A 41,521-nucleotide genomic window follows, 5' to 3' on the forward strand; every position below is an offset into this window, starting at 1 on the left:
CCAGGCAATCGCCATGTGCCGCAAGCTGGGCACCATCGTTTTCGTGGGGCTTCCCCCGGGGGCCACCGAAGTCGAAATCTTCTGGGTGGTACTGCTGCGTCTCACCATCCGAGGCTCGATCGTGGGCACCCGTCAAGACATGGAAGAGGCACTCGACTTCTTTGCACGCGGCAAGATCAAACCGACCGTTGCAACTCGTAAGCTCGACGAGATCAACGACATCTTCGACACTATGAAGCAAGGCGGCATCGACGGTCGTTTGGTCATCGACTACCGCTAGCCCACAGCTGATCACAAGATCGGGGGGGTGTGCTTCTTTGCGGGAGCACAGCCCCGATCCTGTGTCGGCATCGCAGGTTGCCCGTCCTTCACCCGCTCGAGGCATAACCGGCCAGCGTTGGTACCACGCGAACACAGAATCAAAGAGCGACTCTCTTCACGCTGAGGAGCATTGAGACGACATGCCAGCCTATGAAATCCTCGCCATAGTTGGGTTTGTTTTACACGCCGCAGTAGCAATCGCTGCACTGGTGAGCTTGCACCGGGCACTCGACTCGCTGACGCTCGGCAGCGTGGTGTTCTGGTTCGCATTCATCGTTCTTTCGCCGCTATTGGGGGCACTCGTCTGGTTCGCGTTCGGCAAACCTTCCGACAGACACAAGCCCACGCGCTAACCTGTTCATTCCGATTCCCTCCCAACCACTGACAGCACTCGGGTAGGCTTGGCGCCAGTGCAAATTCAGGCACCCCGAACTCGGTGCCGTCGATAGTGAAAGGCTGCGATGTCGAACGCAAACCTCCCCGATAAGCCAGCTCTCGAAGGCCTCGAGGAGAAGTGGGGCAACGTCTGGGAAACCGATGGCACATACCGCTTCGACCGTGAGGGTGCCACCCGCGACACCGTCTACTCGGTCGACACTCCCCCGCCAACCGCATCCGGTTCACTGCACATCGGCCACGTGTTTAGCTACACCCACACGGATGTGGTTGCCCGCTACCAGCGCATGACTGGTAAGCGCGTGTTTTACCCGATGGGTTGGGACGACAACGGCCTGCCCACCGAGCGCCGCGTACAGAACTACTACGGCGTGCGCTGCGACCCGTCACTGCCGTATGTCGAAAACTTCGTGCCCCCGCACGAGGGCGGTGATGGCAAGAGCATCAAGGCCGCCGACCAACAGCCAATCTCGCGCCGCAACTTCATCGAACTGTGCGAAAAGCTCACCATCGAGGATGAACGTGCCTTCGAAGATCTGTGGCGCAAGCTTGGTCTCTCGGTCGACTGGACCCAGACCTACCGCACCATTGAAGATTCGAGCCGCCGCGCATCCCAGCTCGCGTTCATCCGCAATATCGAGCGCGGCGAGGCATACCAGGACATGGCCCCGACGCTGTGGGACGTGACCTTCCGCACCGCAGTCGCGCAGGCCGAACTTGAAGATCGCGAACAGCCAGGTGCCTACCACCGGCTCGCCTTCCACGGCGCCGACGGCAACGACATTTTTATCGAAACCACCCGCCCCGAGCTGCTGCCGGCCTGTGTGGCGCTCGTGGCGCATCCCGACGATGAGCGCTACCAGGCACTTTTTGGCACCACCGCCCGAACCCCGCTGTTTGACGTCGAGGTGCCGGTGCTCGCGCACCCGCTCGCCCAGCAAGATAAGGGCTCGGGTATCGCGATGATCTGTACCTTCGGTGATGTCACCGACGTGGTGTGGTGGCGTGAACTGAAGCTGCCGAACCGATCCATCCTGGGCGAAGACGGTCGCATCATGGACGCCATGCCCGAGGCCATCACCAGCGAAACTGGCCGCGCGGTGTACGCCGAAATGGTTGGCAAAACCGTTTTTAGTGCCAAGAAGGTCGTTGTCGAGGCGCTGCAAGAATCGGGCGAAATGATCGGAGAACCCCGCAAGATCACCCACCCGGTGAAGTTCTTCGAAAAGGGCGACCGCCCGCTCGAAATTGTTTCGACTCGCCAGTGGTACGTCGCCAACGGCGCCAATGACGAGCAGCTGCGCGCGCGACTGCTCGAACACGGCCGCAACCTCGACTTCGTGCCCGAGTTCATGCGCGTGCGGTACGAAAACTGGGTCGAGGGACTTTCGGGTGACTGGCTCATCTCGCGCCAGCGCTTTTTCGGTGTGCCGATCCCGGTGTGGTACCCGATCGATGCCGATGGCGTCGTCAACTACGACTCGCCGCTGCTGCCGAGCGAGGCACAGCTGCCGGTCGACCCCTCAACCGACGCTCCCGAGGGCTATTCCGAGGCGCAGCGCGGCGAGCCCGGCGGGTTTGTCGGTGAAGTGGATGTGATGGACACCTGGATGACCTCGTCACTCACCCCGCAGCTGGCCGGTGGTTGGGAGCGCGACCCCGAACTGTGGCAGCTGGTGTCGCCGTACGACGTGCGCCCCCAGGGCCAGGACATTATCCGCACCTGGCTGTTCTCGACGCTGCTGCGCAGCGAACTCGAGCAGGGTCAGCTACCGTGGCGGCACGCCACGATCTCGGGCTTTATCGTCGACCCCGACCGCAAAAAGATGTCGAAGTCGAAGGGCAACGTGGTGACTCCCGCTGCGCTGCTCGACACCCACGGCTCGGATGCGGTGCGCTATTGGGCGGCCTCGAGCCGGCTCGGCACCGACGCGGCGTTCGACCCGCAGCGGCCCACGCAAATCAAGATCGGTCGCCGACTCGCGATCAAGGTGCTCAACGCCGCCAAACTCGCGCTGGGCTTTGACGCCACCGGTGCCGACTCGATTGCCGCCATCACCAACCCGCTCGATCTGGCAATGCTCGCCGAACTGCACAGTGTGATCGAATCGGCCACCCGCGCGCTGGGCGAGTTCAACCACGCCCGGGCACTGGAAGTGACCGAGACGTTCTTCTGGACCTTCTGTGACGACTACCTCGAGCTGGTGAAGGAGCGCGCCTACGGCGACGATGCTCCCGCACGCCAATCGGCAGTGGCAGCGATGCGCACCGCAATCCACGTGCTGCTGCGACTGTTCGCCCCGGTGCTGCCATTCGCCACCGAAGAGGTGTGGTCGTGGTGGCAGGAAGGCTCGGTCCACCGCGCGGCGTGGCCGACCGTGGACGAGCTGCCCACACAGGGCCGTGCCGAACTGCTCGCCCTCACCTCGCAGGCACTCACCAGCATCCGCGGTACCAAGACCGATGCCAAGGTTTCGCAGAAGACCCCGCTATTGAGCGTCACGATCGCGGCACCGGCTGCCGAAATTGAGCTGCTGGAAGGAGCCGCGGGCGACCTGGCTGCAGTCGGCCGCATCCAAGAACTCAGTCTCGCAACCGACGCCGACGAACTCACCGTTCGCGACGCGGTACTCGGTGAGGCTCCCCAAAAATAAGCCAACAAATTCGGGCCGGTGTGTCGTACAGCCACCGGCCCGAAACTATTTGGGCACTGTTTTGGCTCGTCATCCCGGCCTAAGATAGGCGACGCGCTCTAGAAAAAGGATTATGACCACTCCCAGACACTCACGCTCATCCAATCGCTCCGCTGCGGCACGTATCGCACCGGTGCTCCGGCCTGTGACCCGCGAAGATTTTTTTCCGTGGGTGAGTCTGTTGGCAGAGTCGTTAGAGGTGAGCGGGCTCGTCTACCGAGATGAGATTGCGCTGCGCATCTGGCAGCAGCTTGGCCACGAAAGTTCGACGACGACTCCAGCTTCGCAATTGGAAGCCATCGTCGCCGACCGCTCGGGGAACCTCATCGGCCTGGCCCTCATGCTGCCTTCGATCTCGCTCAGCACCGGCGCTGCCGCGCTCGATGTACACCTGGCATATGTGCATCGCGCTGTCCGTGATGAGGCTGCGGCTCGTGCCCTTGTTGCTGCCGTACAGCAGCGGGCACGGGCAATCGGCGCAACCAAAATTCGCTGGCTCGCGGCAAGCGACACCCTGCACCAGCTGGCCGGCGCCGAACCGATCTCAAAGTCGGGTATTTACGAGAGCGACCCGGCCCTGGACGTCGAGGCATAATGCAAATCGGCACCCGCTGGGCTGACAGCGCTCCCCCGCCCCCGAGCGTGCCGGCAGCACTTGCCGAAGCCATCAGAGCGGCGAATGTGCGCGGCGGCTCGTGGACGCTCACGTGGCTCGAGGGACGCCCGATCGCAGATCACAGCGACGGCACGCATCTTGAAATTGACGCTACCGGAGCCGTCACCGACAGCGGCAGTGAGCTGTGCGATGAAGACGACGACTGGCTGACTGGCTAGTTCCAACATCAAGCCAGTTCTGGGCTGGTCACGATTAGGCTCTGACCATGCCAACAGCAAAACTCGATCCAGCAAACCCGTTCGCGGCCCCATCCAAACTGCCGTACGAACTCCCGCCCTTCACCGATATCCGCGACGAACACTATCGTCCCGCGTTCGAGGCCGGGCTGGCGCAGCACCGCGCTGAAATTGCCGCCATTGTCGGTGCATCCGAACCGGCAACATTCGACAACACCATTGCCGCACTCGAACGCTCCGGCCAGCTACTGCGGCGCGTGGCCATAGTGTTTTGGGCCCTCACCTCGAGCGACGCCACCGAGTCGATCTCGGAAATCGAACGCGAGTATGCACCCAAGCTCACCGCTCATTTTGATGCAATTGCGCTCAACACACAGCTGTTTGAACGCATCAACTCGGTCTACGAGCAGCGGCACGCGCTCGATCTCACCGCCGAGCAGCTGCACCTCGTTGAGCAGACCCGACTGCGTTTCCAACTCGCCGGTGCCGCGCTGGCAGACTCCGAAAAGCAGCGACTCGCCGCCATTAATGAGCGCATTGCCGAGCTCAACACGGTTTTTCAGGCGAATCTGCTCGCCGACACCAATGCCCGCGCCGTGCTCGTCACCGATGCTGCTGAGCTTGATGGACTGGGCGAGGATGAGCGCGCTGCGGCGGCTCAAGCGGCTACCGATGCGGGTCACGCCGGTGGCTGGTTGATCACGCTGCCGCTTTATACCGGGCACCCGTGGCTGGCGCAGCTGCGCAATCGTGAGCTGCGGGCTCGCATCCATGCCGCCTCGGTCGCCCGCGCGAGTGAGGGTGAGCACAGCAATGCCAAGGTGGTGCTCGAAATCGTGCGGCTGCGCGCTGAACGAGCCGAACTTCTCGGTTTCGCATCCGCCGCCGAGGCGAATGCGGCCGATTCGACCGCGGGGTCGGCAGCGGCCATCAGCGAGCGGCTGCAACTGCTCACCCCGCCGGCGGTGCGCAATGCTCGCCGTGAGCTTGAAGCCCTGCAAGCGCTGGCCGATGAACAGCAACGCGCACAGGACGCCGAGCCATTCCAGCTTGCCGCCCACGACTGGGCCTTCTACGCCGAACAGGTGCGCGCACGCGACTATGAGCTCGACACTGCGGCCATGCAGCCCTATTTCGAAATAAACCGAGTGCTGGTTGACGGTGTGTTTGCCGCCGCCAAGCTGGTTTATGGGCTGAGCCTCACGCCTCGCGAAGATCTCACCGGCTACGAACCGGATGTGCGAGTGTTTGAGGTTTTTGACGAGGACGGCACCGCTCTCGGACTCTACCTGTTTGACCCCTACGCTCGCCCGGTGAAACGAGGCGGCGCGTGGATGTCGAACTTCGTTGAACAAAACGAGCTGCTTGACCAGCAGGCGGTGGTGTTTAACGTGCTCAACGTCGCGAAACCCCCGGCAGGATCGCCGACGCTGCTATCGCTCGACGAGGTCGAAACCATGTTCCACGAGTTCGGGCACGCCCTGCACGGCCTGCTCGCGCACACCGTGTACCCGAGCAATTCGGGCACCAGCGTGAAGCGCGACTTCGTGGAGTATCCGAGCCAGGTGAACGAGATGTGGATGCTGCACCCGCTGGTGCTGCCCCGGTATGCCGTACACCACGTCACCGGTGAGCCGATGCCGGCCGAGTGGGTGGCCCGGTTGCAGCGCGCCTCGCAGTTTAATGAGGGTTTTGCCACCACCGAATACCTCGCCGCTTCGGTGCTCGACCAGGCCTGGCATTCGCTCAGCCGCGCCGAAGCCGACGCTGTGACCGATGTTGCCGAGTTTGAGCGCGAGGCTCTCGACCGTGCCGGGCTATTGCTGCCCGAGGTGCCGACCCGCTATTCGTCGTGCTGTTTCCAGCACATTTTCGCGGGCGGCTACGCGGCCGGTTACTACGGCTACATCTGGTCGGAGGTGTTCGATGCGGCCACGGTCGAGCGATTCGAGGCGCTCGGCGAAAACTCGGCTGCTATTCGCGAGTTCGGTGAACAGTTCCGTCGTATCATTCTCGGCCCCGGTGGCTCGCGTGATGCGATGGAGATGGTGCGGGAATTTTTCGGCGGCGACCCGAGCATCCAGCCGCTGCTGCGCCGCCGCGGTCTCGACTAACAGATCGCGCCAATAAGACTGGCGCCGGTGTGCTGCTCCCCCTCGGCGGAGGATGCGGCACACCGGCGCTAACTACTCGTAGAACTCAGTACTCGAGATCGCAAGCAACGTCGATCTCAAATTTCTTGACATCTCCACTGAATGAGCTGCCCTCACCCGTAACTCGCATTCGACCGCTTGAGTAGTTGAGCTGGGGCGCAGTTCCGCCGGTCGTTGAGGAGTACGACACATTATCACTGGCGTCTTCGCCAAACAGCAGCACCGAATCAACTTTGCCCTGTGAGTCTGCGGTGACAAGGAACGTTGCGCCCGCGTCGGCAGATGAAGAGTACTTGGAGTCACCACCAGTCAGTGTGTAACCGCCAGACGTACTGCAGGTGGTTTGCCAATCGATCGAAGACAGGTCGGTGTTACCGAGGCGCACGACGTCACGACCGCCTGCGCCACCACCGCCACCGGTGCCACCGCCACCGGTGCCACCGCCACCGGTGCCACCGCTCCCGCCGGTGCCGCCGGTTTCGCCGCCACCGATGTCGTCACCACCGTCACCGCCGCCGAAGCCGCCACCACCGCCGGTGCCGCCACCACCGATGTCACCGCCGCCATTGGGTCCGTCCTCGGTGGGGCCAGGTGCTGGGCCGTTACCCCCACCGCCGAATGGCAACAGGCCACCACCGCCGCCGTCACCTTTATTTTCTGCGCTGCGAGTCTGCTTCGACCTCGGCTTGTCATCGCTGTCATCGCCGTTCGCACATGCGGTCAGGCCAACGACCAACGGCACGGCCGCCATGAGAGCCAGTACCCTGCGGCCTCGAAATGTGTGCTCCACGTGAGCGTCCTCCCCTGCAATCAATTCGCGGTCAAGTCACCGCATCAACATGGTAATAACGCAAGAAAACATAAACCGACCGCTTCAAGTAGTGCGAGCATCCAACGAGCGGATGACTCTGGCGTGCTGAACGTCAGCCGCGCGATCGTGCAATTATTCGTCGTCAGCGCAGGTGAACTCGGCGGTGTAGAGCGTTTTTGCCGTGCGGTCGGTGCCCTCGGGCGAATACGAAATACCGCGACCATCCGAAATGATGCGCGTTCCTTCCAGAGTGAAGGTGCCGTTACCCTGACCGCTGCCGGGTGTCACCGTCAGCCCGGTCTTTGAAGTGTGACCGCCACCATCGGGTCCGTAGCTAAAGGTGAATGACAGTAGCTGGTCGGCCCCACTGGCCAGCAGCATGAACACATACTGGTCACCACCGTCCTCGGCGGTACCGAGCACAGAAGGAGCGCTATCGAGCCCACCGCAGGTGATATCCCAGTCGAGCGCCGAGAAGTCATCATCGCCCACCCGTAGCGCATCCACACGTGGCGTACGCTTATCGTTTTCGCCGCCCGTAGGACGTGTTGATTCAGCGGGTCCGGGAGTTTCGCTGCCGTGTGGCAGCCCCTCGGGCTCAGTGAGCGTCTCAACGATACGGGTTGGGGTGGGCGTTTGTGCACGCGGGTCTTCGACCGTGAGCGACTCGGCAGTGCATCCGGAAGTCACCGCGGTAACCGTGACCGCGAGCGCGATCACGGCGATTGCTCGTTTTGGCCGGCTCATCATACTGGCGGCACCGCGCTAGGCGGTTTTCCCTTTCCGGGCGTCCGCTGGCTTCGGGAGAATCGTGGGGGCTGCGTTCTGACGCACCACATCGGCGGTGATCGATACCTTGGCGACGTCGTCACGCGAGGGAATGTCGAACATGATCGGCCCCAGCACCTCTTCGAGGATGGCCCGTAGGCCGCGAGCGCCGGTTTTACGGGCAACGGCGAGGTCGGCAATCTCTTGCAGCGCCTCATCGTCAAACTCAAGTTCAACTTCGTCGAGTTCAAACATGCGCTGGTATTGCTTGACGAGCGCATTGCGCGGTTCAACCAGGATGCGCACCAGTGCGTCACGGTCGAGCGGCTCTACCGTGGTGATCACCGGCAATCGGCCGATGAACTCGGGGATGAGCCCGAATTTGTGCAGGTCTTCAGGTTCGACGTCGCCGTAAATATTTTCGATGGTGCTCGGTGAGTGCAGCGGCGAGCCAAAACCGATGCCTTTTTTGCCGGCGCGCGACGAGATGATCTCTTCGAGTCCCGCGAACGCACCGGCGCAAATGAACAGCACGTTCGTCGTGTCGATTTCAATGAAATCCTGTTGTGGATGCTTGCGGCCACCCTGCGGGGGAACCGAGGCTGTGGTGCCCTCAATAATTTTGAGCAGTGCCTGCTGCACGCCCTCGCCCGAAACGTCACGGGTGATCGAGGGGTTTTCGGCCTTGCGCGCAATTTTGTCGATTTCGTCGATGTACACAATGCCGGTTTCGGCACGCTTCACGTCGAAGTCGGCTGCCTGCAGCAGTTTCAGCAGGATGTTTTCGACATCCTCACCGACGTAACCCGCTTCGGTGAGCGAGGTGGCGTCGGCAACCGCGAACGGCACGTTCAGTCGGCGTGCCAGCGACTGGGCGAGGTAGGTCTTACCGGTTCCGGTGGGGCCGATCAGCAAAATATTTGACTTGGCAATTTCAATGGCATCCGCATCGTCACCATCTTTGGGGGTTTCAGTGTGCCGGATGCGCTTGTAGTGGTTGTACACCGCCACCGAGAGCGCTCGCTTGGCGTCTTCTTGCCCGACCACGTAATTCTGCAAAAACTCGTAGATGTCGCGCGGTTTGGGCAGATCAAACTCGGCAACCGCCTCGGGCTGCTGCTCGTTCATCCGCTCTCGGATGATCTCGTTACACAGCTCAACGCATTCGTCGCAGATATAGACGCCGGGGCCGGCAATGAGCTGCTGCACCTGCCTCTGACTCTTTCCACAAAAAGAGCACTTCAGCAGATCGCTTCCTTCACCGATGCGCGCCATAGTTCCTCCCTGCGTGACTGTCAGCCAGCCTAGTGCCTCCCGCCGACATTCTGGAGCCTATACCGGCGCGGTTCGAGAACTCAGGGCTGCTATTTCGCCAAGCGGCTCCGACCAGCCGGTGCGTTTCGGTCGCACAATCGGCACACCGCTTTCGGGATGCCGCAGCACTTCAATACCCGTGCCATACACATCGGTGAGCAGCTCGGCGGTGAGCACATCGGCAGGTGCCCCATCGGCCACAATTTTTCCCTCGCTGAGCAGGATGATCCGATCGGCCCACGACGCGGCACTATCGAGGTCGTGCGAGACCACGAGGATCGTGTGCCCCAGCCGGGTCAGCGCGCGAAGCTGACCGAGCAGCCGCTCGGAGTGGCAGATGTCGAGCGCGGCCGAGGGCTCATCGAGAAATAGCACCGGAGTTTGTTGCGCGAACACTCGTGCCAGCGACATCCGTGCCGACTCACCACCAGACAGCGTGAGCGCATCACGCCCCTCAAGATGCAGCACATCGTTCACCGTCATCGAGGCCGCAACAACGGTCTCATCGTCATCGCTGGCGTCAGTGTTTCGCCAGGGAGTGCGTCCAAGTGCCACCACCTCGCGAACCAAAAACCCGAACCCAACCCGTGGATGCTGTTCGAGCACCGCCCGCATTCGAGCGGCGCTACGCGGTCGCAGTTCGCGCAACGGTTGCCCGAACAGTTCGACTGTTCCCTGTTGCGGTGTCAGGTCGCCGGAGAGTGTGCTCAGCAGGGTTGATTTGCCGGCACCATTCGGGCCCACCAGCATCACCAGTTCACCGCGACCAATTTCAAGATTGATGTCATCCAGCAGCCGGCGCTGCCCCGCCTCAACGAGTACCTGCTTCGCGCGCAGTACCCAGCTCATGCCTCTCCCCTTCGCTGTACGTCCAGTGTTTGCCGCAGCAGCAGTAGAAAAACCGGCGCCCCGATGATCGCGGTCATCATGCCAATTGGCAGGTCGGTTGCCGCTACCAGTGTTCGCGCGCCAAGGTCTGCAATCGATACCAGCCAGGCACCACCCAGTAGCGACAGTGGCAGCACATGCCGATGCTGCGGGCCAACCAGCAGCCGCACCGCGTGGGGCACGACCAGCCCGACGAATCCAATCACCCCGACGAATGACACCGCGGCCCCGGTCAGTAGTGCCGCCAGCACGATCGTGAGAATACGCACGAGTTCAACTCGAAGCCCGAGGTGTTTCGCCGCGCGGTCTCCGAGGGCTAGCGCATCAAGGCGATGCGGGAGCCACAGCACTGCGATGAGCGCCACCGCGACGGGTAGTGCCGTCATCAATACGGCGGTCCAGGTAGCCCCGTTGATCGAGCCGAGCTGCCAAAACACCACCGCATCACGCGCAGTGGTGGGCGCCAGCACAAATATGAATGCAGTGGCGGCACCCGCGAGCGCATTGATCGCAATTCCCACCAGCAGCAGCGAGACCGCGCGCTGGGTGGAAATGCTGCGCGCAATGCTCCAGACAATGGCCGAGGTAACCAGGCCCGCAAGAAATGCAACGAATGGTGTGGTGGCGATGCCCAGCCAGCTAAACCCGAACACGATGCTGATGGCGGCACCCAGGGCCGCGCCCGAGGTGATACCGATCACCCCGGGTTCGGCGAGCGGATTGCCGAACAGACTCTGCGTCAGCACACCGGCAACTGCCAGCGCAGCTCCGACAACGAGCCCGAGCACGATTCGGGGCAATCGCACCTGTAGCAGCACCGCATCGTTTCTCGCGAGGTCGCTCCCGATGGGCGCTGGCGGGTCGATGCCCACAAATCGGCGAATCGTCGCAAGCAGTTCATTGGGAGTCATCGCATACTGACCGGTCGCGATCGACCACACGATCGTGGTCACGAGCAGCACAACCAGCCCGATTCCGAGCACCCAGGCGGTCAACCGACGCCGCTGGAGTTGGTTGTTCGCCATTTATCCTCGGTAAATTGCGTCACCCAGGGCACGGAGCGCTGCAGGATAGTTAGGCCCGAATGAAATCAGCTGACTATCGGGCACTGAAACCACTCGCTCGTTCGCACCTGCCGTGGTCTGGGCGACTCCGGGCCGTTCGAGCAGACCACTCAACCCGCCAGTAGATTTCAGCCCGTCTGACATCACCAGGATGAGCTCCGGGTCGATCTGTACCAGCGACTCTGCTGTTGCCGGCACGGTCTCGCCCAGTCCCGCATTCGCGGCGATTGCTTCGCCGCCCAGGTCTTCAATGAGTGCGACAGAAGCACTCCCCTTGCCAAAAATAAAGAAGACGCCGGCATTACCGCGCACATAGAGCACGACCATTCGCAGCGGTTCACCGCTGCGCGGGGCGAGGCTTGCCACATACTCCTGCGCTGCGGCAAGGTCGGTTTGCGTACGCTCGATCAATTTCGCACCCACATCAGGAATACCCGTCGCTTCGGCGATGGCTGCAATCTGCTCGGCGATGAGGTCGGCTCCGCGATCGGGGCTCAGCACCACAACATCAATTCCGCTATTGCGCAGCAGGTCGATTGCACTGGCTGGGCCGAGTGTGGTGTCGGCGAACACGAGCGTCGGTTTCACTGATAGTACGGCTTCAACATCCACCGCATGTCCGTCGCCACTCACCACCGGCACGTCGGCGATCTGCGGGCTAATATCCGAGATCGTCCTCCCGGCGATATTGTCTTCCAGTCCCAGGCCAATGAGGGTTTGGCTCGTGGTGCCATAAATGTCGAGGGTGACGATGCGGTCGGCCGAGTCAATGGTGGTTTCGACACCGTCGTCACCGGTTACGGTAACCGGCAGAACTGGTGTGGGCGATTTAACGATCGGCTCGATCGGTGGCACTTCGGCAACTTCGCTCAGCCCCGTCAATTCTCGCGGGTCTGGTAGCTGCTCACTGGGGGTGGCCGTTTGCGTATTTTCTGTAACTGGCGATTCGCCGGTGCGGTCGGGGGCTGCGGATGCACAGCCAGCGAGACTGCCGAGCAGTGCGATGCCGCCGATAAAGACAATGGTTTTTCGGAGGAGTTGCATATCAGTTTTTGTTTTCTCAGCTTCGGTTCAGACAGCGCAGCAACAGCGACAGCGACCGCCGCCCGCTCGTCAAAGCGAGTCGGCCGGCGGCCGCTGCTGCGTCAGCAATGTGGCTGCGCGGGTGTTGCCCTATTCAGACTGTGCGAACGCTTCACGGTCTGCGTGCACGCGGGTGAGTGCCGCCGCGCCGAGCAGAATCAGTGCCGCCGCACCCGCCATAAACGGTGCAAATTCGCCACTCGCACCCGTCTCAGCCAGTTTGCCGTCCTTCTTCGATCCGCCGGTCTTGCCACCACCGGCGCCACCGGCAGCATCCGATGTGGTTCCAGCCGCGGACGAGCAGCTCGTTTCACCGCCGAGCTCGAGCGATAGTGAGATCGGGTCGAGCTCGGTGCCAGCTTCATAGAATCCGGCAAACGCAACCGCACCGTCGGCGGTCAGAGTTGCTGCAGCATTGGATACCTCGATGCGGCCACCCTGTGCCTGCACACCGCTGAAGCTCAGATCAGCGAAGGCCACGTTCGAGGCAGAACTCTTGTTGCCTTCCATATCCGAGTAGTTGACATCCATCACGAGGGTGCCGCTGTTTGCCGAGTTGAACGCAACTCGGATGTTCGAGAACTTCAGGTCGAGGATCCCCTTGTGACCGGTGAAGTGCACTGAGCCGGGGAAGTGAACCGTTCCCGACATGGTTTCAGTGTTGATTTCACCCGAACCGTTCCAGGTGAATCCAGTTGCCGACTCCGAGACTCCATCCAGTGTCCAGCTGCCCTTGGCGATACCGCCCTGGATGTAGTTACGGAACGAGGTGCGAACACCCCAGTTCATCGTGCCCGACACCTCGTTCGCCACGCAAGTGTCTTTCTGTGTTGCCGGGGCTTGCGGCGCTGAAGGCTTGTTGTCTGCCGCAGGACCCTTGGGCGCAGCAGTTGCCGTCGGCTTCTCTGGCTTTGGCGTTGCTTTGTCAGTCGGTTTCGGTGCTGGCTTTTGAGTCGGCTCCGGCGCCTCAGTCGGCTTAGTCATCTCTGTCGACTCCGGCGCCTCCGGCTCCTCGGTTGGCTCCGTCGTTTCATCCTCGGTTGGTGCAGGCGCCGGTTCGGGGATAGTCAGCGAGATGTCGTCGAGTTCGATACCCGGTTCATAGAAGCCGGCGAACGCCTGCGCACCCGGCTCGGTGAGCACTGCTGAACCCGACACTCCCGTATCAGTCCAGGTGGGGTTTTGGATGGTTGCGAAAGCAACGTCATCAGCCGTGTAGATTTCTGCGCTGTCGAGCTGCTTTGCCGAAACATCGGCGTAGATCGTGCCGGTGGAGTCAGCATTGAAGACAACACGCAGATCCGAGAGCTTGGTCTCCAACAAACCGTGATGCCCGTTAAAGGTCACCGAGCCCTCGAAAGAGATGTCGGCGGCCCCGGCATCACGATCTACCGTGCCGGTGCCGTCAGTCCAGGTGTACGGAGCCGGAGCATCGCTGACGTTTCCAGCGAAATCGACCGATCCCTTGGCGATATTTCCGGCGATGTATTTCCGGAACGATTCTTTGACGCCCCACTGCGCAGTCGCTTCAGTGGTGGTCTCGGTGCTGGCCACGGCCGTTTGCGAGGTCCCCACCGCGATCCCCGCGAGCGCCAGTGCGATGGCACTCAACGAGACCGCGCCGCGACGCAGTCGCTGCATTCCCAACATAGTTCCCTTTCTGGCACCCGCGGTGCACTTAGTTAGGTTAGCCTTACCTAACAAGGAAACTAGCGCACAGAAAACACTTAGGCAAGCCTAACCTAACTTTAAAGTGGGTGTTCGACACTTCTCGCACCCTCATAATCGAAAGGGAACCCATGTCTACCGCAGAAGCTATCGCGATCGAACCGCTGTCAGCGCGGCTGCGCCAGTGCACCCAAGATGCCCACGAACAGGCCGAACGTGCCGCTTTTCTCACTCGCTTGCTGGGAGGTGAGCTCTCTATCCACGCCTGGGCGGGCTTGCTCGAGCAATACGGTTTTATCTATCACGCGCTCGAAACGGCAGTCGACACCATTCCGAACTACCACCCCGCCACCGAGCTGTTTGTTCGCGAACTCGACCGCTCTGAGGCAATCGCCGCCGACTTCGACTACCTGACGCGCACCTATTCGACACGACCTATCGGGATGCAACCAGCGACTGCCGCGTATGTAGATCTCATCCGCGCCTGCCGCGGTGATGCTGTCGCGCTCATCGCCCACCACTACACGCGCTATCTTGGTGACCTTTCTGGCGGTCAGGCAATGCGAGTCATGCTCGAGCGCAGCTACGGCCTACCCAAAGCTGGCTCACAGTTCTTTGATTTTTCGCCGCTCGCACCGCTGCCTCGTTTTAAGGAGCGCTACCGTAACCGGCTCGACAGTCTCGGGCTCGCCGAAGCGGATGCGCAGCGACTCATCGCCGGAGCAAACGACAGCTTCCGGGCCAATCAGGAAATCTTTGCCGAACTCGACGAAATTTACGTGCCAGCTGCCGCCTAAACGATCGGCGGCGTAGTCGGGACCGATTCCCCCACTACGCCGCCGTCGGTTTAAATCGTTTGCTCGGCACCGATCGCGTGCAGCATGAACGCATAGTCCCAGGCCCGGTCGCGCCAGCGCTGGTACCGTCCCGAACCACCCCCGTGTCCGCCGTGCATCTCGGTTTTGAGCACGATCGGCGCATCCCCGGTGGTAATTTCGCGCAGCCGCGCCACCCATTTGGCCGGCTCAACGTAGAGCACCCGCGTGTCATGCAGGCTCGTCACCGCAGCAATCTGCGGGTAGGCAACCGGACGAATATTTTCGTACGGTGAGTAGCCCTTAATGGTCGCGTACGCTTCGGGATCGGTGATCGGGTTGCCCCACTCCTCCCACTCCAGCGCGCTCAGCGGCAGGTCGGGGTCGAGGATGCTCGTCAACGGGTCAACAAACGGCACCTGAGCGACGATGGCGCGATAGCGCTCGGGCGCCAGATTTGCCACGGCTCCCATCAGCAGACCCCCTGCCGAACCACCCACGGCAGCAAGCCGCTCACCGTCGACAAGCCCGGCTGAAACCAGATGCTCGGTCGCATCCACAAAATCGGTAAATGAGTTGGGCTTGTTCGCCTTTTTACCGTCCTCATACCAGCTTCGCCCGAGCTCGCCACCCCCGCGAATATGCGCAACGGCAAATACCGCACCGCGGTCGAGCACCGAGGCCACCGGCAGTGAGAGGGCCGGCTCCATCGAAATTTCATAGGAGCCATAGCCATAAATAATCGCCGGCGCGGTGCCATCAAGCGCAGTGCGAACGTGATGCAGCAGCGTAATCGGCACGCGCGTCCCATCACGCACGACGGCCCATTCTCGGCGGGCAACATAATCGCTGCCGTCATAGTCTCGCACCTCGGTTTGCCGACGCAGCTGCGGCGCTTCCCCGCGTGTGAGCGCATCAAAAGCAATTTCAAATTGCCGGTCGGGATGTACCCAGCTCTGCACATCCAGCCGCAGCACCGGCGCTCCAAACTCGAGCTCGTGATGCGTCACGCCCACCAGCTCTTCGGCAAATTGCGGCTGCAAAACCCCTCCAGCTGAGCCAACCGAAATCACCAGCACCTGTGGCAGTGCCTCGTGCATCGCATCCACCACGAGGTATTCGCCCGTGAACGAAAGCGATAGCAGCCGGTCGGTATCGCTGCCGGCAATCAGCACGCGCGGCCCCAGCGCAGCGATCGATTCAACGGGGCCCTCAGCGAAGCTCGCCACCTCTGCCAGCACCAGCTCACCATTGGGTTGCCCCTCGTGATGCAAAATCGCCAGCTGCGATGTGCCGTCAACTGACACCGGCTGCACTTCGTAGCGCAGCCGCGCGCTGCGCGAAATCAGCGTGGTCAGCTGCCCCTGCGGTAGGTCGGTATCGGCCACGAGCGGCCACAGCCGCACCTCGTCAAGTTCAGAATTACCGGCGCTCGCGACGATGAACCGGCGGTCGTCACTGAGATGGCCACCCAACCACATCTCGGGGTCAGCTTCATGCCACAGCAGCACATCGCTCGCCGGATCTTCACCGAGACAGTGGATGCGCAGCTCATTCGGCCGCCACGATTCATCGATGACCGTGTACAGCAGCGATTTGCCATCGGGCAAAAACTCGACAACAGGGCCAATATTGCCGAGTGAATCGGCCAGCAGCTCGCCCGATTCAAGGTCGCGGATCTGCAGCGTATAGCGCTCATCGCCAGTGGTGTCTTCGGTGTGCGCAAGCAGCCGTCCATCGGGCGAAATATCGAGCGAGCCGACGCTATAAAAATCATGCTGCTGCGACTGGGCGTTGGCGTCGAGCAGCACCTGTTCATCCGCCCGCGGCGAATCGGGATCGAGCACCGGCGGCACCCAACCGGCAAGTTCGGCCGCCGGTTCAGTGGCGGCAATACGGCAATAAATGGGATGCTGTCCGCCCTCGATCATGCGGCTGAAATACCACCAATTACCGCGCCGGCTCGGTAGCGAAACCGACGCCTCGTGCGTGCGACGCTGGATCTCGCCAAAAATCGCTTCCCGCAGCGGCTCCTGAGCGGCAGTTACCGCATCGGTGTAGGCGTTTTCGGCCTCGAGGTGCGCGATAACCTCACTCGATGATTTGTCTCGCAACCACTCGTATGAGTCGACAAACACATCGCCGTGCACCTCACGACGGTGAGGCTCTTGGCGGACAACGGGCGGAGTGGGAAATTCAGCTGCGGTCATGGCACCGACACTAGTCAGCGCAGCCTGGATTCCCACCGAACCGCCACCCGCGGCTGTCAAGCTACTGCTATGAACACCACTCACACCACCCTGCAATTTCTCGGTGCCGCCGAAACTGTCACCGGATCAAAATTTTTGCTCAACGTCGGCAACCGTCGCATCCTCGTTGACGACGGCATGTTCCAGGGGCCGCGCGAACTGCGCAAACGCAACTGGGTGCCGCTGCCATTCGAGGCCGACTCAATTACCGATGTGCTGCTCACCCACGCCCACATGGACCACGTCGGAATGCTGCCGCGACTGGTCAAGCGCGGTTTTCGCGGCCCTATTTTTGCCACCGAAGGCACCGTGCGACTCGCCGAAATCGTGCTGCGCGACGGCGCCAAAATACAAGAACAGGATGCTGCCGAAGCCAACCGTCGCGGCTCATCAAAGCACCAGCCCGCGCTGCCGCTCTACACCACCGCCGACGTGGAAGCGACGCTGCCGCTATTTGTGACCGTGCCGTTCGACGAAGATCTCGATCTTGATGACGGAATTGTTGTCCGCTACACCCGAGCCGCCCACATCCTCGGCTCGGCCTCGATCACGCTGTGGACACCCGAAGTATCGGTGGTGTTCTCGGGCGACCTCGGCCGCCACGATCATCCCGTGCTGAAATCACGCGGCACTCCCCCGGGCGCACCCTATGCACTGATCGAAAGCACCTACGGCGACCGCGAACATCCCGAACCCGAGCTGCTGCCACATGAGGGTTTTGCCGATGTGGTGCGCCGCACCATCGAACGCGGCGGCTCGGTACTGGTGCCGGCCTTCGCAGTCGACCGCACCGAAGTGGTGCTCAAACAGATCGCGCAGCTGCGCCGAGCCGGCCGCATCCCGCACGTGCCGGTGTATGTTGACTCACCGATGGCGAATGCCGCACTGGATGCATACCGCGCGCTCCCGGATGAATTGCGCGACGATCTGCTCCCGGATGAACTGCTTGAGTTCCCCGATCTGCATTCAGTGCGCAGCCTCGACGAGTCGCGCGAACTCACTGCCAAAGCGGGGAAGCATCCGGCGATTATTATCGCCGCCAGCGGTATGGCAACCGGAGGGCGCGTACTCCACCATCTCGAGGCGATGCTCGGCGATAAACGACACTCGGTGGTGCTGACCGGTTATCAGGCGGTTGGTACGCGTGGCCGGTCGCTCGTTGAGGGCGCGACCAAGCTAAAAATGTTTGGCCAGTACATTCCCGTGCGCGCTGAAATTTTCCAAGACCGCGAGTTTTCGGTGCACGGCGACCGCTCCGATCTGCTCGACTGGTTGCGTGATCTATCCCCGCGTCCGCACACCGTGTTCTGTGTGCACGGCGAGGCCGATTCGGCAGCGGCGTTCGCCGAGGCAATTGAGGCCGAGTTCCCCGAAATTGATGCCATCGTGCCCCGCCATAACGAGGTCGTAGTGCTTGACGGCACCCGGGCTGCGCTCGAACCCAAACCCGCCACGGCGCGCCACATCGACCGCACGGTACCCGAAGTGGTCGCATCCAACACGCCGTTTACCGCCGACACCGCCAGCGAGGCAGCTCAGATCGCCGCCGCCCCGGCGCCGCGCGACTATCGGCTGCTCACCGCCGACTCGGCCGAGGCGCTCTCGTCACAGGCCGGTGAGCTACTGGCTGCCGGATACGTTCCGTTCCAGGCACCGAGTGTGGATGAAATTGCCGGCAAACCGCTGTATCTGCAGGCGTTCATTCGCCCGTAGTGCGGGTGCTGCCCCGTAGCGCTGGGGCTGCCCCCATAGTGCTGGGACTGCACAGAGCAAACCGGCCGTGTCGCCTTCGCTGAGTGAATCAGCGTGGTGGCACGGCCGGTTTGTTCGCTACGTGGTGCTTTTGCTACGGGGGCTTCCGCTGACGCGGTGCTTCCGCACCAGCTGGTGGCTGCGGTCTAGTCGAGGATGACCGGGTGGGCTCCCTTACGCGAGGTCAACACCTGGTCGATAAGCCCGTAGTCGAGCGCCTCCTGAGCCGAGAGAATCTTGTCACGCTCAATGTCGTTCGAAATTTTGTCTTGGCTCTGGCCCGAGTGCTTGGCAAGCGCCTCTTCGAGCCACTCGCGCATGCGCAGCACTTCTTTCGCCTGGATTTCGATGTCGGATGCCTGGCCCTGACCACCGCCACCGGTTGCTGGCTGGTGGATGAGCACACGCGCGTTCGGCAGCGCCAGGCGCTTACCGGGCTGGCCGGCTGCCAGCAGCACGGCGGCAGCCGAAGCTGCCTGGCCGAGGCAGACGGTCTGCACCTCGGGGCGAATGTACTGCATGGTGTCGTAGATCGCGGTCATCGCGGTGAACGAGCCACCGGGCGAGTTGATGTACATGGTGATGTCGCGGTCGGGATCCTGCGACTCGAGCACGAGCAGCTGCGCCATCACGTCGTCGGCCGAAGCGTCGTCAATCTGCACACCGAGAAACACGATGCGGTCTTCGAAGAGCTTCGCGTAGGGGTCTTGGCGCTTGAAGCCGTAGGCGGTGCGCTCTTCGAACTGCGGCAGAATGTAGCGCGAGTTCGGCATCGGCGAGCCGGCTGCGTAGGTGGGAATGTTAAGCATGTGAATGGGTCCTTCCTCGTCCTACTCGCCGTCGTTGCTCACTGCATCGGGGTTGCTCGAGATGCGTCGGTCGGTGCCGCCACCGCCGACCACCGAGGTGGCCGATTCTGAGATGTGGTCGACGAAGCCGTATTCGAGCGCTTCTTCGGCGGTGAACCACTTGTCGCGGTCCCCGTCCTTGTGGATCTGCTCGACCGACTTACCGGTGCGTGCCGCGGTAATTTCGGCGAGGCGCTGCTTCATGTCGAGAATGAGCTGTGCCTGACGCTGGATGTCCGACGAGGTACCACCGAAACCACCAAGCGGTTGGTGCAGCAGTACGCGAGTGTTCGGGGTGATGTAGCGCTTGCCGGGGGCACCCGAGGTCAGCAGCAGCTGTCCCATCGAGGCGGCCATACCGATGCCGACGGTGACAACGTCGTTGGGCACCAGCTGCATGGTGTCGTAAATCGCCATGCCGGCGGTCACCGAACCACCCGGCGAGTTGATGTAGAGGTAGATGTCGCTTTCGGGGTCTTCAGCCGACAGCAGCAGCATCTTGGCGCAGATTTCGTTCGCGTTATCGTCGCGGACGTCTTCGCCGAGCCAAATGATGCGGTCTTTCAGAAGCCGGTCGAAAACACTGTTCGGCAGTTGCTGTTCAGCCACAGGTGATTCTCCTTCGTGCGGTTTCGCCTCAAAGTTACTCGACCCGAGCCGAAGATCTGGTCACTGTTCGCCGTGGGCGTGAATATGACTGCGCCGGTCGAGCGGTGAGAAACGCGGAAGATTTTGGGTTCAGGATGGCTGTAGCGACATCCTGGGCCCAATATGTTCCGCTGAGCTCCCCCAACAGCGCAACAAAAAGGGCGGGAATGCATAAATGCATTCCCGCCCCCGTTGCGAGCCGAACTACTTCTCTTCGGTCTCGGCAGCGTCTTCGGCGCCCTCTGCTTCAGCACCGTCTGCCTCAGCGGCGTCGCGCTTGTTACGGCCGTCGCGCACGGCAGCGGTGAACTCGCTCAGGTCAACCGAGTTGCCGTTCGAGTCGACGATTTCAGCATCCTCAAGCACGTAGAGCACGGCCTTCGAGCGCGCCACTTCGCCGACCAGCTGCGGAATCTGGTTGTTTTGCTGCATGATCTGCACGAACTCCTGCGGCGCGATACCGTACTGGCTCGACTGCTGGAACAGGTACTGGGTGAACTCTTCCTGCTCGACCTCGACCTGCTCGGCCTTGATGATCTCGTCGAGCAGCACCTGCTGCTTGAACGAACGGTTTGCCTCGGCACGAACCTCTTCGCCGTGCTCGTCGTCGATGCTCTTGCCCTCCTGCTCGAGGTGGCGCTTGACTTCGTCTTCAACAAGCTGCTCGGGAACCGGCACCTCGTTGGCTTCAAGCAGCGCGTCGATAGCGGCCACACGGGCCTGCTCGAGCTGGCCAAAAGCCTTCTTCTTGGCGGCCTGCTCACGCAGGTCGGCCTTCATCTCATCGACGGTGTCGAACTCACTCGCGAGCTGCGCAAACTCGTCATCAAGCTCGGGCAGTTCCCGTTCTTTCACCGACTCGACGGTGATGGTGATCTCAGCCTTTTCGCCAGCCTTCTCGCCACCGAGCAGCGTCGACTCAAAAGTGGTCTCTTCGCCGGCGGTGAGCGTGAGCAGCGCCTCATCGGTGCCGTCGAGCAGTTCACCCGAACCGACCTCGTGCGACAGGCCCTTGGCTTCGTCGATCACTTCACCGTCGATGCGTGCCACGAGGTCGATCACGGCAAAGTCGCCGTTTTCGATCGGGCGCTCGACAACCTTGAGGGTGCCGAAACGAGCGCGCAGCTCGTCAACCTCGGCGTCAACGTCCTCGTCGGTGACCTCGGCAGCGTCGACCTCGAGCTTGAGACCCTTCCAGTCGGCGATCTCAATTTCGGGGCGGATGTCTACCTCAATTTCGACAACCAGGTCACCCGAGAAGTCAGCAACCTCGGGAGTTTGTTTCACGTCTGCTTCGGGACGACCCAGCGGCAGCAGCTCCTGCTCGGCCAGCGCATCCTGGTAGAAGCGGTCGAGGGCATCCGAGATGGCCTGCTCGAGCACCACCGGGCGACCGACACGGGCGTCGATGAGCTGGTTCGGCACGTTGCCCTTACGGAAACCGGGCACCTGCACCTGCTTGGCGATCGACTTGTACGCCTGGTCGATATAGGGCTTGAGTTCTTCCGGCGAGATGCTCAGCGTGAGCTTCGCGTGGGTCGGGGTGATCTTCTCGACCGAGGTCTTCACGAGTGGGTCTCCTACTAAATCTTTGGTCCGCGCACTGCGGTCTTCGACTGTCGCACACGTGCAAACCGCGCGGTTTCGGGCGAGTTCGCACAGACAACCCTCAATGATACGCGCCGAACTGTGTCACACCCTAATTATTGTTGGTAGTTTCAGCAGCCGGCCTGCATCCGGGCACAAATGGGCGGACGGCCAGCCAGCGAAAGCTGGTGGCCGCCCGCCCATATCGAATACCGCCGGATTATGGCTGCAGTCGCGCTAGATCGAGGCCGTCAACCCATTCACGGTTTTCCTCGACCCAGTCGGCAACCAGCGGCGCCGGATCAGCGTTTGCGTTCTCATTGAAGATGATGTTCGCCAGGTCGCTAAACGGCTCTTCCGCCATCTCGAAATCTCCCAGCCATTCCGAAAGTGTCGGATAGCGCTGCTCGAAGTCGGAGCTACCGAAAATATGGATGCTTTCGTTCCCGCCGAGCAGACCCTGCGGATCTTCAAGGTTTTTGATATCGAACTCGCTATAGGCCCAGTGCGGCGCCCAAAGCGTGACCACGATGTTCTCACCCTTGCTCTGCGCGGTACGCAGCTCGGTCAGCATTCCCGGGGTCGATGACAGCACGTAATCCATCCCTTCCAGGCCATAGCCGGGGATGAGTTCTTCCTGCGTAATTTTCGTGAGTCCCGCGCCCGGTTCGATACCAACGATGCGGTTGCCAAACTTGTCGGCGTTGGCGGCAAGCTGGTCAAGCGAATCGATCGGTGCATCCGCGTTTACCGCAAAGGTAAGCCGGGCCTCGTCGTACCAGCTGCCAAGATCAACCAGTTCTTGACCGTACTCATCCATGTAGCTCTCGTGCGTAATGGGCAGCCACACGTTGGTGGTTAGATCGTAGGTGCCGTTCTGCAGACCGGTAAACACCGGTGCCGGATCGCCGTACTCCAGGTTGACCGTGTAGCCCTGCTCCTCGAGCACATACTTGAGCAGCTCACTGGTGACGACGCTCTCAGGCCAGCCGTTAAAGACACCGATGGTGACAACACGGTCATCACCGTTTTCGTGCTTGTTGCTCGTAATACCTGAACCGGTGAGCACATTGGCCACGATCATCGCAATCACAACCACGATGGCGGTGATTTTCACCCAGGTGGGGTTGAGCTTGCGCTTACCGATCGACCCGGTGATGCGGTCGAGCAGCATGGCAAGCACCACCACCGACATCCCGGCCTCAAAGCCGAGGGCGATGTCTGCCTGCCCCAGTGAAGTGGTCACTTCCTGGCCGAGACCCGAAGCGCCGACCATACCGGCGATCACGACCATCGACAGCGAGAGCATGATGACCTGGTTCACACCGGCCATAATCGATGGCATCGCCAGCGGCAACTGGATCTGTCGCAGAATTCGGCCCGGCGTCGAACCAAAAGCACGACCAGCCTCCACCATCTCGCTGTCAACGCCGCGAATACCGAGTTCGGTCATGCGCACCCCCGGCGGGAGCGCAAATAGCACCGTTGCGAAGATGCCCGGCACAACGCCCACACCAAACAAAATCAGCGCGGGAATCAGATACACCATGGCGGGCATGGTCTGGAAAAAGTCAAGGATGGGGCGCAGCACCCGCGAAGCGCGGTCGGAACGGCCCGCCCAGATTCCCAGCGGAATGGCAATGAGCAGCGCCATCGCACTGGCAACGAGCACGAGCGCCAGGGTACGCAGCGAGTTATCCCACTGCCCCACCGCGATGATGAAGCTCAAGCCAATGAGCGCACCGAGCGCCAGCCGCCAGCCTCGCATCGCCCAGGCCAGGGCCATGATGAGGATGATCAACACCCAGTTGGGCGGGAACGCGAGCGCGTTGTAAAGGAAGTCGTTACACGATTGCAGCGCGACCTGCAGCACGGCGAAAAACCCGGCAAAGGTCGTCACGATCCAGTCGATTGCGACCTCAACCCACTGGCCGAAGGGCAATTGAAATTCGAGATTCATCGGTTGTCCTCCTCCAGTGTCTCAGTGTCAGCAACTGCCGAGGGCAGCTGCGGGTCGTGCTCCGAAATCTGCGGCAGGTCGATCGGGGATGTGTTGGTCGACATCGAGCTCAGCAGGGCCACACGCGGCACCACACCGAGAATGCGACCAGATTCGTCAACCACCGGCAGCGGCATCGAGGTGTCGACGGCGGGGTCAAATAGATCGCTCAGTAGACTGTCGGGCTGCACGCGGGGAATTTCGCGGTCGATCACCTGCGCAATGTCGGTCTTACCGTGGCGGCGAGCACGCCCGAGCATCACGTCGGTGACCGCGCCGACGAGTTTGCTGCCCTGGGTTACGAAGACCCCGCCCACCTGTAGCTCACGCATCAGTTTTTCGACCCCGGCGAGGCCGGCGTTCATCGGCACGACTGCGCGTGCCGGCTGCATGACTGAGGATGCGGTGAGCACGCGGGTGCGGTCAACATCCTGCACAAACTGTTCGACATAGCTATTGGCAGGATCGGTAAGGATCTCCTCGGGGGTGCCGATCTGTACGATCCGACCGTCACGCATCACGGCGATTCGCGACCCGAGGAACATGGCTTCGTTGAGGTCGTGGGTAATAAACACGATGGTCTTGCCCAGCTGCTGCTGCAGTTCGACAAGTTCTTCCTGCATCTCGCGGCGAATCAGTGGGTCGAGCGCGCTGAATGCCTCGTCCATGAGCAGGATGTCGGTTTCAGCGCACAGCGCCCGGGCAATTCCCACACGCTGCTGCATCCCGCCCGACAGGTCGCTCGGATACGAATCCGCCCACTTGCTGAGGCCGACGGTATCGAGCACCTCGCGTGCGCGCGAAAGTCGTTCTTCGCGTTCCACACCCTGCACTTCGAGCCCGAAGGCAACATTCTCGACGACGGTGCGGTGCGGGAAAAGCGCAAAGTGCTGGAACACCATCGAGACGTGTTCGCGGCGCACCTGGCGCAGCTGCTGCGCGCTAGCACCGACAACTTCGGTGCCGGCGATCTTAATCGATCCGGAAGTTGAGTCGAGCAAGCCGTTGAGCATCCGGATGAGGGTTGATTTTCCCGAGCCTGAAAGGCCCATGACGACGAAAATCTCCCCGGGCTCCACGTGGAAGGTGGCGTCTATTACGGCCGCGGTGGCGGCAGGGGCGAGGTCATCTCGGCTCGCCACTCCCGTTTTGAGGCGTTCGACCGCCTCACGGGGGTTCTTGCCGAACACCTTGTATAGATGTTCGACCTCGATTGCTGGCATGGGCACGGACACTCCTTCTCGATTGAGACAGTCGTTCACACGCACGCAGTTCGCACGCGAGGGATGCCGGATCAGCATCTCTTGCTTCGCGGTTACAGCCAGGATTGTGGCCTGCCGCTGAATCGCCACACTTCGCAAAATCACACTGTGCGGGCGGCGAATCACATACCCGATCCGAGCAAATGAACGCTCGTCATATATTTGGGTACCGACCTACCCTAACAAATGGCGAAAATGCAGCCCTCCGCACGATGAGACAGCCGCTCGTCAAAGCAAGCAATCGATTGCGCAACGAACTCGCGCACAGGCGCGCACCAGATGGTCGGGACTACAGGATTTGAACCTGCGACTTCTCGCTCCCAAAGCGAGCGCTCTACCAAGCTGAGCTAAGTCCCGGAGACCGCGCCTGCGGCGCGATCTGGAGGGGATGACGGGAATCGAACCCGCGTAACCAGTTTGGAAGACTGGGGCTCTACCATTGAGCTACATCCCCACGGCCGCCGAGCGGCACTGCGCAAGTCTACCCGAAACTTTTTCACCGCGCGATTCGGCCCGCGAATGAAATTCGCTCGACCGCAGGGTTGAGGTTGTGGATATCTCGGGCAAAAACGTTGACATTCCGCTTAGCTCAGAGCAACTCAAAAACCATGTGCCCAAACCCGAGCACCAGATCGGGCACGGGACAGTGGCGAACAAAGGCGACGGATGAGCGGAACACCCACAGAGCCATACGGCCCCAACGACCAGATCGAAATCGCACGCGATAGCGCATCGCTGCGCGACACCGGCCGCTGCCCGCTGTGTGCCACCCTGTCCGATAGCGCGGATCCTCAGGCCGGCACCACCGACCCCCACAGCTGCTGGCGCTGCCAACTCGATCTAACCGACCCGCGACTCGCCGAGGTGTTTCAGCTCGGAGTGGATGCGGCCAAGATGCTCGACCAGCGCGAGTCACAACTGCGGCAGCTGCGCATCGAATCAATTGCCAAACAAGAACGCGCCCGCGCCGCGTTGACGGCACCGACAGTGCCTGAGACTGCAGCACCCGTCCCTGCTCCAGTTCCAGCGCAAGCGCCAGCACCAGCGGCGCAAGCATCCACGCCCCCACCACCACTGCCGGAAACCCCAGCGTTCATCCCGCCAGCACCGGCACCGACAGTACCGTCCGCACCATCGGGAGCAGAACTGCATCCCGCCGCGGTATCCCGCCCGCGGCGACAGCTTTCGCCGCAGGCGATGCTGCTCACCGTCGGGGTGTCATTCGTAGCGATTGCCGCAGCGGTCTTCCTCACGGTTGCGTTCGTTGTGTTCAATCTGGCCACGAAGGCGGCAATCATTGGCGGGCTCACGGTGCTCAGCGCGGTTGGCTCGTCGGTGCTGCAACGCACCAGGCTCGGTCGCACCGCAGAAGCCATTGCGGTGCTTGCGGTGGTCTTGTGCGTGCTTGACGTTTGGGCACTGGATGCACTTGGGCTACTCGCGGCAACATCGCTTCATTCGGCGCTTATCTGGGGGCTTGGTCTCACGCTGTTGGCTGCTGGCTGGTGGGCGTGGGGACACATCACCCGGCTACGCGCAGCCACCGTCGCGAGCGCCTGCAGCATTGTGCCGGCGCTGAGCCTGCTCATGCTAGGGCTAAGCAACCAGTTTGTCTGGGATCCTGCCGCGCTCGTTATCCCGCTTTCGCTCGCCGCGGCATCCGCTTTCGCAGTCGCGCACGCTTTTCGACGGGGCGGCAAACCGCTGCTCACCGAACAGCACCTCGTGCAGGCAATGGCCACACTGGCCGCAGTTTCACTGATGGCATTCCTGTTCTCAGCCGCCATAATGGCGCAAACCGCTGCCGGCTACCGCATCGTCGCCGCCGGCGTCTTACTCGCCACCTGGTTTTTGGTGGCGCTGCGCTGGGGTATCAGCCCCGTGTACCGCGTTATTGCCGCGGTGAGTTCGGTGGTGGCCGCCGGCGTCTTCGTATTGACCGCCCAAGTGGCAATTACCGGCACGGGTTCCGGGCTGCCGTGGTGGTGCGGCGGAGTACTGATTGCGGTCGCCGGTTATTGGTGGTTGTTGCGCGGCTGCGGCCAGCTCAATCGTCCCGTTACGGTCGGCGCGACGGTCTCGGCAATCGCGGCTGGATGCACGGTGGTGGTTCATTTTGGATGGGTGGTCAACCGGTCGCACTACCTGTCACCGGTGCACACCGCCGAGCGCTACCTTGGCACCTCAACCGTTGATTACGGGGCGTTTGATCTCGGATTGCTCGCGTTTGCGACTTCTTCCGCAGCGGTAGCGCTGGTTATTGCCGCGCTCCTCCAACGTCGCCCCGTGGCTGCACTGGCATCGCCTGCCGGCGGAGACACCAGTGAGGTGACCGGCAACAGCGCTGACCCACGCCCAGCTTCAGCCCCGCCGATGCGCGCGCTCGCCGGCATGGGTATCCGGCAGCTGACAGGTGTCGTATTCTCGTGCGCTGCTCTCGTCTTTTTCGCGCTTGCGTTTTTGGCGGTGCCAGCGAGCGTTGCGCTATCTGCTTTCGGAGTTATGACGGTCGCCGGCGTGATCATCGCGCTCCGACTACCGGCTGCCAGTAGCGCACCGCTGCGCTGCGTCACTGAATTTGCCTGGATCATCGCTGCTGGTGGCGCGCTGCTGCTCGCGCCAGTGACAGCTGTGCCGCTGTTCGTAGTGGCGGCCGTAGTAGCGGTGGTGCTCGTACGCACCGTGCCGCTGCTTGGCACACAAACAGCCGGCGTGATGCCCGCAGCTTATGGAGCGCTCTTCATCCCGCTGGTGATCCATGCCGGAATCGCCTCGTTGAGCACGCAACAGCTGTGGCCAGTAACCGTATTGGCTGCGGTGTGTGGTGTCCCGGCGGCACTCTTGCTGCTGCCCGAACGGCACTATCCCACTCGGGTGGCCAGTTTTGCCCTCGCCGCACTGGCATGTTTGAGCGCTGGGTTCACGGTTTTGGCGAGCTGGTTTTTCAGCCCCGAACGGATCAATAGCGGACACATCTCCCAGGCGGCAACAACGCTCGGTATGCCCACCACCGCAGCTGTGCAGCCATTTGAGCAGTTCCCCACCATGGGCGTGCTCATCGCACTGCTGGTGGCACAACTGCTGCTGCTCACCCTTACGCCGAACTGGCAGGCGATGCCCACACAGCTCGCGCGAATGCTTGCGATCCCGCTCGCCGCGCTCGCCGTGGCGCTCAGTGTCGACGGAACGCTACGGCTGGTATTTGACTTCAGCAACGCATCGCATTTGATCACCGCGTTTAGCCTGGGCGGCGTACTCGCCGCTGGCTCGCTGCTGGCCGCCCGCAAAGCACCAGCCCAGGCGAAACTTGGTGCTGCGGCACTCGTGGTGCTGGGGCAGACCGTGACGACACTCACCGTGATACTTGGTGACAGCACGCTTCGTGAACAACCAGAAACCGCCGCGAGTACCATCCTCGCAATTGTCGCGACAGCGGGAATTGCGCTCTTCCTACACCATCCAATTCGGGTGTCTCCCGCGGCAGAGATAGTGATGTGGCTCGTGCCCACGTTTATTGCCGGTGGCATCGGTTCACTGCTGCACACCATGGTCGATATCCCGTTGGTGACGGCCCTACCGGGCGCGCTGGCGTTCGGTGTCGCGGCAGCGCTACTCGTAGTGCGTCGGCCTTCACCGGACCGTTCCTGGGCTGCCGCGTGGCTGGCGCTCGGGGTGCTCGCTGTGTGGCAGGTTTCGCTCCGTTTGACACCGACCGGAACGTGGGCGCTCACCACAGTCGAGCTCGCAACGCTGGGGCTGCTCGTCGCGATCCTGTTCCTGGCAGCAATTGCAAGCTGGCCCCCGCAACTTGCTCCCCTGCAATCCGTGGCAGTGTGCACCGGGCCGGTGCTCACCGCGGCCAGCTTCGTCTTGTTTCACAACCGGTTCCACGAGTCCAGAACAATTGATTCGATGCCTGTTGCGGCACTGCTGATCGAGCTGGGGGTTATTTGCCTGCTCGCCTGGCTGTTCGCATGGCTGATGCTCCGCGATGCACAGCGTAATCGTCCGGCCGCCCACCGAGGAGTCAGTGCTGCCGCATTTACGGTCGCGTTGCTGGTGCTCTTGCTACCGGTTGGCAGTGCATGGGTAGCCGCCGATGCTGGATTTGCGCTGCCGCTACTCGCCGCTGCTGTCGGAGCGGTGCTGGCGCTGCTCATCAGCCCGAAACCACCGACCGAGCAACTGTCACTGTCAAAGCTGCCGCACTCCCCCGCGCTCCCGCATTTTTTGGTTGCCGCGAGTGTGCTGGTGCTGGTCGGGCTTTCGTTCTTTGCGCTGGATGGACGTGGTTTCGAAGCCGCCACCAGCTTGACCTTCACTAACGTCACCGCCGCACTACTCGACGCGAGCATTGCGGCGCTGAGCCTGGCGGCACTTCGCCGCGGTCATCACTTTGTGGCGGCAGTGGCGCCACCGGCAATCTGGCTGGGCACCGTCCAGTTCAGCGTGCCGCTGTTCGGCGCCTGGTGGCCCCTCATCACCGCCACCACCATTGCGTTGGTCGCAGTGCTCACTATCCGTCGTCGCTACCGGGGTGCCGAGCCGTCACCGCTACCGGCTCGCCTCACCGCGGCCCTCGCCGCGGCAATTCCCGGTGCCGCGGCGGCTATGCCACAGCTCACGCAGCCCATGGCTCCAAGCGCCGGTTTGTTCATTGCTGCCGCGCTGGGGCTCCTGGTGTTGTCGCTGTGGCCATTGCCGATGATGCAGCAACTGGTGAATCCGGTACGAATTGCGCTGGCCGGTGTCGCGACGGTTGCGGCGATGGGGATGCGTCTCAATGCGCCGCTGCCCTGGGTCGAGCTGAGTGCGCTGCCGCTGGGATTGTTCCTGGCGTTCGCCGCGGTCAGTGCCGCCCGCGCCAGGGCACGCTGGGAGGCACAGGCTTATGCCCTGCTCGCACCCGTGTCAGTCATGGTGATGCTCCTCCCCCTCAATGGTGTTGCCGCACGCCCCATCGTCGTGGTGGCAGTGGCTACCGCGATGGCGCTCATGGCTGCCCTCATGGCTGCCCTGATGGCTGCACTCACCGCTCGACACACGCACGGGGATAGCACTGTCGCCGCCTCGTTGCGGGCCGGGCTGCTGCAGGCTTTTAGTCTCGGCGCCATCACTGCGGCAGCAATTAGCGAGCTGGCAGCGGTGGTGCAGTCCGAGCCGGAGGGCATCCCAACGATGCTGCTACTGCTGCTCCCGAGCCTCGCCCTGCTTGTGGCGACGAGTTTCATCACTAAACAGATGTGGCTCGCCACGGCCGCAGCGTTCAGTGCTCAACTGCTGCCGTCGCTTGCCTACATAGAGGCAGGTATCACCGATATTGGCACCCAGTACGCACTCATGGTGCCGCTGAGCGCACTCGCCGCCATCCCCATCATTGCGTTGGCAATCAAGCCTCATTCGACTGCCCGCACCACTGCCATGACCGCTGTCGGAGTGGGCATCGCAATCGTGACGATCATGGGAGGCAGTGCGATAGAGCCGCCCGAAGCGGTCACTATTCCGATATCCACGGCCGCACTCACGGCCGGAATTATCGTGCTCGCAAACACCGCCACTGCTCGCAGCTGGCTGACACTCGGGCCCGGGCTGGCAGTACTGCTCGGAGCGGGATATGTATTCGAACACCTCGACACGCAGCCGTGGCGAGTGATTCTCATGTCATTGCTCATCGCGGGCGCGCTGGTGTTCGGTGCGATGAGACGGCTGCAGGCACCGATCGTGCTCGGCACCATCACCGGTCTCGCGCACGCGATGCTCGCCACCCGCCGCGCCTTCCCAGAGCTGGTGGTGCCCTGGTGGGTTTGGTTGGCGATCGTGGGCGCAGCGTTGATTTTTGTTGCCGCTACCTATGAGGCGCGCCGCCGACAGGCACGAGCGCTGTTCGCATCGGTGTCAGCGCTGCGTTAGTGCTGACAACCAGGACACCAGTAGAGCTTGCGCCCCTGCATGAGTTCCACCTGCACATTTGCGCCGCAGCGACGGCAGGGTTCGCCGGCCCGGCCGTACACCCAGTGCCGGTGCGCCACATCCGCGAGCGCAAGTTCCCACTGCTCGCCCGTGAGCCCATCAATTGTCATCATGCGCCCCACTCGCACACCGTCGGGCAGTAGCCGAGTCCAGTCACGCCACATCTCGCGCAGCTTGGATTCTGGCACCTCATTACCCGGTAGATGCGGGTCGATTCCGGCACGGAAAAGGATTTCGGCTCGATAAATATTGCCGATGCCCGCAACCACCGCTTGGTCCATGAGCAACTGTCCGATTGGCACCCGGCGCCGCGCAGCATTTTTCACGAATCGCTCTTCACCGGCGGCGGGATCGCCAACGAGCGGGTCTGGCCCGAGCCGATCGAGCACGCGCTCCACGCCGGCATCATCGAGCAGTTCGCAGACGGTCGGCCCACGCAAATCCGCGCAAGAGCGGTCGGTCAGCATCCGTAACCGCACCGTGCCGACGATCTCTGGCGGCCACTGATCGCTGGTGGCCAGCTCGGTATCGTGCTCGGCCATCCGACGCCGCCGCGGCGCGCCAATCGACAGTGCCGAATCTTCGCCGTCGGCGTCCACGATCTGCGCGACCGTGTGCATCCGGTTCGCTGCCGCATATTCGCCGGTCTGACCGATCCGACCGCTGTCTCCGGCGCGTTCCACGAGCGGCGCCGAATCAGCTGCCGGCTCGGCGCCGGGCAGTGTCACTGACGGTACACCGGCCGAGTAGTCGACCGCGGTGACCTCACCCCAAAAATCCCAGGCGCCATAGATGCCGAGGTGCACCCGCAGCCACAGTCCGTTATCGAACGCGGCAAACATCTGCTTACCCACCGCAAAACAATCGGTGAGCACAGAGCCGTTAATGCGGGCGGCACCGTCAGCAAAGCGCCCCTGCGGACTTGATGCGGTGATACGCCGGCCACCAAAAGTGGCGCGGATTTGATTGGCAATGCGGTGTACGGAATGGCCCTCAGGCACGATGCTCCTTCGCGCCTAGGCTTCGGGAGCAGCGTCGAGCACCGCGGGAACGTCGCTTTGGGTCGCCGCCACCGTGGTTTTCCCGGCGATCGATCCGGTGCGTTCGTATTCGCGCAGCTGCCCGATGCGACGCACATGCCGTTCATCTCCGGGGAAAGGCTCGCCGATGAAGGTGTCGATAAAGCCGATCGCTTCTTCAAGCTTGTGTTGCCGGGCGCCGATCGAAATGACATTGGCGTTGTTGTGTTCGCGGGCAAGCTGGGCCGTGGCTTCGCTCCACACGAGCGCAGCCCGAACGCCGGCCACCTTGTTTGCGGCGATCTGTTCGCCATTCCCCGAACCGCCGAACACCACACCGAGCGAAAACTCGCCGGCAGCCCAGTCGTTTGCGACGGCCTGCGCCGCATCGATGCAGAACGACGGATAGTCGTCAACGGGGTCGTATTCCTGCGGCCCGTGGTCGATGACCTCGTGGCCCGCCGCACGCAGGTGTTCCTGAAGCTGTCGCGAAAATTCGAGCCCGGCGTGGTCGGTCGCGACGTGGATACGCATCAGTCGAACTGCGGACCACGCGTCCGCGAGCGCTTGAGTTCGAAAAAGCCGTCGTAGCCGGCTGCGGCCACAACGCCATCGAACAGTTGCAATGCCATATCGCCCTTGGGTGCCGGCGAGATGACGGGGCCAAAAAAGGCAACGCCGTCGACCGCGATGATTGGCGTACCGACGTCTTCGCCCACGAGATCGATTCCCGACCGGTGTGAGGCCTGCAGCAGTTCGTCAAATTCGCCAGACTTGGCGCGTTCGATGAACTCTGCCGGCACCTGTGCTTCGGCAACCGACTCGGCCAGCACCTCGTCGTCACGGCGCTCACCCACATGGATGCGCGTGCCAAGTGCGTCGTACAGCGCCTTGACCCGGTCGTTGCCGAGTTCGGCATCAACACCGGCTGCCACCTTGCAGGTGAGCAGCATCCGCTGGTGTGCCTCGGCGTGGGTGTTGTTACGACCCTCGTTGAGGATGGCGAGCGACATCACCCGCCAGGTCACGTTCGTTTCAGGACGAAGGCGGTGCACCTCGTCAATCCAGCGCGAAGTCATCCACGCCCATGGACATACCGGATCGAACCAAAACTCGATCGTCGCATTCGAAGTCATGCTGCCAGCGTAGCCGCTCCCTCGTGAGGGTTCCCTCGGCGGCGGCCACACACCCGGCGGAGGCTGCGCTTACAGCGAGTCTTGCCAGGCGCGATGCAGGTCTGCAAAACGCCCGCCGGCGGCGATCAGTTCGGCCGGAGTGCCATCTTCAACCACGGCACCGTCGTGCACCACCAGCACCCGGTCGGCGTTCATGACGGTTGCGAGCCGGTGGGCGATGATGATCGCGGTGCGGTCGCCGAGCAGCTGTTCGAGCCCGTGCTGCACGGCTCGCTCGCTTGGCAGGTCGAGCGAGCTGGTGGCCTCGTCGAGAATCAGCACGCGTGGATCGGCAAGAAACGCGCGCGCAAACGACACCAGCTGCTGCTGCCCGGCTGCCAGTCGGCCGCCACGCGAGAGCACATCGGTGTCGTACCCGTCGGGCAGTTGGCGAATGAACGTGTCGGCGCCGATTGCTTCGGCTGCCGCTTCAATTTCGGCCCGGGATGCATCCGGATTACCAATCGCAATATTGTCGGCAACCGTTCCCGAAAACAGATACGACTCCTGAGTCACCATCGCGACCGCCTGTCGCAGCGACCGATCGGACAGCTCCCGCAGATCAACACCATCAATTCGGATGCTGCCGGAAGAGACGTCGTAAAAGCGCGCGATGAGCTTCGCGATCGTCGATTTACCGGCGCCGGTGCGCCCCACAATCGCCACGGTCTGCCCGGCCGGAATGTGGAGGTCAACGTGCGGCAGCACATCCTGGCCGTCTCGATAACCGAAGCTCACCGCATCCAGGTCAATGGTGCCGTGTCCGGCAGGAAGCGGTTTCGGATTCTGTGGTTCGGTTACTGTCGGATTTACCGAAAGGAAGGCCGAGATTTTTTCGAGCGCCGAAGCGGCCGACTGGATCTGGTTGTAGAAGCCGGCGAGCGTGTCGATCGGCACAAAAAACCAGCGGGTATACAGCACCAGTGCCAGCAGCACGCCCACTTCGAGGTTGCCGCCAACAACGCGCAGACCTCCAACTGCGATCACCACCGCGATTGTGAGGTTGCCGAGCAGCTTGAGCGCCGGCTGGTAGATACCAAACACCATGATCGAACGCAGGAGTGCCGTGCGGTAGTCACCGCTGAGCTCGGCGTAGCGTGCATCGTTTGCGGATTCGCGACGATAGGCCTGCACCGCGCGAATACCGGTGAACGTTTCGACAAATTCCACGGTGAGCCGTGCCGAGTGGGTGCGCATATTTCGGTATTCCACCGATGAGCGACGCTGGAACCAGGTCGACAAAAAATAGCCCGGCACGAGCATCACGAGCATCACGAGCCCGGTGAGCCAGTCCATCAGGATGATCGACACTGCGATCACGATCATCCGCGCCGGGGCGCCGATAATCGCTTCGAGGCCAAACTCGAGCGGTTCGCTCAGCGACTCGGTGTCGTTGGTTTGGCGCGAGATGACGCGGCCGCTGGTATAGCTCTCATGAAACTCGAGATCGAGCTGCTGGCTGTGTCGGAAGATGCGCAGCCGCAGGTTGTAGAGCACCCGCTCGGCAACGCGGGCTGAAAGGCGCAGATACGCGAAGATGGCGCTCGAGCCCACCACCGCGAGGGCGAGGTAGCCGATCCCCGCGGTCCAGGCCGGTGTCGAATCGCCCGCTTGCAAGGCCGGTAGCGCAACGTCAATACCCCACGCAATAACTGCGGGGCCGGCGACCACGGCGAGCTGATAGATGATGATGAGCACGGCCACGGTAAAAAATGCGCCACGAGCCGGGCGCAGCAGCTCGCCCAATAGCCGCCACATCCGCTCTCGTTTTTCACGATCGCTGCCCGCCGCAATCGGGTCGAGGTCGTGGTCGGCTTCGTTCTGGTGCGTCGTCATTCGTCGTCACCTCCCGAAGCTGCGGCGCTGGCGGCCGGGTCTGCCATGATGGCGCGATATTCCGGTCGAGTAGCCATGAGTTCGTTGTGTGTGCCCACCGCCGTGACGCGGCCGTTTTCGAGTAGCGCGACCCGGTCGGCGAGTGCGACCGTCGATGAGCGGTGCGCGACCACGAGCGTGGTGGTGCCTCGCAACACCTCACGCAGCCGCGCGGTGACCCGTTCTTCGGTTGCCGTGTCGAGTGCCGAGAGCGGATCGTCCAGTAGCAGCAGCCGGGGTTTTGCGGCGATCGCACGCGCCAGCGCAATGCGCTGTCGCTGTCCGCCCGAAAGTGACAGCCCCTGCTCACCGATGCGGGTATCGACACCGTTGGGAAGCTCATAGGCAAAACCGGCATCGGCGGTTTCGAGTGCCAGATCGAGCAGTTCGTTGGCCGCGGCGGTGTTGCGATCGGCGTCATCGAGTGGCCGATCGAACCCGAGGGCGCGGTCGGCACCCAGCAGCACGTTTTCCCGCACACTTCCCGAGAACAGGGTGGCCTGCTCAAACGCCACCGCGGTGGTGGCGCGCAGCTCGGCAAGGTCAAGATCACGCACATCGTGGCCGTCGATCAACACCGCACCCGCGGTGACGTCATACAGCCGCGGCACCAATTGCAGCAGCGTCGATTTACCGGAGCCGGTGATCCCAACCAGTGCCATGGTCTCCCCCGGCCGCACGGTGAGCTGCACCTCGTGCAACAGCGTGTCGTCGGGCCGATCGGGGTAGGCAAAACTCACCCCGCGCAGTTCAAGTTCGCCGCGCGTCGATGCGGCCGCAAATTCATCGGGATGCTCGGGGCTCGTGATCGTGCGCGGTGCGTCGATCACCTCAAAGTGTCGCTGCAGCGCCGAGGCGGTGGATGCTGCGGCACCAAACATTTGACCGATCATGGTCACCGGGCCGTTGAGGATCATCGCCGTGGCAAAAAACGCCGACAGTTCACCGACGTTCATATCGCCGTTGGCGATGAGGTGCAGCCCGAGCAACAGGGCTGTGCCGAGCGCGACTTCGGGCAGCATCCGCACCACCGCATCAAAGTTGGCAATGAGGTCGGTCTGGCGCACCCCGATGGCGCGCACCCGGTCGGCGTGGCGCTCATAGCGCCCGAGCGCATAGTCGCCGCGGCCAAAGGCCTTGAGCACGCGAATACCGTGCACCGACTGCTCAACATTGGTGGCCAAATCGCCGCTGGCATCCTGCCCCTGGCGCGAAAGCTGCCGATATTTGCCCGCGAACCACGCGGTATAAAACATGATCGGCAGCGCGGCGGCAAAGTAGATGACCGCGAGCAGCCAGTGCGAGCGCACCATCAGCACCATGCCAATAGTGAGCGTGAACATATCGGTGATGAGCATGATGCCGCCGAAGGCAACAAACCGACGAATCTCGCCGAGGTCGGTCATCGCCCGCGAAAGCAACTGGCCCGACTCCCAGCGGTCGTGGAAGGCGAGTGGCAGCCGCTGCAGGTGACCAAATAGCCGCGTCCGCATCCCGTATTCGATGCGCGCCGAGGGATCGACCGACAACATCCGGCGCACAAACAGCAGCCCCGACTCGATAAGTGCCAGCCCCACGACCACGAGCGCGGCCATGAGCACAACTGTGACACCGGCGTTGACGGTGAACACCTCGTTCACCAGATACGACAGCACCTGGGGCATCGCCAGCGCGGCGACCCACGACAGAATCGAGACCACAACACCGAAGATGAGCCGGAGGCGATAGGGCTTCATCAGCCCCCAGAGGCGACGTAACGGTCGTTGTTGCAAAATTCACCCCATACGCATCATTCATTCAGTCTGGCTAACACTACGCCGTGCCGGTGCCGAAAACATGTGTGGCGCTTCAGTCTTTTTCACAGGTCACCGACCGTTTTGCACACCCAGACAGCGGTAAGCTCAAGCCCGACCAAAAGCGTAAATGACGCCAAATCGAAACGACAGGATGTATTCGTGCCCGGAGAAAACCTCACCCGCACCGAAGCCGTCGAACGTCGTGACCTCGTCGATGCCACCAGCTACGACGTGTCGATCGACCTGACGACCTCTCCCGAAACCTTCCGCACCGTAACTCGCGTAGAGTTCACCGGCACCGAAGGCGCCACCACCTTTATTGACGCCATCACCGACACCGTTCACGCAGTGAAGCTGAACGGCGTCGACCTCGACCCGGCAGAAGTTGCCGACGGCGTGCGCATCACGCTGCCAAATCTGGCAGCCAATAACGAGCTCATCGTCGAAGCCGATATGCGCTACATGAACACCGGCGAGGGCCTGCACCGCGCAGTCGACCCGGCCGATGGCGAGGTGTACCTGTACTCGCAGTTCGAGGTACCGGATGCCCGCCGCATGTACCCCTGCTTCGAGCAGCCCGACCTCAAGGCCGTGTTCACCTTCCACGTGACGGCGCCCGAAAACTGGGCCGTGATTTCGAACCAGCCCACCCCCGAGCCCGAACCGCTCGGCGATGGCAAGGCCGTGTGGCATTTTGGCCAGACCCCAAAGATGTCGACCTACATCACGGCACTCGTCGCCGGCCCGTATGTCTCGTGGCATGACGAACTTGTTTCGGCAAGCGGCCGCACCATCCCGCTGGGGGTGTACTGCCGTAAGTCACTCGCTGAGCACATGGACGCCGACAATATTTTCACCACCACAAAGCAGGGCTTCGAATATTTCGAACGCAACTTCGGCGTCCCCTACCCCTTCGACAAATACGACCAGCTGTTCGTGCCCGAATACAACATGGGCGCGATGGAAAATATCGGCTGCGTGACCTTCACCGAAACCTATGTTTTCCGTTCGCGGGTGAGCGACGCCATCCGTGAGCGGCGCGTGGTGACCATCCTGCACGAACTGGCCCACATGTGGTTCGGCAACCTGGTCACCATGAAGTGGTGGAACGACCTGTGGCTGAACGAGTCGTTCGCCGAGTTCATTTCGACGCTCGCGACCGCCGAAGCTACCGAATGGGAAAACGACTGGGTAACCTTCCTCGCCAGTGAAAAGACCTGGGCGGTACGAGAAGATCAGCTGCCGTCAACGCACCCGATCGTCGCCGAAATTCGTGACCTTGACGATGTGCTGGTGAACTTTGACGGCATCACCTACGCCAAGGGCGGTTCGGTGCTCAAGCAGCTGTTTTTCTGGGTGGGACGCGAGGCGTTTTTCACCGGTGTGAACTCCTACTTCAACAAGCACGCATACGGCAACACGGTGCTCGACGATCTGCTGGTTGAGCTCGAGGCTGCTTCGGGTCGCGATCTGCGCGAGTGGTCGAAACTGTGGCTGGAAACCGCCGGCGTGAACACGCTGCGCCCCGAGTTTGAACTGGATGCAGACGGCAAGTTCACGTCGTTCGCCATCCTGCAGTCGGCTCCCGACGCCCACCCCACTATTCGCCCGCACCGCCTCGCGGTTGGTGTCTACAACCGCACTGACGAGGGCATCGTCCGCACCCACCGGGTCGAACTTGATGTGAACGGCGAGCGCACCGAGGTGCCAGAGCTTGTCGGCCAGCACCGGGGCGATCTTGTGCTCATCAACGATGACGACTTCGCCTACGCCAAGATCCGGCTCGACGAGCAGTCGCTGCGCACCGTGCACGACCACGCGGGCGAAATTGTCGACCCGCTGGCCCGCGCCCTCACCCTCGGCAGCCTGTGGGATGCAACCCGCGATGGCGAGGTGCCGGTGCAGCAGTTCATCGAGACCGTGCTGGCACATATCGGCAGCGAAACCGAATCGACCACGCGTCGGATGCTGCAGTCGCAGCTGCTCGGCTCGGTTGACCGGTATTCGCGCCCCGAGCGCCGCGAGCAGCGCCGAATCGAGGTTGCGGATGCGTTCTGGTCACTCGCGCAGGGTGCCGAACCCGGTTCGGATGCGCAGTTCGGTTTTGTGCAAACGTTCGCACAGTTCGCCACCACTGACGAGCAGCTGCAGGTTGTTGCGGATCTGTACGACGAAAGCGTGAAGCTTCCGGGTCTCGACATTGACACCGATCTCGGCTGGCAGCTGCTGTATGCGCTGGTCGCCGGTGGTCGGGCAGGTGAGCCCGAGATTGCGGCGCGGTATGCCGCGGATGCCACCTCGGATGGTAAGCGTTCTGCCGCGCACGCCCGTGCCGCAATCCCGACTGCCGAAGCGAAGCGTGCGGCCTGGGATTCGGTGTGGACCACTGCGGGCGCCACGAACGACATCGTTCGTGCCGCCGCCGCAGGGTTCTGGACCACCCGCGATCATTCGCTGCTGACGCCGTTTGTCGACACGTATTTCGCCGAACTGCGACAGATCTGGTCGAGCCGTTCGTACCACATCGCCGAATACCTGGTCGACGGCTTTTTCCCCGGGCTGGTCGACACCGAGCGGGTCGTCGCGCTCGCTACCGAGTGGCTGGCAAACAATGAGGATGCACCGGCACCGCTGCGTCGCCTCATCGCCGAAGACCTCGACAGTGCCCAGCGCGCGCTCCGCGTGCAGGCTGCCGACGTCGAGTAGTCAGCCATAGCCATCGGGGCTGGGTGCTGCCGCTAAGGCAGCGTCCAGCCCCGATTTTTTAGCTGTGCAGCCGCCGCGTTGTGGTGATGCTCAGCTGTTTGCTGCCAGCACTCGGGAAGCACTCGTATGATCGGCTGCAAATGCAAAACTTTTTTGACTCCGTTATTGAATTCCTCGGCCCATTCTCAGACCTCATTGCCATTGTGCTAGTCATCCTCGGCGCCTGGCTGGTCAACCGACTCGCGAAAATCATCATTCGTCGAACCGTGGGCAAGATCGTCTCCGGGGTCAAAAAAAAGCGTGGCGTCAACGACACTCAGATGCTGGCGCTGCGTTCGCCACTCGAGTCGGTGCGCACCGTGCAGCGCGCACGCACTATCGGTCAGGTGCTCGAAAACATCGTTGCGGTGCTGATCTTCGTGATCACCGTGATGTGGGTGGTCACGATTATTAACCCGTCGTTTTTGGCTTCGCTCACGGTGCTCTCGGCGGCAGTGGGTGCCGGGCTCGGTTTCGGTGCCCAAAAAATCGTTGGCGATGTGCTCAACGGCCTGTTCATGGTTATCGAAGACCAGCTGGGCGTCGGCGACGAGGTCGATATGGAATATGCAATCGGCATCGTTGAAGCAGTGGGCGTGCGCGTAACCCAGGTGCGCGACCTGTGGGGCCAGCTCTGGTACATCCGCAACGGCGAAATTCAGCGCGTCGGCAATAATTCCCAGGGCTGGAACCGCGCCATCATTGACCTTGCGGTGCCCTACACCGTTGATCGCGACCGCGCCCAAAAAGTGATGGCCGAAGCTGCCGAGGCGCTCTATAACGACCCCGAATGGGCCGAACACATCATTGAAAAACCCAGTATTTGGGGTTTGCAGACGCTCTCGGCTGAAGCTGTCATTGTTCGCCTCGCGGCAAAGACGCTGCCGGGCGAACGCTGGAGCGTTGAGCGTGAACTTCGCGCCCGCATCCAGGATGCATTCAAGGCCGAGGGTATTTCGCTACCTCCCATGAACACGGTGATTTTTAACGGCCCCAATGGGATGAACCTTACGCGCGCCAGCGGAATTGATGATCGTCAGGCACAGCAGCGCGAAGCCGAGTGAGTGCGTAGGCTTGGCCGTATGACTGAACCGCTTCCCGTCCATCTGCGCACCGGCGAACAGGGCGCTGCGGCCCTTCCCACCGTTTACGAGCAGGTCGGCGGCATGGCGGCATTCGACACGCTCGCCCGCCGCTTCTATGAGGCGGTGCAGCAAGACGAGGTCATGTGGCCAATGTATGACCCTGATGATCTCGAGGGCGCCATCTGGCGACTTAGCCGGTTCCTCGGACAGTATTGGGGCGGTCCCACCACCTATTCGGCACAGCGCGGACACCCGCGGTTGCGGATGCGACACGCGCCCTTCCCGATTGATCGGGATGCACGCGAGCGTTGGCTGCGCCACATGACCGCCGCAGTGGATTCAATGCAGTGGCCCCCGATGGTGCGCGCGCAGATGCTTGATTATTTTGATCGCGCGGCCACCGCCATGATTAATCAGCCGGGATAATCCGCCGGCCTGTCGGCGATAACCCCTAGATCAACCCCCAACAGCGTCACCGTTTCGGTGTTGTCACCGTTTTAATGCTGTCTACGGGGGGGTTGTTTCTGGGAAACAAAAAAATGGTGGGGCACACAACCCAAACGGATCATGCACCCCACCATCAAAATAAAGTTCGGCAGTGACCTACTCTCCCACAAAGTCCCCCTTGCAGTACCATCGGCGCAAAAGCACTTAGCTACCGGGTTCGGAATGTAACCGGGCGTAC

Annotated in this window: 30 protein-coding genes, 2 tRNA genes and 1 rRNA gene (1 of these 33 only partly in view); 12 read left to right on the plus strand and 21 right to left on the minus strand. The window is 62.1% G+C overall.

The genetic code is table 11. From position 1 onward, the window contains the following. The 6 genes from adhP to JMV54_RS04570 all read left to right on the plus strand — a co-directional run. Positions 1 to 280, plus strand: the 3' portion of a protein-coding gene (gene adhP, locus JMV54_RS04545) for an alcohol dehydrogenase AdhP (protein WP_201517754.1). It extends 737 nt beyond the left edge of the window; 280 of the gene's 1,017 nt are visible here — the last part of the coding sequence; its start codon lies off the left edge, out of view; it ends in the stop codon at positions 278 to 280. Positions 281 to 461: 181 nt separating this feature from the next. Next, the gene (locus JMV54_RS04550; protein WP_201517755.1) at positions 462 to 674 is read left to right on the plus strand and encodes a hypothetical protein; all 213 of its coding nucleotides are present in this window, start codon (positions 462 to 464) and stop codon (positions 672 to 674) included. Between the two features lie 108 nt (positions 675 to 782). Continuing rightward, positions 783 to 3,371, plus strand: coding sequence for a valine--tRNA ligase (gene valS, locus JMV54_RS04555; protein WP_201517756.1), 2,589 nt, complete (start codon positions 783 to 785; stop codon positions 3,369 to 3,371). Between the two features lie 112 nt (positions 3,372 to 3,483). Next, complete coding sequence (locus tag JMV54_RS04560; RefSeq protein ID WP_201517757.1) at positions 3,484 to 4,005, plus strand: GNAT family N-acetyltransferase; 522 nt, start codon at positions 3,484 to 3,486, stop codon at positions 4,003 to 4,005. Next, positions 4,005 to 4,244: a hypothetical protein gene (locus JMV54_RS04565; protein ID WP_201517758.1), complete on the plus strand. Its 240-nt coding sequence runs from the start codon at positions 4,005 to 4,007 to the stop codon at positions 4,242 to 4,244. Before JMV54_RS04560 ends, JMV54_RS04565 begins: the two co-directional genes overlap by 1 nt. 47 nt (positions 4,245 to 4,291) lie before the next feature. Then, on the plus strand, positions 4,292 to 6,376 hold the full coding sequence (locus JMV54_RS04570) for a M3 family metallopeptidase (RefSeq protein ID WP_201517759.1): 2,085 nt from the start codon (positions 4,292 to 4,294) through the stop codon (positions 6,374 to 6,376). Between the two features lie 85 nt (positions 6,377 to 6,461). Here JMV54_RS04570 and JMV54_RS04575 read toward each other — a convergent pair whose 3' ends face one another. From JMV54_RS04575 to JMV54_RS04605, 7 genes are all read right to left on the minus strand, one after another. Beyond that, positions 6,462 to 7,205, minus strand: a complete 744-nt coding sequence (locus JMV54_RS04575) for a hypothetical protein (RefSeq protein ID WP_201517760.1) — start codon at positions 7,203 to 7,205, stop codon at positions 6,462 to 6,464. A 153-nt stretch (positions 7,206 to 7,358) separates the two neighbouring features. Further along, the gene (locus JMV54_RS04580; protein WP_201517761.1) at positions 7,359 to 7,976 is read right to left on the minus strand and encodes a hypothetical protein; all 618 of its coding nucleotides are present in this window, start codon (positions 7,974 to 7,976) and stop codon (positions 7,359 to 7,361) included. A gap of 15 nt (positions 7,977 to 7,991) precedes the next feature. Further along, complete coding sequence (gene clpX, locus JMV54_RS04585; protein WP_201517762.1) at positions 7,992 to 9,269, minus strand: ATP-dependent Clp protease ATP-binding subunit ClpX; 1,278 nt, start codon at positions 9,267 to 9,269, stop codon at positions 7,992 to 7,994. A gap of 57 nt (positions 9,270 to 9,326) precedes the next feature. Further along, positions 9,327 to 10,157 carry a heme ABC transporter ATP-binding protein gene (locus tag JMV54_RS04590; protein WP_201517763.1) on the minus strand — a complete coding sequence of 277 codons (831 nt, stop codon included), beginning with the start codon at positions 10,155 to 10,157 and terminating at the stop codon, positions 9,327 to 9,329. Beyond that, positions 10,154 to 11,221: a FecCD family ABC transporter permease gene (locus tag JMV54_RS04595; RefSeq protein ID WP_201517764.1), complete on the minus strand. Its 1,068-nt coding sequence runs from the start codon at positions 11,219 to 11,221 to the stop codon at positions 10,154 to 10,156. The genes JMV54_RS04590 and JMV54_RS04595 overlap by 4 nt, the downstream gene beginning before the upstream one ends. After that, positions 11,222 to 12,304, minus strand: a complete 1,083-nt coding sequence (locus tag JMV54_RS04600) for a heme/hemin ABC transporter substrate-binding protein (protein ID WP_201517765.1) — start codon at positions 12,302 to 12,304, stop codon at positions 11,222 to 11,224. A 129-nt stretch (positions 12,305 to 12,433) separates the two neighbouring features. After that, positions 12,434 to 13,993: an HtaA domain-containing protein gene (locus JMV54_RS04605; protein ID WP_201517766.1), complete on the minus strand. Its 1,560-nt coding sequence runs from the start codon at positions 13,991 to 13,993 to the stop codon at positions 12,434 to 12,436. A gap of 149 nt (positions 13,994 to 14,142) precedes the next feature. Between JMV54_RS04605 and JMV54_RS04610 the strand changes: the two genes are divergently transcribed. Further along, positions 14,143 to 14,808 carry a biliverdin-producing heme oxygenase gene (locus tag JMV54_RS04610; RefSeq protein WP_201517767.1) on the plus strand — a complete coding sequence of 222 codons (666 nt, stop codon included), beginning with the start codon at positions 14,143 to 14,145 and terminating at the stop codon, positions 14,806 to 14,808. A 50-nt stretch (positions 14,809 to 14,858) separates the two neighbouring features. On the opposite strand, the gene JMV54_RS04615 is transcribed toward JMV54_RS04610, so the two are convergent. After that, a complete protein-coding gene (locus JMV54_RS04615; RefSeq protein ID WP_201517768.1) occupies positions 14,859 to 17,036 on the minus strand; it encodes a S9 family peptidase in 2,178 nt (725 codons plus the stop codon). 69 nt (positions 17,037 to 17,105) lie between these two features. On the opposite strand from JMV54_RS04615, the gene JMV54_RS04620 reads away from it, so the two are divergent. After that, positions 17,106 to 18,788, plus strand: coding sequence for an MBL fold metallo-hydrolase RNA specificity domain-containing protein (locus tag JMV54_RS04620; protein ID WP_201517769.1), 1,683 nt, complete (start codon positions 17,106 to 17,108; stop codon positions 18,786 to 18,788). A gap of 185 nt (positions 18,789 to 18,973) precedes the next feature. On the opposite strand, the gene JMV54_RS04625 is transcribed toward JMV54_RS04620, so the two are convergent. From JMV54_RS04625 to JMV54_RS04655, 7 genes are all read right to left on the minus strand, one after another. After that, the gene (locus tag JMV54_RS04625; RefSeq protein WP_230972626.1) at positions 18,974 to 19,636 is read right to left on the minus strand and encodes an ATP-dependent Clp protease proteolytic subunit; all 663 of its coding nucleotides are present in this window, start codon (positions 19,634 to 19,636) and stop codon (positions 18,974 to 18,976) included. A gap of 21 nt (positions 19,637 to 19,657) precedes the next feature. Further along, positions 19,658 to 20,284, minus strand: a complete 627-nt coding sequence (locus tag JMV54_RS04630; RefSeq protein ID WP_201517770.1) for an ATP-dependent Clp protease proteolytic subunit — start codon at positions 20,282 to 20,284, stop codon at positions 19,658 to 19,660. 243 nt (positions 20,285 to 20,527) lie between these two features. Next, positions 20,528 to 21,892 (minus strand): trigger factor, encoded by a 1,365-nt coding sequence (tig, locus tag JMV54_RS04635; RefSeq protein ID WP_201517771.1) that lies wholly within the window; start codon positions 21,890 to 21,892, stop codon positions 20,528 to 20,530. A gap of 238 nt (positions 21,893 to 22,130) precedes the next feature. Beyond that, positions 22,131 to 23,870, minus strand: coding sequence for an ABC transporter permease/substrate binding protein (locus JMV54_RS04640; protein ID WP_201517772.1), 1,740 nt, complete (start codon positions 23,868 to 23,870; stop codon positions 22,131 to 22,133). Continuing rightward, the gene (locus tag JMV54_RS04645) at positions 23,867 to 25,132 is read right to left on the minus strand and encodes a quaternary amine ABC transporter ATP-binding protein (RefSeq protein WP_201517773.1); all 1,266 of its coding nucleotides are present in this window, start codon (positions 25,130 to 25,132) and stop codon (positions 23,867 to 23,869) included. Before JMV54_RS04645 ends, JMV54_RS04640 begins: the two co-directional genes overlap by 4 nt. Positions 25,133 to 25,451: 319 nt before the next feature. Further along, positions 25,452 to 25,528: transfer RNA gene (locus JMV54_RS04650), tRNA-Pro, on the minus strand. A gap of 23 nt (positions 25,529 to 25,551) precedes the next feature. Next, positions 25,552 to 25,625, minus strand: a tRNA-Gly gene (locus tag JMV54_RS04655). Positions 25,626 to 25,837: 212 nt separating this feature from the next. Here JMV54_RS04655 and JMV54_RS04660 point away from each other — a divergent pair. Continuing rightward, positions 25,838 to 31,081, plus strand: coding sequence for an SCO7613 C-terminal domain-containing membrane protein (locus tag JMV54_RS04660; RefSeq protein ID WP_201517774.1), 5,244 nt, complete (start codon positions 25,838 to 25,840; stop codon positions 31,079 to 31,081). On the opposite strand, the gene JMV54_RS04665 is transcribed toward JMV54_RS04660, so the two are convergent. From JMV54_RS04665 to JMV54_RS04685, 5 genes are all read right to left on the minus strand, one after another. Continuing rightward, positions 31,078 to 32,142, minus strand: coding sequence for an Fpg/Nei family DNA glycosylase (locus JMV54_RS04665; protein WP_201517775.1), 1,065 nt, complete (start codon positions 32,140 to 32,142; stop codon positions 31,078 to 31,080). The two genes, JMV54_RS04660 and JMV54_RS04665, sit on opposite strands and share 4 nt — an antisense overlap. A 15-nt stretch (positions 32,143 to 32,157) precedes the next feature. Continuing rightward, positions 32,158 to 32,694: a ribose-5-phosphate isomerase gene (locus tag JMV54_RS04670; protein WP_201517776.1), complete on the minus strand. Its 537-nt coding sequence runs from the start codon at positions 32,692 to 32,694 to the stop codon at positions 32,158 to 32,160. Then, positions 32,694 to 33,296, minus strand: a complete 603-nt coding sequence (locus tag JMV54_RS04675) for a mycothiol-dependent nitroreductase Rv2466c family protein (protein WP_201517777.1) — start codon at positions 33,294 to 33,296, stop codon at positions 32,694 to 32,696. The genes JMV54_RS04670 and JMV54_RS04675 overlap by 1 nt, the downstream gene beginning before the upstream one ends. Positions 33,297 to 33,365: 69 nt before the next feature. Then, positions 33,366 to 35,171 carry an ABC transporter ATP-binding protein gene (locus JMV54_RS04680; protein ID WP_201517778.1) on the minus strand — a complete coding sequence of 602 codons (1,806 nt, stop codon included), beginning with the start codon at positions 35,169 to 35,171 and terminating at the stop codon, positions 33,366 to 33,368. Then, positions 35,168 to 36,946, minus strand: a complete 1,779-nt coding sequence (locus JMV54_RS04685; RefSeq protein WP_201517779.1) for an ABC transporter ATP-binding protein — start codon at positions 36,944 to 36,946, stop codon at positions 35,168 to 35,170. Before JMV54_RS04685 ends, JMV54_RS04680 begins: the two co-directional genes overlap by 4 nt. Positions 36,947 to 37,165: 219 nt before the next feature. Between JMV54_RS04685 and pepN the strand changes: the two genes are divergently transcribed. The 3 genes from pepN to JMV54_RS04700 all read left to right on the plus strand — a co-directional run bounded on the left by pepN (position 37,166) and on the right by JMV54_RS04700 (position 41,262). After that, on the plus strand, positions 37,166 to 39,712 hold the full coding sequence (pepN, locus tag JMV54_RS04690; RefSeq protein ID WP_201517780.1) for an aminopeptidase N: 2,547 nt from the start codon (positions 37,166 to 37,168) through the stop codon (positions 39,710 to 39,712). Between the two features lie 140 nt (positions 39,713 to 39,852). After that, positions 39,853 to 40,815 carry a mechanosensitive ion channel family protein gene (locus tag JMV54_RS04695; RefSeq protein ID WP_201517781.1) on the plus strand — a complete coding sequence of 321 codons (963 nt, stop codon included), beginning with the start codon at positions 39,853 to 39,855 and terminating at the stop codon, positions 40,813 to 40,815. Positions 40,816 to 40,833: 18 nt separating this feature from the next. Beyond that, the gene (locus JMV54_RS04700) at positions 40,834 to 41,262 is read left to right on the plus strand and encodes a globin domain-containing protein (protein ID WP_201517782.1); all 429 of its coding nucleotides are present in this window, start codon (positions 40,834 to 40,836) and stop codon (positions 41,260 to 41,262) included. Positions 41,263 to 41,426: 164 nt separating this feature from the next. Here the strand turns inward: JMV54_RS04700 and rrf are convergent. Beyond that, positions 41,427 to 41,521 (minus strand): 5S ribosomal RNA (rrf, locus tag JMV54_RS04705); the annotation flags it as partial.

Origin of the sequence: Gulosibacter hominis (assembly GCF_904842695.1) — a bacterium.
GTDB lineage: Bacteria > Actinomycetota > Actinomycetes > Actinomycetales > Microbacteriaceae > Gulosibacter > Gulosibacter hominis.

Bases quoted from the DNA above. Each gene is read 5' to 3' on its own strand.
- JMV54_RS04550 (WP_201517755.1), top strand. From the start codon at position 462: ATGCCAGCCTATGAAATCCTCGCCATAGTTGGGTTTGTTTTACACGCC.
- valS (WP_201517756.1), top strand. From the start codon at position 783: ATGTCGAACGCAAACCTCCCCGATAAGCCAGCTCTCGAAGGCCTCGAG.
- JMV54_RS04560 (WP_201517757.1), top strand. From the start codon at position 3,484: ATGACCACTCCCAGACACTCACGCTCATCCAATCGCTCCGCTGCGGCA.
- JMV54_RS04565 (WP_201517758.1), top strand. From the start codon at position 4,005: ATGCAAATCGGCACCCGCTGGGCTGACAGCGCTCCCCCGCCCCCGAGC.
- JMV54_RS04570 (WP_201517759.1), top strand. From the start codon at position 4,292: ATGCCAACAGCAAAACTCGATCCAGCAAACCCGTTCGCGGCCCCATCC.
- JMV54_RS04580 (WP_201517761.1), bottom strand. From the start codon at position 7,976: ATGATGAGCCGGCCAAAACGAGCAATCGCCGTGATCGCGCTCGCGGTC.
- clpX (WP_201517762.1), bottom strand. From the start codon at position 9,269: ATGGCGCGCATCGGTGAAGGAAGCGATCTGCTGAAGTGCTCTTTTTGT.
- JMV54_RS04590 (WP_201517763.1), bottom strand. From the start codon at position 10,157: ATGAGCTGGGTACTGCGCGCGAAGCAGGTACTCGTTGAGGCGGGGCAG.
- JMV54_RS04595 (WP_201517764.1), bottom strand. From the start codon at position 11,221: ATGGCGAACAACCAACTCCAGCGGCGTCGGTTGACCGCCTGGGTGCTC.
- JMV54_RS04600 (WP_201517765.1), bottom strand. From the start codon at position 12,304: ATGCAACTCCTCCGAAAAACCATTGTCTTTATCGGCGGCATCGCACTG.
- JMV54_RS04605 (WP_201517766.1), bottom strand. From the start codon at position 13,993: ATGTTGGGAATGCAGCGACTGCGTCGCGGCGCGGTCTCGTTGAGTGCC.
- JMV54_RS04610 (WP_201517767.1), top strand. From the start codon at position 14,143: ATGTCTACCGCAGAAGCTATCGCGATCGAACCGCTGTCAGCGCGGCTG.
- JMV54_RS04615 (WP_201517768.1), bottom strand. From the start codon at position 17,036: ATGACCGCAGCTGAATTTCCCACTCCGCCCGTTGTCCGCCAAGAGCCT.
- JMV54_RS04620 (WP_201517769.1), top strand. From the start codon at position 17,106: ATGAACACCACTCACACCACCCTGCAATTTCTCGGTGCCGCCGAAACT.
- JMV54_RS04625 (WP_230972626.1), bottom strand. From the start codon at position 19,636: ATGCTTAACATTCCCACCTACGCAGCCGGCTCGCCGATGCCGAACTCG.
- JMV54_RS04640 (WP_201517772.1), bottom strand. From the start codon at position 23,870: ATGAATCTCGAATTTCAATTGCCCTTCGGCCAGTGGGTTGAGGTCGCA.
- JMV54_RS04645 (WP_201517773.1), bottom strand. From the start codon at position 25,132: ATGCCAGCAATCGAGGTCGAACATCTATACAAGGTGTTCGGCAAGAAC.
- JMV54_RS04660 (WP_201517774.1), top strand. From the start codon at position 25,838: ATGAGCGGAACACCCACAGAGCCATACGGCCCCAACGACCAGATCGAA.
- JMV54_RS04670 (WP_201517776.1), bottom strand. From the start codon at position 32,694: ATGCGTATCCACGTCGCGACCGACCACGCCGGGCTCGAATTTTCGCGA.
- JMV54_RS04675 (WP_201517777.1), bottom strand. From the start codon at position 33,296: ATGACTTCGAATGCGACGATCGAGTTTTGGTTCGATCCGGTATGTCCA.
- JMV54_RS04680 (WP_201517778.1), bottom strand. From the start codon at position 35,171: ATGACGACGCACCAGAACGAAGCCGACCACGACCTCGACCCGATTGCG.
- JMV54_RS04685 (WP_201517779.1), bottom strand. From the start codon at position 36,946: ATGAAGCCCTATCGCCTCCGGCTCATCTTCGGTGTTGTGGTCTCGATT.
- JMV54_RS04695 (WP_201517781.1), top strand. From the start codon at position 39,853: ATGCAAAACTTTTTTGACTCCGTTATTGAATTCCTCGGCCCATTCTCA.
- JMV54_RS04700 (WP_201517782.1), top strand. From the start codon at position 40,834: ATGACTGAACCGCTTCCCGTCCATCTGCGCACCGGCGAACAGGGCGCT.